Origin of the sequence: Enterobacter sp. 18A13 (assembly GCF_007035975.1) — a bacterium.
Lineage (GTDB): Bacteria > Pseudomonadota > Gammaproteobacteria > Enterobacterales > Enterobacteriaceae > Enterobacter > Enterobacter vonholyi.
In genome coordinates this window covers 3,544,941-3,602,611 of the sequence record NZ_AP019634.1, presented here as the reverse complement: position 1 = coordinate 3,602,611, position 57,671 = coordinate 3,544,941, and the positions used below count along the sequence as shown (strand labels likewise).

Here is a 57,671-nt window from a genome sequence, read left to right as displayed (position 1 = left end):
ATGCCGAAGACCAGGCGGCGGAACAGCGGGGCGGTGGCGTTATACAGATGCACGGTGGCCTGCTTTGCGCCGCGCAGGGATTCAAAAGTGCGATGGATGAGATCTTCCCGCGCCTGGGTTAATACCTGAATCGTCACGTCATCCGGGATGCGGTTCTCTTCAATCAGCTGGCGAACGAAGTTGAAATCCGTCTGCGAGGCTGAAGGAAAAGCCACCTCAATTTCTTTGAATCCGCAGCCCAGCAGCAAATCCCAGAACTGCAGCTTGCGGGTGCTGTCCATCGGCTCGGCAAGGGCCTGGTTGCCGTCGCGCAGGTCGGTTGAGAGCCAGCGCGGCGCGCGGGTGATGCGTTGCTCCGGCCAGCGGCGGTCGGGCAGGGAAAGGGTCGGATAGGGTTGGTACTTGTCGGCGGGTGTGTTCAGCATGATGCGCTCCTGTTGTCTTTTCACTATCGTGAATTGATTACAGGAGCGCTGCTTTATCGAAACTGACAATCGCTGTCGCGTTCTGGACAACCGGGGCGGTTGCCCTGTGGCGGCTACCAGCGCAGAGGATTAATGCGCACCACCGCCGCCGCCGCCGGCACCAAACGGCGGTCTGGCAAACCACACCAGCCCCAGCAGGATGATAAAGATCCCTGCCGATATCCAGAAAATCTCGTTGGCCGAGATAATTAGCCCCTGGTTGGTGATCTGCTGGGCAATCCAGCCGGACGCCTGCTGCTCCGTCATTCCCATCCCCTGAAGCTGGCTATACATCTGCTGAGCATTCGGGTTGTACGGGTTCACCGCTTCGGTCAGCTGGGCGTGGTGCATCGATTCACGGTTCGTCCACAGGGTGGTGGTGATCGACGTACCGATGGAGCCCGCCAGCGTACGGGTGAAGTTCGACAGGCTAGACGCGGCCGCCAGACGCTCGGGCGGTAAGCCAGAGAGCGTGATGGTAGTCAGCGGCATAAAGAAGCACGCGACCGCGAAGCCCTGAATGAACTGCGGCCACGCAGAGGCGCCAAAGTCCATTCCTGGCTCAAAGGTATACGCACGCCAGTAGAAGCACACCGCATACATGATGAAGCTGAACGTCACAAGACGGCGCATGTCGAGCTTATGGGCGAAGCGGCCAATTATCGGCGACAGCAGGACCGGGATCACCCCGACCGGCGCTGAGGCCAGACCCGCCCAGGTTGCGGTATAGCCATACACCTCCTGCAATAGCTGCGGCAGCAGAACAATCGCGCCGAAGTAGAGCATATAGGCGAGGCTGATACACAGACATCCAATGGTAAAGTTTCGCGACTTAAACAGCGAGAGATCGACTATCGGGTTGTCGTCCGTCAGCTCCCAGACGATCAGGAAGCTTATCGACACCACCGCGACAATGGTCAGGATGATAATTTCCTGCGAGTTGAACCAGTCGAGCTCTTTACCGCGGTCGAGCATGATCTGCAGACTGCCGATACCCAGGATCAGCAGCGCCAGCCCGATGCTGTCGATTCGCCGCTGTTCGGTGCGGGTCTCACGTCCCCGCAGCGACTGCAGCGTCATTAATACCACGACGGCGCCAATCGGTACGTTGATGAAGAAGATCCAGCCCCAGTGGTAGTTATCGCTGATGTACCCGCCCAGAATCGGTCCGCAGATAGGCGCGACGATAACGGTCATCGACCAGAGCGCCAGCGCGACGGAACGTTTTGCGGGAGGGTAGTTGCTCAGCAGCAAACTCTGGGAAAGCGGGATCAGCGGCCCGGCGACAATCCCCTGAATGACGCGGAAGAAAATCAGCATCGTCAGGCTGCTGGACATGCCGCACGCCCACGAGGCCAGTACAAACGCCACCGTGGACCAGAGGAACAGCTTCACCTCACCGACGCGCTTTGCCAGCCAGCCGGTAATCGGAATGGAGATGGCGTTTGCCACCCCAAACGAGGTAATGACCCAGGTCCCCTGGCTCAGCGACGAGCCAAGGTTACCGGCAATGGTCGGGATCGCCACGTTTGCGATGGTGGAGTCCAGCACCTGCATGAATGTCGCCAGCGACAGCGCTATGGTCATAATGACCAGCTGCGCCCCTTCCAGCGGTTTTTGCGGCTTTTGCTGTTGCATAACGCTCACCTTCGGATTAACCGGCGTTTGCCTTCACGATGTCATCGATCAGCTTGTTGACCGGATCGAGGCTAATTTCACGGGCGTTACTTTCATAAGCCGGGCTGCTGCGCACCTGGCTTGCCAGGATCTGACCGTCGCGGTTGGCGGTGTCAACGGTCACCAGCGTAGAGAGGCCGATACGCAGCGGGTGATCCGCCAGCTGTTTGGCATCCAGTTCGATACGCACGGGCAGACGCTGAACCACTTTGATCCAGTTACCGGTGGCGTTCTGCGCAGGCAGCAGGGAGAAGGCGCTGCCGGTCCCCATATCCAGGCCGACCACTTTACCGGTGTACTTCACGTCATCGCCGTAAATGTCGCTGACAACCGTCGCGGTCTGGCCGATACGCATATGGGCAAGCTGCGTCTCTTTAAAGTTGGCGTCGACCCAAAGATTGTCTGCCGGCACGACCGCCATCAGCGGCGTGGTTGGGCTAATCTGCGCTCCTGGCTGGACGGAACGTCGGGAGACATAGCCGGTCATCGGGCTGACGATTTTGGTACGCTGCAGGGCAAGCCACGCGTTGCGCACTTCGGTCGCCGCCTGCTGTACGGCGGGCTGGTTTTCCAGACTGGTGCCCAGCACCATCGCCTGGTTGGCGTTGTACTGTTGAATGGCCACATCCAGCTGTGCCTGAGCGCTGGCAACGGCATCGCGGGCGTGCTGCAGCTCTTCACGGCCAATCAGGTTGGCGGTGCCGAGCGGCACGCGGCGGTTCAGGTCGCTCTGCGCCTGCGCCAGCGCTGTTTTCTGCACGTCGATGTTGGCCTGCAGCTGTTTGCTGTTGATCATCAGCTGGCGGGTCTGACGGACGCTGGAGGCCAGCGCGGTCTGTGCTTTTTCAAAAGCCTGCTGGGCGTCGGTTGGATCGAGGGTCACCAACACATCGCCTTTTTGCACAAAGTCGGTATTGTCAGCCCAGACTTTCGTCACGCTGCCCGACACCTGCGCCATAATTTGTACCTGGTTCCCTGCCACGTACGCGTCGTCAGTCTCTTCAGCATGACGCAGTACTAAAAACCAATAGATCCCATATGCCACGGCAATAATGATAAAGAGCAAGGTCAACAGAAGAAGGGCGCTCTTACGTTTGCCTTTCTTGTTGGCCGGTTGCTGCGGGGTAGTGCTCTCCGCATTTGCGCTCATTGTTGTTCTCCACGATCTTCTTATTTTCACATCGGCTGAGCCGACCTGTTGTCAGAAAGGCCAGCAGTGTGACGTGCTGGCCTGTCGGTTTTTTATGAATCTGGAATGGTGAGCGTGTCGTCGCGTTAGCGCAGCGCCTCAAGAACGGCGCCGTCTTCATCCATCTGGTCCAGACGGGTGAGCAGCTTGCGAGTGATGTGCTCAAGCTGGTCGCGCTCGGCGGTGCTGAGGACAGACCAGAGTTTGTGCAGGCAATTGTGCTGCGGTGGCAGCACCTCGCGCAGGAACTGGTGACCTTTATCGGTCAGTTGCAGATGCAGGCAGCGGCGATCGTTGTCGCTTTCGCGGCGCTCAATCCAGCCACGCTTTTCGAGTTCATCGGCAATACGGGTCGCATTGGTACGGGAGGAGCCCAGCGCGCAGCTCAGTTCGGAAGGCTGAATGCTGTGATTTTCCTGAGACTCCAGCGTGATCAACGCCATAAACAATGTCTCGTTAATCCCTTGAGCTTTCAGCATTTTATTACGGTTTTCCAGCAGCTTACCCTGCATGTGCATGCACAGGCGAGTCAGCAGGATTTCCTGGTACGGAAAGTCCTCATGGCGACTGGCGCGGAATTTAAGCATTTGTTCAATGGGCGTAAACGAACTATCCATTTGGGCATAACCTCATTAATTACAGCCGATATAGTAACGACGGTGACAAATAATGTAAATGAATTATTTGTGCGGTTATATCCGCCAAACTTATGTCACCATCAGAAAGCGCCGGGTAAGTCCGTGACCCGGTGAGCACAGAAAGCGTAGGGTATGAACCCGCTGAGGAGAGGATGTGAGGACGGGGGTCTGAACTATTCATGCCAATTGTAAATATGTCACCCACATTAAAATTTCTGGGATAAATGATTACGTTTACATTAACAGAGTGAAGGGCCTCTTAACACCCTAAGAGGCCAACTCAATGTAAATGTTAGTTAATTGCATCCTGGCGGTGGTAACCGCGCCACCATACTAGCAGGTTGAGGGTAGCGACGATGGCCCCAATCGCACACACCCCCGACCAGCCCGCATGCTGCCACGCCGACGCTGAAATTAGCGAACCCGCAGCGCCGCCGATGAAGTAGCTGGTCATGTAACCAGCCGTCAGGCGGTTACGCGCCTCAGGCTTCACGCGATAGATGACGGTCTGATTGGTAATGTGAACGCCCTGTACGGTGAGATCGAGTACCAGGATACCGACGATCAGCGCCAGCACCGAAATGTGTCCGTACCAGATCGCCGCCCAGGAGAGCAGAAGTAAAATCAGTCCTGCGGAGGTGGTCAGGTGGGATTTGCCCTTGTCGGCCAGCCCCCCTGCGGGACGCGCGCCCAGCGCGCCTGCGGCGCCGGCCAGGCCGAACAGGCCAATCACCCCTTCGGAATAATTGAACGGCGGTGCGGCCAGCAGAAACGCCATCGACGTCCACAGAATGCTGAAGTTAGCGAAGGTGAAGCAGCCCAGCAGGGCGCGAGTGCGCAGAAGCTTATCCTGGGTGAACAGGCTGAAAACGGAGGCCAGCAGCTGCGGGTAGTTCAGGTGGTTTTCCTGCTTCACTTTCGGCAGCCCGCGCCACAGCGCCAGCGCCATAACGACCATCAGCACGCTCGCCACCCAGTATACGGTGCGCCAGCCGCCGAGGCTTGCCAGCAGCCCAGCAACGGTACGCGCCAGCAAAATCCCCAGCAGCAGGCCGCTCATGATGGTACCCACCACCTTGCCGCGTTTTTCCGGAGAGGCGAGAGTCGCGGCGAGCGGGACCAGAATTTGCGCCACCACGGAGAACAGTCCCGTTAGCGCGGTTCCGACGATCATCATCGTCAGCGACTGGCTGCTGGCGGTGATCAGCATCCCACCGGCGGCCAGCAGGGTCATGGAGACGATCAGCATTCGGCGTTCAAACATATCGCCCAGCGGCACCAGAAACAGCAGCCCGGCGGCATAGCCTAGCTGTGCTGCGGTGACGATAAAGCCTGCGGAGCTGGCGGAGAGATTGAACGCGCGGGCGATGGTGTCGAGAAGAGGCTGCGCGTAATAGTTGCTGGCGACGGCCAGACCCGTTGCCACGGACATTAAAAGGATGAGTGCGGGGCTAAGCCCTTGAGCTGTTTTTGTCATTAGTTTCAGGAATCGTTAGTTGAGTGATTATTTTTCCGGAAACCATAATAGCTAATGATTGTGAAAGTTGGGGGATTGTTGGGTGATGGATTGTGCGGTTTAGGGGGATAGTGCGGTTTGATCCCCTCACCCCGGCCCTCTCCCCAAAGCGGAGAGGGTTAGGGTGAGGGGTAGGGCTTTGTTTTTACTTCTGTGCCTCAAGCGCCTCTTTCACCCAGCCGTCAAACTGCTGCTGGTGGGCTTTGATCCAGCCGTCGACGTGGCCTTTGACATCCGCTTCAGACGATTTGCCCGCGTGCATCATCGCGTTCTGGGCGTTGATGTCAGCCAGCGGCAGCTTCATTACCGAAAACAGCTTCGCCGCCGCCGGGTTTTTCTCCGCCCAGGCTTTGTTCGCCACGATATGCATGGTGTTCACCGGGAAGCCGTAGTTCATGCCGTTCGGCAGCCTGGTGTCGATATCTTTCTGCTCGCCCGGCAGGGAAGAGAACGGCACCTGCAGCCACACCACGTCTTTACCCGGCTTCAGCACGTCGCTCACCCAGTACGGCGTCCAGGTGTAGTAGATCACCGGTTTACCCTCTTTGAAGCGGGCAATGGTGTCGGCCATCATCGCTGAATAGTTGCCGTGGCTCACGTCGACCGTTTTCGCCAGATCGAAAGCTTTGTTCTGGTGGTTAATCACCGCTTCACAGCCCCAGCCAGGCGAGCAGCCCATCATGTCGGCCTTGCCGTCACCGTTGGTGTCAAACAGTTTGGCGATCTTCGGATCTTTCAGCTGTTCAATATTGGTGATGTGGTACTTATCGGCGGTTTTCTTGTCGATCAGATAACCCTGCGCCGCGCCCGTCACGAAGGTACCCTCGCGATAGAATTTCTTGTCGCCACCGGCGGCGGCATACATGTCGTCGTGCAGCGGCTGCCAGTTGACGGCGGTAAATGTGGCGTCACCGGAGGCAATCGAGGTGTAGCCCACGTTGTAATCCACTTCGCTCGGCGTGTTAACCGTATAGCCCAGTTTTTCCAGCGCGCGGCTGACGATCAGGGTCTGGAAGCTCTCTTCCGAAATGGTGCTCTGCACCGGCTGCACGGTAATGCCTTTGCCCGGCAGGTCTGCCGCAAACGTGCTGGTGGAGACAAGGGTGGCAAACGCTGTGGCAAAAAGTACGTTATGTCGCATCGTTGTTCCTTATTTTATAAATGGGCGGGTGAGTAACCCGACAGGGCCGGTGGAATACCAGCGACGGTTGCCGCGACTGCGTGAATCACGACCGACGGCCTGGGTCAGGCGGTCAAGGATAATGGCGAGGATCACAATGCCGACGCCGCCGACGGTGGCCAGCCCCATGTCGAGACGGCCAATGCCGCGCAGCACCATCTGGCCCAGTCCGCCAACGGCGATCATCGAGGCAATGACGACCATCGAAAGGGCCAGCATCAGCGTCTGGTTAACGCCCGCCATGATGGTTGGCATGGCCAGCGGGAGCTGAACCTTAAACAGCATCTGGCGCGGGCTGGCGCCGAACGAGCGTGACGCTTCGATCAGGTCCGCAGGCACCTGGTTGATCCCGAGAATGGTCAGACGAATAATCGGCGGCAGCGCGAAGATAATGGTGACCACCACGCCCGGCACGTTGCCGATGCCGAACAGCATCACAATCGGCACCAGATAGACGAATGCCGGGGTAGTCTGCATTGCATCCAGCAGCGGACGGATAATCTTCGCCGCCCGCGGGCTGCGCGCCAGCCAGATCCCCATCGGCAGGCCGATGACGATGCAGAAGAGCAGGGCAGTCAGCACCAGCGCCAGGGTGATCATCGCCTGCGACCAGGCCCCAATCGCGCCGATGGCAATCAGCGAAATCAGCGTGGCGATCCCCATCCCGGCGCTGCCAAACTGCCAGGCGATCAGGGAGAACAGAATAATCGCCACCGGCGCCGGCATGCCCAGCATCAGCTGCTGGAAGCCGTTCAGGATGTAATCCACCGGAATGCGGATCCCCTGGAAAACCGGGCGGAAGTGCGTCACCACCCAGTCGATCCCCTCCGTGACCCAGCTGTCCAGCGGGATCAGCGTTTTATGGAACGGATCCATGATGTTGAAATGCTCTGGCGCAGGCGCGGGTGCGCTATTGAGCCAGTCTGCCGCGCCGCCACCGTCGGCGGGTGCTGGCGTGGAACCCCACGCGTCGGCGGATTGTGCAGCGCTGTCCGCTGCTTCAGCGGTGCCCCACGGGTTAGTTTGATCAGCCATTATTTGCCCCCTCGCGATCTAAAGCCTGCAGCAGCATCCGTTTGGAGATGATACCGACGTACTGTTGTTCCTCACCCACGACCGGTACGGCGCAAGGCGCCTGCCCCACGTGAGAGAGCAGCTCGCTGAGCGGCGTTTCGGCGTCCACGGCAAGCGGAGCGTCAATTAACGCCGCATCGATGCCCTGGTTTTCGCTGAGCGCGGTTTTCAGAGAATCGATGGAAACAACGCCGACAAATTTATTGCCGCGTTCAACCAGATAACCGTATTCACGGTCTTCGTCCTGCAGCAGCTTAAGCGCCGAGCGTGGGCCGAAACCTGGGGTTTTACGAATAATGCCGTTTGGCGTTCGACGGGCAATATCTTTGGCGCTAAAGACCTGGCTAATATCCACGCCGCGGAAGAAGGTGCGTACATAATCATTCGCGGGATTATTGAGAATTTCATCCGGCGTGCCGACCTGCACCACTTCACCGTTTTGCATAATGGCAATACGGTCGCCAATACGCATGGCTTCATCCAGATCGTGGGAAATAAACACAATGGTTCGCTGATGTTTAGCCTGTAATTTTACCAGCTCGTCCTGCATCTCGGTACGAATTAACGGATCGAGGGCGGAGAAGGCTTCATCCATTAATAATATGTCTGGATTAATGGCTAATGCACGGGCTAATCCCACGCGCTGGCGCATACCGCCGGAAAGTTCATCCGGGTACGCATGCGCATAATTTTCCAGCCCAACCTGACGCAGTGCATCCAGAGCTTTTTCCTGACGTTCCTGAGCCGGCGTGCCGGCTAATTCCATGCCGAAGGCGGTATTATCCAGTACCGTCATGTGCGGCATTAGCGCGAATGACTGAAACACCATTGCGATCTTCTTTCTGCGCACCTCGCGAAGCTCGGCGTCTGATATTCTGGCGATATCCACGCCGTCAATCAGCACCTGTCCGCGGGTGGGTTCAATCAGGCGATTGAGAAGGCGAACCATAGTGGATTTACCCGAACCGGATAATCCCATGATGACAAAAATCTCGCCTTCTTCAATGGCCAGACTGGCGTCTTTAACGCCAAGCGATAGCCCGGTTTTTTCCAGAATTTGCTCTTTCGTAAGGCCTTTCTCAATATATTTGAATGCGCGCTGCGGGTGCTCGCCAAATACTTTATAAAGATTTTTCACTTCTAATTTAATTGCCATGCAATAGAGAGTGTCCTGTTATTTGTTTATGCCGATATGATTACCATGGTAAATTGTTAACGGGCATAACCCTAACATACTGAGAATCTGAGACAACCCTGGGTTTACTTTTGGCATGAATTTTCGGGGAAGCGAAACGGCTGAATTTCCCATGAGTAAAGGGCTGAGCGTGATCTGAATTTTTCTCAATTTTTTGCTGCTGTATCGGGAAATTTCGCCTGAATTGGAATGATTCAGGCGAATATGACGTGGAAATTACAGTGTAGTTGTTTTGTAAATATTAGAGAGGGAATTGTTGGGTTTATATTAAATTAACGAACGTTAGCGTTCATTAAAAATCCCAGTCTTCATCCTCGGTTTCCACCGCTTTGCCCATCACGTACGATGAGCCCGATCCCGAGAAGAAATCGTGGTTTTCGTCGGCATTGGGCGACAGCGCGGCCAGAATCGCCGGGTTCACCTCCGCCATCTCCGGTGGGAAAAGCGCCTCGTAGCCAAGGTTCATCAGCGCCTTGTTGGCGTTGTAGCAGAGGAAGGCCTTAACGTCTTCCTCCCAGCCGGTACCGGCGTAGAGTTCCTCGGTATAGCTCAGCTCGTTGTCGTACAGATCCATCAGCAAATCGAGCGCAAAGCCTTTAAGCTCCTCGCGCTTTGCCTCGCTGACTTTCTCCAGCCCTTTCTGGTACTTATAGCCGATGTAATAGCCGTGTACCGCTTCATCCCGAATGATAAGCCGAATCAAATCGGCGGTGTTGGTGAGCTTGCCCCGGCTCGACCAGTACATGGGCAGCCAGAAGCCGGAATAGAAGAGGAACGATTCCAGGAATACGCTGGCGATTTTCTTTTTCAGCGGCTCGTCGGCCCGATAATACGTCAGTACCAGCTCCGCCTTTCTCTGTAATGACTCACTCTCTTCACTCCAGGTATAGGCTGCGTCCACGTCTTTGGTCTGGCACAGCGTGGAGAAAATCGAGCTGTAAGAGCGGGCGTGCACCGCCTCCATAAAGCTGATATTCGACATCACCGCCTCTTCGTGCGGCGTCAGCGCGTCGCTCATCAGCGCCGGTGCGCCGACGGTATTCTGAATGGTGTCGAGCAGCGTCAGGCCGGTAAAGACGCGGATCGTCAGCTGCTGCTCGGCGTAGCTCAGGGTTTGCCAGGCCGGAATATCGTTGGAGAGCGGGACCTTTTCCGGCAGCCAGAAGTTGCTGGTCAGACGGTTCCAGACCTCCAGATCTTTATCGTCCTGGATTTTGTTCCAGTTAACGGCACTCACGCGTGACAGTTTCATCCTTTCTCCTTACAGCGCGCAGGACACGCAGCCTTCAATTTCGGTGCCTTCCAGCGCAAGCTGGCGCAGGCGAATGTAGTAGAGCGTTTTGATGCCTTTCTTCCAGGCGTAGATCTGCGCTCTGTTGATATCCCGCGTGGTGGCGGTGTCCGGGAAGAACAGCGTAAGCGACAGCCCCTGATCCACATGTTTTGTTGCCTCCGCGTAGGTATCGATGATTTTCTCCGGGCCGATCTCATACGCGTCCTGATACAGCGCCAGGTTCTCATTGGTCATAAACGGGGCAGGGTAGTAAACGCGCCCGGTTTTGCCTTCCTTACGAATTTCAATTTTCGACACGATCGGGTGAATGCTCGACGTGGCGTGGTTGATGTAGGAGATCGATCCGGTCGGCGGCACCGCCTGCAGGTTCTGGTTGTAGATGCCGTAGCGCATCACGTCGTCACGCAGCTGCTGCCACATCTCGCGCGTCGGCAGGGTAATCCCCGCGCGGGCAAACAGTTCGCGCACTTTTTCGGTTTTCGGCTGCCAGTCGCCTTCAAGATACTGGCTGAAATAGGCTCCGCTGGCGTAACGGGAGTGCTCAAAGCCCGCGAACCGCTGGCTGCGCTCGCGCGCCAGCATCATCGAGGTGTGCAGCGCGTGCCAGGTAATGGTGTAGAAATAGAGGTTGGTGAAATCCAGCCCTTCCGGACTGCCGTAGGCGATACCTTCGCGCGCCAGATAGCCGTGCAGGTTCATCTGCCCCAGACCGATAGCGTGCGACGCGGCGTTGCCCGCTTCAATAGACGGTACGCTGCGGATGTGGCTCATGTCCGACACCGCCGTCAGCCCGCGAACGGCGGTCTCCACCGTGCGGCCAAAGTCGGGGGAATCCATGGTGTGGGCGATATTCAGCGACCCGAGGTTGCAGGAGATATCCTTGCCGATGTCCGCGTAGTCCAGGTTTTCGTCGTAGGTAGACGCGCTGTTGACCTGCAAAATCTCCGAGCACAGATTGCTCATGTTGATGCGCCCGGCAATCGGGTTCGCGCGGTTCACCGTATCTTCATACATGATGTACGGATAGCCGGACTCAAACTGGATCTCCGCAAGCGTCTGGAAGAAATCGCGGGCGTTGATATATTTTTTGCGAATGCGCTCGTCGGCTACCAGCTCGTCATACAGCTCGCTTATCGCCACGTCACCAAACGCTTTGCCGTAAATACGCTCAACGTCATACGGCGAGAAGAGCGCCATCCCGGCATTCTCTTTGGCCAGTTTAAAGGTGATATCCGGGATCACCACGCCCAGCGACAGGGTTTTGATGCGGATTTTTTCGTCGGCGTTTTCGCGTTTGGTATCGAGAAAACGCAGAATGTCCGGATGATGCGCGTGCAGGTAAACCGCTCCCGCACCCTGGCGCGCGCCAAGCTGGTTAGCATAAGAGAACGCATCCTCCAGCATCTTCATCACCGGGATCACGCCGGAAGACTGGTTTTCGATGCGCTTGATCGGCGCGCCCGCTTCACGCAGGTTAGAAAGCAGAAACGCCACGCCACCGCCGCGTTTGGAAAGCTGCAGCGCCGAGTTCACCGCGCGGCCAATCGACTCCATGTTATCTTCGATACGTAGCAGGAAGCAGGAAACCAGCTCGCCGCGCTGGGCTTTACCGCAGTTGAGGAAGGTCGGCGTGGCTGGCTGGAAGCGGCCGGAGAGGATCTCGTCGGTGAGCTGTTGCGCCAGCGCTTCATCGCCCTGCGCCAGGGTCAGTGCGACCATCACCACGCGATCTTCAAAGCTCTCTAAGTAGCGTTTGCCGTCGAAAGTCTTCAGCGTATAGCTGGTGTAGTACTTCCACGCGCCGAGGAAAGTCTGGAAACGAAAACCGCTGGCGTGGGCGCGTTCAAACAGCTTCACCACAAAGGCACGGTCGTAGCGGGTGAGTACGCGCGCGTCGTAGTAACCCTCGTTAACCAGGTGGTCGAGACGTTCATTCTGGCTTGCAAAAGTCACGCTGTTGGGCCGCACGTGGGCGGCAAAAAAGGCGTCCACCGCCTCACGGTCTTTATCAAACTGAATGCGTCCCTCCCGGTCATAGAGGTTAAGCATCGCGTTTAATGCGTGGTAATCCGGCGTCGCCTGAATCACCCGTTCTGCGGTTGTCGTTGCCAAAATTCGTTCACTCCTTTACGCACGTTTTCGACGTCCTGCTGCGTCCCCATCAGCTCAAAGCGGTAGAGATACGGCACGCCGCATTTTTGAGAGATGACATCCCCGGCACGGCAAAAGGCATCGCCGAAATTACGATTCCCCGCCGCGATCACGCCGCGGATTAGCCCGCGATTATGAGGATCGTTCAGAAAGCGGATCACCTGGCGAGGTACCGCGCCCGCCGTACCGCCTCCGCCATAGCTGGGCACCACCAGAATGTACGGTTCCTCTACTCGGATCCGCTCCCGCTCGTTGAGCGGAATGCGCACCGCAGGCAGCCCGACGCGCTCAATAAAACGGAGCGTGTTTTCCGAGCTGCTGGAGAAGAACACCATTCTGCTCATGCCCGTGCGGCCTGCGAGGCGAGGCGGTTGATCATGTCCGGGCGAAAGCCTGACCAGCTGGTCTCCCCGGCTACTACCACCGGAAGCTGACGGAAACCCTGCGCGCGAAGGGTGTCTGCGGCCTCGGGCTGCTGGTCAATATTCACCATCTCAAACGCCACGCCGCGGCTTTCCATCGCCCGTTTGGTCGCGTGGCACTGAACACAATCGTTACGAGTGTAAATAATAATGCTCATGATTTGTATTTCCATTTAAAATGAGAGAACGGCGCGAATCATCGCGTCAGGTTGTGTGTGTCTTGCTAAAAGGAATACTAGATGTAGTTGCCTTAAGTTTCAACCATACAAGATATGGGAAATTTAGATTGGTGATGTCCCGATGATGAGCCCAGCGGGGCAGGGCAGGCTATACGGGTTTTACAGGCGAGAAGATAAAGAAAAGCCCCGGCAGCTACTGACCACCGGGGCAGATAACGGTGCGCGATCGGGTTATTTACGCAGGCTAAGCAGAGCGCCCACGAAGATACCGACTGCCGCTACCGTGCCGAGCGTACAGAGCGGTTTCTCGCGCACGAAGGTCGTTGCGCAGCTGACCGCATCGCAGGCAGCCTGTGTCGTACGCGTGCGGCCGTTTAAACGTGCGCGGGTTTCACGGAGCAGAGACTGAGCCTTACGCTTTGCGGCATCCGCTTCGTCCTTCGCGTCACTTCCCCAGGACTTCAGCACCTCTTCCAGCGTATCCGCTAATTGGCTGACATCATTACGAATATCCTGAGCGTCGTCGTTAATATCGTTTCGGTTCGGTCTGTTAAACATGCGATCCTCCGTAATTTTGTGTTCCCGTTCAGTTTAGTTCAGAAATTTAATATCTGAAGCCCATCACGCGTTATCCGGCAGTTTATGGACTATTCTGAAAGCCCTGCTATTGCTGAATACTGTAAGGTTGCCGGGCAGGAAAAGATAACGAGGAAAAGATATGTATTTACGACCTGACGAGGTGGCACGCGTTCTTGAAAAAGAGGGATTCACCATGGATGAGGTGACGCCAAAAGCGTATGGATATCGCCGCGGCGAGAATTATGTTTATGTTAATCGCGAAGCAAGAATGGGACGTACCGCTCTCATTATTCACCCGACGCTGAAAGACAGAAGCCTGTCATTTGCTGAGCCTGCCTCGGATATTAAAACCTGCGATCATTATCAGCAATTTCCGCTCTATTTAGGCGGTGAACGGCATGAGCATTATGGTATTCCGCACGGTTTCAGTTCACGTATGGCGCTGGAGCGATTTTTGAAGGGACTGTTTGGCGACGTACAGTAAATCCGCGACTGGCGTGCGCCAGTCGCTTCACATCACGCTTTTGCCTGGCTGTACTGGCTGACCTTAAACAGGCGGCGGCAGTAGTCGAGGAAATAGCCGTAAACGGCTCCCATCAGCATCGAAATGACAATATTCGAACTTACTGCCGCAGCGATCTGGTGCCAGTCTGCACCGACTGTCAGAAGAATTGCCACGTAAACCGGCGACTGGAACGTTACATACGCCAGGACGTCTGCCAGGTTTTTCACCCAGCCTGCAGGACTAATTTGACGTGCGAAACGCATTACCGCATCGCGGTATAATCCGTAAGGCCATGCAATAATAATATTGACCGGGATCGCCACCAGACGAGAAGAAAATGACTGCTCGAAGGACATTCCGGAGAGGAATATTTCAATCAGCATGTTCACGACGGAACAGTAAACAACCATCGCGAAGGTATCCGCCACCGCGTGGCGCAGGCGAGATTGCGGCGAGAACATGTCTGAACTCCTTGAGAAGAACACAAAAGAAACGATTTCCCTTCGGCGCATAGTGCTTTAGGTTGGTTTGTTTGACGTGTATAGCGTATATCTCTGAGTTTGAACTAACAACTAGTGATTAATTTTTATTTAATCGACTTTTGTCCACAAAATTCTCTAAAATTGTTCGTTTTTTGCTCCGATCGTTATAATCTCTCTCGCTTGGCTTTTTTTATATCAAAATCAATATGTTGGTTTTTTTGATGGCGCAGGCGACGAATCCGCCTTCTGACAGCGGCGAAGTATGCTGCGATTTGGAGTAAAGTTGACCATTTATATTAATGCGGTGATTAGATTCCCCTGTTTCCTGGCAGCCCCGTGCGCTATTATTCGCAATGAGATTTTAATATATTTACACTGATGCCCATACGGACCCCTGGGTAGATATTTCAACTCAAATGAATTATTCTGTCGGCGCTTTATCTATTTACCCCAAAGAAAAGGTTTTCAAATAATATGTCTTTGACGTTACAGAATCTTAATAATATCCGAACCCTGCGCGCTATGGCGCGTGAATTATCCCTGGACGTTCTTGAGGAAATGCTGGAAAAGGTCAGGGTCGTTACTGAAGAGAAACGGAGTGAACTGACGGAATTAGAGCAGCAGCGCGCCGAGCAGCAGGAAAAAATTAATGCCCTGCTGGAACTGATGAAAGCCGATGGTATTTCACCGACCGATCTGCTGGGCTCTGAACTGGCGCTGGCGGGTAAGCAAGCGAAAAAGCGTAAGCCGCGTGAAGCAAAATATCGCTTTATTGACCAGAACGGTGAAGAGAAAACGTGGACCGGTCAGGGCCGCACGCCGAAGCCTATCGCCAGCGCGCTGGAAAACGGTAAATCACTGGATGATTTTCTAATCTAATGCGTTGACCGGGCGGAACATGCCGCCCGGTTATCTGTTCAGCAGACGCCGAAATCACCTTCTTCGCTATACGGCGCAACATCGGCGGCTTTCAGCGTATATTTCTCACCTTGCTCATTGCTGGCCTGGACCGCCACAATGCTGTCACCGTTCACTTCGAGCACTTTCAGTTTCGGGCCGCCTTTACGCGGTTGCACATAATCACCGACAGAAAACATATTACCTCCTCATCGTTTTAGCGATCTTCACCTTAGCCCACGCATGACGCCGGGTACAGCGTATTTCACCGATTACTGCTTATGAGGTACGTCGGTTCCATGGCATCACCTTAAGCAGCCGCGCCATGCCGCAAAAGCCCGTCACACCCGCAAACAGCAGCCCGGCACCGACAAAGCCGCTGAGCAGGAAAAAGCCGCTGGAGACGCTATAGCCCAGAACCACGCCACAGAGTATCAACAGCCCGGCGGCAATTTGCACCTGACGCATCAGCGGCAGCGGCTGAGATTTGTCTTCGACAGTCGGCAGCCCGGCCTGCTTCCAGCCCTGAATGCCCCCTTCGACAACAAATGCCTGAGCGGGAACGGCAGACTGCGCCAGGCGATCGGCATTGCCTGAGGTACGGGCGCCGGACTGGCAGTGAAAAATCACCGTTTCGCCCGCCTGCGTTTTAAGTCCACCGGGTAAGGTACCCAGCGGCACGGACCGCGCGGCGGGAATATGCTCGCGGGCGTACTCATCGGCATCACGAATATCAATCAGTTTTGCGCCTTCAGCGATGCGGGCACTGGCCTCGCGCGGCGAAATACGGGGAAGTGACATAGCGGCTCCTTACGGGCAATAAAGCTTTTTCAGGGTGCTGATGAGCTGATGCACCGCATCTTTTTTAATGAAATAGAGAATGCGCTGCGCGTCGCGGGTGCTGTCGATCAGACCTTCCTCACGCATGCGCGCCAGATGCTGCGACGTGGCGGAAGGACTAAGCCCCGTGGCTCGCGCCAGTTCTCCCGCGCTGGTGCCGGGCGCTCCGCACAGGGTGCAGAGGATCAGCAGCCGACGCGGGTTGCTCATCGCTTTTAAAAGTGTGGCGGCCTGCTCGGCGCTGGCCTGAAGCTGTTCGAGTTCAGTCATATTAGTTTAGGCTTTTCTTAATTAAGTTAATGCTAAACTAATCCGATATATTAAACCAGCGTCACAAGCGTAAAAGAGGGTAAACGCGGGGCAGAAAACTGGCGCAGACAGGTAAGCTGGCTATGCTTACAAAGAGTTCTCTTTATTATTTTCAATGGATTAGCTTGCACGGAGTTTTGATATGGGTTTTTGGCGTATTGTTTTTACTATCCTGTTGCCGCCGCTGGGCGTGCTGTTAGGCAAAGGATTTGGCTGGGCGTTTATTATCAACATTATTCTGACGCTGCTGGGCTACATCCCGGGTCTTATCCACGCCTTCTGGATTCAGAGTAAGAACTAAGTACGCCAGAGTAAGTCGCTGTAGATCCCGGTCAGCACGCCCTGGGGGCCAAACTGCTGTTTGATCCAGCGCGTGACCTGACCGGTTGCGGCATGCTGCGTGGCGAGGAGCATGCGCGAATCCTGACGCGGGTTATTGATACGCCGCGTCACCAGCTGCCCGTCTTCCACCGCTTCCCGCGCCATATACTCCGGTAAAAAACCTATCCCTTCTCCCAGGATCTGACACTGACACTTGGTGTTAAAGTCCGGCACCAGAATCGCCTCCTGCCCGTGCAGCAGCCAGCCGACCTTTTTGTTAATGGTGTGCGCGGTATCTTCCACCATGATGTTGGGATAAAGGCGCAGCTGGCTTTCCGCTATCGGTTCCGGAACGAACGCCAGCGGGTGCTCCGGCGCGATGGCAAACACCCAGCGAATGGCGCCGATTTCGGTGTAGTCAATTCCGCCGCCGTCGAGCAGCGTGTCCGGCGCGCCAATCGCGATGTTGGCCTGGTTGTTGATAATGGAGTCCCAGACGCCGTTGTAGACCTCGGTGGTGACGGTGATCTGACAGGTGGGGAACTGCTTTTTCAGCACCTGTAGCAGCCGCGCGGTATGGCGCGGCGTATACAACAGCTGGTTGATACAGATGCGTACACGCGCCTCGATGCCCTGTGAAATGGTATCAATCCCGCGCTTTATGGCGTGAAAGTCGTTAAGCAGGTCGGTGGCTTTGCGGTAAAAGTAAAAGCCGGATTCGGTCAGCTCAATGCTGCGCGTGCTGCGGACGAACAGCACCACGTCCAGCCCGGTCTCCATGCGCTTAATGGTGTAACTGATGGCGGAGGTCGTTACACCCAGTTCGGCGGCGGCTTTGCTGAAGCTGCCGAAGCGTGCGGCGGTGGTAAAGGCCAGCAGGTTCTCCTCGGTAAAGATGGAATTCATATCTCACTCCCTTCAGCCATCAGTTTTGAACATATTTTAACAGCGTCGTTACAACGCATTTGAAGCCGATCACAGTTCTGGCTATTTCATCAATGCCTCGCCATACAAGGCTTTTCCAGACATAAGCATAATGCGTTTTGACACGCTAAAAAGCGGTTAAACATAAGAAAAAGGTTGCACAGACGCACGTTTTGACCGGTTTATTGAATTTAACTCAACAATGAATTGTCTGTCGATGAATCATTTTTAAGCGGATTCTTTTATGACCAGGCTGTTGCTATTCTCAGGTCAACAGAAATAAAAACATCGGGAGTCTGAATATGTCTGCAACTGAACTGGTTACGGAATTTTTGCTGGCGGCAGAAGAGGGCAATAGCGATGCGCTAAAAGCCTGTCTGGAGAAGGGCGTGGATATTAACGCCACGAACCGCCAGAAAAGAACCGCCGTTATTATTGCCAGCCTGAAAAAACATTATGCCTGCGTGGAGTTCTTAATTGCCGCCGGGGCGGATATTGATAAACAGGATCAGACCTGCTTTAACCCTTTCCTGATTAGCTGCCTGACGAACGATTTAACTCTCCTGCGGCTGGTATTACCCGCGAACCCGGATCTCGACCGTCTGACGCGTTTTGGCGGCGTGGGCATTACGCCTGCCAGTGAAAAAGGGCACGTGGAGATCGTCCGCGAGCTGCTGGAAAAAACCGATATCAACGTTAACCACACCAATTTTGTCGGCTGGACGCCGCTGCTGGAAGCCATCGTACTCAACGACGGCGGCGCAAAGCAGCAGGCGATCGTGAAGCTGCTGCTCGAGCACGGCGCGAACCCGCATATGACCGACAAATACGGCAAAACCCCGCTCGAACTGGCGCGGGAGAAAGGCTTCACCGAGATTGCAGACCTGCTGCTGGCGGCGGGCGCGTAAGACGGTCGGTCAGCCCGTTCCGGCTGGCCGCTAATTAAATAAAACATTTTTACCGACGTGCATTTTGCACGACGGCGGCCCCCTTTTATCCGCGAACAGGTGCAAATAATGCCAACGAAAATCGTGATTAAAAAGAACACCTATTTTGACTCCGTATCGTTAATGTCCGTTTCCACTAAAGCCAATAAATTGCCGGGCGTCGAACAGGCCTTTGTCGCCATGGCAACGGAAATGAATAAGGGCGTTTTAAAAAACCTCGGGCTTTTAACGCCGGAATTAAATGAGGCGAAAAACGGTGACCTGATAATCGTCATTAAAGGCGACGCGGCGAGTGAAGAAACGCTGGCCGCTATTGAAGCGCTGTTCACGCGTAAAGAGAGCGCGGGCTCCCATGAAGCGCGCTACGCGACGATTGCCAGCGCCAAAACCCATCGCCCGGACAGCAACCTCGCGGTCATTTCCGTCAACGGTACCTTCGCCGCCCGCGAAGCGCGTCAGGCGCTGGAAAACGATCTCAACGTGATGCTGTTTTCCGATAACGTGTCGCTTGACGACGAGCTGGCTCTGAAGCAGCTCGCGCACCGGAAAGGACTGCTGATGATGGGGCCGGACTGTGGCACTGCCATCATCAACGGCGCGGGACTGTGCTTCGCCAACGCGGTGCGTCGCGGACCGATTGGTATCGTCGGCGCATCCGGCACCGGCAGCCAGGAGCTAAGCGTGCGCATCCATGAATTCGGCGGCGGCGTGTCGCAGCTGATTGGCACCGGCGGGCGCGATCTCAGCGAGAAGATCGGCGGCCTGATGATGCTCGACGCCATCGACATGCTGGAAGCCGACGAGGGCACAGAGGTGATTGCGCTGATCTCCAAGCCGCCCGCGCCAGCGGTGGCGGAGAAAGTGCTGGCCCGCGCGCGCGCCTGTCGTAAGCCCGTGATCGCGTGCTTCCTCGGTCGCAATGAACCGCCCGCCGATGAGGACGGACTGCAGTTCGCGCGCGGCACCAAAGAGGCGGCGCTGAAGGCCGTCCTGCTCACCGGCATCAAAAAAGAGTCCCTCGATCTGCACCCGCTCAACTGGCCATTAATTGAAGAGGTGCGCGCTCGCCTGACCCCGCAGCAGAAGTACATTCGCGGCCTGTTCTGCGGCGGCACCCTGTGCGACGAGGCGATGTTTGCCGCGCTTGCGAAATTCGACGACGTTTACAGCAACATCCAGCCGGATCCGGCTAAGCGCCTGAGCGACATCAGCGTCAGTAAAGCCCACACTTTCCTCGATTTTGGCGATGACGATTTCACCAACGGCAAGCCGCACCCGATGATTGACCCGACCAACCGCATCAGCCGCCTGCTGCAGGAGGCTCGCGACCCGGAAGTCGGGGTGATTGTGATGGACTTTGTGCTCGGCTTCGGCGCCCACGAGGATCCGGTCGGCGTGATGATCGACGCCATTAAAGAAGCACAGGCCATCGCGAAGGCCGATAACCGTCCGCTGGAGATCCTCGGCTACGTGCTCGGCACCGACCAGGATCCGCAGTCGCTGGCGCAGCAGTGTCAGCTGCTGACCGACGCCGGCGTCATCTGGGCCAGCAGCAGCACCAATACCGGATTACTGGCACGCGAATTTGTCTGCAAAGGGGAGAACGCATAATGACCACCTTATTTAACCAGCCGCTGAGCGTCATTAACGTGGGTCTCGCGATGTTCAGCGACGATCTTAAAAAGCAGCACGTTCCCGTGACCCAGCTCGACTGGACGCCGCCGGGGCAGGGCAATATGCAGGTCGTTGAAGCGCTCGACCAGCTGGCGGAAAAACCGCTGGCGGAGAAAATCGCCGCCGCCAACCAAATCGCCCTTGAGCGCATTATTCAGTCTCATCCGGTACTGGTGGGCTATGACCAGGCGATTAACGTTGTGCCGGGGATGACCCGCACCACCATTCTGCACGCCGGTCCGCCTGTCTCCTGGGAAAACATGTGCGGCGCGATGAAGGGCGCGGTCACCGGGGCGCTGGTGTTTGAAGGGCTGGCGAAAGATCTGGACGACGCGGCGCGACTTGCCGCCTCCGGGAAGATCGCCTTCTCGCCGTGCCACGAGCACGACTGCGTGGGCTCCATGGCGGGCGTCACCTCCGCGTCGATGTTTATGCACATCGTTGAAAACAAAACCTACGGCAACCGCGCGTTCACCAACCTTAGCGAGCAGATGGCGAAGATCCTGCGCATGGGGGCCAACGACCAGAGCGTCATTGACCGACTGAACTGGATGCGCGACGTGCTCGGCCCGATGCTGCGCGACGCGATGAAGATTATCGGCGAAATCGACCTGCGCCTGATGCTGGCCCAGGCGCTGCACATGGGCGACGAGTGCCACAACCGCAATAACGCGGGCACCACGCTGCTGATCCAGGCGCTGACGCCGGGGCTAATTCAGGCGGGCTATCCGGTGGAGCAGCAGCGCGAGGTGTTCGAGTTTGTTGCCAGCAGCGACTACTTCTCCGGCCCGACGTGGATGGCGATGTGTAAAGCCGCGCTGGACGCCGCCCACGGCATTGAATACAGCACCGTGGTTACCACCATGGCGCGCAACGGCTACGAATTCGGCCTGCGCGTTTCGGGGCTTCCGGGGCAGTGGTTCACCGGCCCGGCGCAGCAGGTGATCGGCCCGATGTTCGCGGGCTATAAGCCGGAAGACTCCGGGCTGGACATCGGCGACAGCGCCATTACCGAAACCTACGGCATCGGCGGCTTTGCGATGGCGACGGCCCCGGCGATTGTCGCCCTGGTGGGCGGGACGGTGGAGGAAGCCATCGACTTCTCCCGCCAGATGCGCGAAATCACCCTCGGCGAAAATCCGAACGTCACCATTCCACTGCTCTCGTTTATGGGCATTCCGACCGCCATCGACATCACGAAGGTCGCTGGCAGCGGCATTCTGCCGGTCATCAATACCGCCATTGCGCACAAAGACGCGGGCATCGGCATGATTGGGGCGGGCATCGTTCACCCGCCGTTTAGCTGTTTTGAAAAGGCGCTGTTGACCTTCCGCGATCGCTACTTTTTATAAGGCATGCATCCATGAAAAATATGAAGCTGGAGTGGAAAAGAGGTGACTGGGCGGCTTATTTCGGGTTGATGACCAACAACCTGACCAATTTGCTGACCATGATGGGGTTGCTCATTTTTGTCGTCGGCATCCCGAAGGAGATTGTTTATGGACGCATCGCGCCGGCCTTCGGGCTGGCGGTGCTGGCCGCGAGTATCTGCTACGCGTGGTTCGGCATGCAGATGGCGCGCCAGACCGGGCGCACGGACGTCACCGCGCTGCCGTCCGGCCCCAGCGCGCCGTCAATTTTTACCGTGACCTTCCTGGTGCTGATGCCGGTGTATCAGCAAACGGGCGATGCGGAGTTCGCTATTCAGATTGGCCTGGTCTGGTGCTTCGTTGAGGCGATGATTCTTGCGGGCGGTTCATTCCTGGGCGAAACCATCCGCAAGATGATCCCGCGCACCGTGCTGCTGTCATGCCTGTCCGGTTTAGGCCTGCTGCTGCTGGCGATGAACCCGATGCTGCAGGCGTTTGAAGCGCCGACCGTATCGTTCATCGTCCTGCTGCTGATCTTCATCAACTGGTTCGGCAAAAAGCCGATTTTCGCCAGAATTCCTACCGGCCTGCTGTTGCTGATAGCCGGTACCGCACTGGCGTGGATCTCCGGCCTGCAGAGCCCGGAAGCGATTAAAGCGTCCATGTCATCCTTCGGCTTTAACCCGCCGCAGGTGCATGTGGAGGGCTTCCTGCAGGGCCTGCCGCACGCGCTGCCGTATCTTGCCTCTGCCGTACCGCTGGGGCTGGCGAACTACATCTTTGACCTGGAGAACATCGAAAGCGCCCACGCGGCGGGGGATGAATACCCGACGCGTAAAGTCATGCTGGCGAACGGTCTGGCCTCCATGCTCGGCTGCCTGATGGGGAACCCATTCCCGGTGACGGTTTACGTCGGCCATCCCGGCTGGAAAGCGATGGGGGCCAGCATCGGCTACACGCTGGCCTCCGGCGTGACCATGTTCATCGTGCCGCTGTTCGGGCTGGGGGCATTTATGCTCGCCATCATTCCGATGACCGCCATCGTGCCGATTCTGGTGTTTATCGGCGTGGTCACCGCCAACCAGGTGGTGAGGGAAACGCCGAAGGTGGAAGTGCCGGTGATCTTCATCTGCCTGTTCCCGTGGATCGCCAACTGGGCGCTGACCATGATGAACAGCGTGATGGGAGCGGCGGGCACGAATGCCGCCAAAATCGGTACCGACGTGCTGCACAGCAAAGGGATCTACTACGAAGGATTAGTCCATCTGGGGAACGGGGCACCGCTCGCCAGCATGCTGTGGGGCTGTATCGCCATTTTTGCCATCATCAACAAACCGCTGCGCGGTGCCGTGGCTGCGGCGGGCGGGGCACTGCTGGCGCTGTTCGGGGTGATCCACGCCCCGGTGGTGGGCTTTGCCGAAGGCAGTTCGCTGATGTTCGTCACCGCGTATCTGATGATGGGCGGCATGTTTGTGGTGAAGCATGTGCTGGATAGCCGTGAAGCGGCGAGCGCTGCGTCGGGTACTGTTGCGAAGGAACACGTATGAAAGAGCTTATGGTCGTTGCCATCGGCGGCAACAGCATTATCAAAGACAACGCCAGCCAGTCGGTTGAACATCAGGCGCAGGCGGTGAAAGCGGTGGCAGAGTCGGTGCTGGAAATGCTGGCCTCCGACTATGACATCGTGCTCACCCACGGCAACGGCCCTCAGGTGGGGCTGGATCTGCGCCGTGCCGAAATCGCCCACGAGCGGGAAGGGCTCCCGCTGACCCCGCTGGCAAACTGCGTGGCGGACACCCAGGGCGGCATTGGCTACCTGATCCAGCAGGCGCTGAACAACCGCCTTGCCGCGCGCGGCGAGCAAAAGGCGGTCACGGTCGTCACGCAGGTGGAAGTGGATAAAAACGATCCCGGCTTTGCGCACCCCACGAAGCCGATCGGCGCGTTCTTCAGCGAGGCGCAGCGCGACGAACTGCAGCTCGCGCACCCGGACTGGCACTTTGTTGAAGATTCGGGCCGGGGATATCGTCGCGTGGTGGCCTCCCCGCAGCCGCTGCGCATTGTCGAGGCCGACGCGATCAAGACACTGACGCAAAAAGGCTTCGTGGTGATCGGCGCGGGCGGCGGCGGTATTCCCGTGGTGCGCTCGGCGCAGGGCGATTACCAGAGCGTCGACGCGGTGATTGATAAAGATCTCTCCACTGCGCTGCTGGCGCGCGAGATCGGCGCCGACGTGCTGGTGATTACCACCGGCGTGGAAAAGGTGTGTGTCAACTTCGGTAAGCCAAATCAACAGGCGCTGGAGACCGTCGACGTAGCGGAGATGACGCACTACATGGAAGAAGGTCATTTCCCGGCGGGCAGCATGCTGCCCAAAATCGTCGCCTCGCTGGAATTTTTACACCACGGTGGCAAGCGGGTGATCATCACCTCGCCAGACTGCCTGCCCGCCGCGCTGCGCGGGGAAACCGGTACCCATATTGTGAATGAAGGAAGATAAGATGAGTGAAAACAAAAGCCGCCGTGAATTTATCAGCCAGAGCGGTAAAATGGTGACCGCCTGCGCGCTGTTTGGTGCGACCGGATCCGTCGCGTATGCTGCTGACTCCGCAAAGCCACTCTGCGAGACCGGTAAATCTATGAATATCACCGCGAAACATTACTATCTGGACAACGTGCTGCTCGAAGCCGGGTTTAACTTCCACGGCGGCGTGGCGACGAGCACCCGTACCGAGCTGAAAACGCTGGAGATCAAGGACGGGAAGATCGTCGCCCTGCACGACAACAAGCGCCACGCCGACGTCACGCTGCCGCACTACGATGCGGGCAACAAGCTGATGCTCCCGGCAATGCGCGACATGCACATCCACCTGGATAAAACCTTCTACGGCGGCCCGTGGCGATCGCTCAACCGCCCGGCGGGCACCACGATTCAGGATATGATCCGCCTGGAACAAAAGCTGTTGCCTGAGCTGCAGCCCTACACCCAGGAGCGTGCGGAAAAGCTGATCGACCTGATCCAGTCGAAAGGCTCCACCATCGCCCGCAGCCACTGCAATATTGAGCCGGTTTCCGGTCTGAAAAACCTGGAAAATTTGCAGGCGGTCCTGGCGCGCCGCAAACCTGGTTTTGACTGCGAAATCGTCGCCTTCCCGCAGCACGGGCTGCTGCTGTCGAATTCTGAAAAGCTGATGCGCGAGGCGATGCAGGCCGGGGCGCACTACGTGGGCGGGCTGGATCCAACCAACGTCGACAGCGCGATGGAGAAATCTCTCGATCTGATGTTTCAGATTGCGCTGGACTACGACAAAGGGGTGGACATTCACCTGCACGAAACCAGCCCTGCGGGCGTGGCGGCGGTGAACTACATGGTCGAAACCGTGGAGAAAACGCCGGCGCTGAAGGGGAAACTCACCATCAGCCACGCCTTCGCGCTGGCGACGCTCAACGAACAGCAGGTGGATGAGATCGCCACCCGCATGGCGGCGCAGCAGGTGACCATCGCTTCGACCGTGCCGATTGGCACCCTGCATATGCCGCTGAAGCAGCTGCGGGACAAGGGCGTGTTTGTGATGACCGGCACCGACAGCGTGATCGACCACTGGTCGCCGTACGGTCTGGGGGACATGCTGGAGAAAGCCAATCTTTACGCCCAGCTCTACATCCGCCCGAACGAGCAGACGCTCTCCCGCGCGCTGGGGATTGCGACCGGCGACGTGCTGCCGCTGAACGACAAAGGGGAGCGCGTGTGGCCGAAAGTGCAGGATGACGCCAGCTTTGTGCTGGTGGACGCCTCCTGTTCCGCCGAAGCCGTGGCGCGCATTTCCCCGCGTACCGCAACGTTCCACAAGGGCAACCTCGTCTGGGGCGTTGTGGGTTGATGTGCATTTCTCCCTCTCCCTGTGGGAGAGGGGGGATGGCATCAGGCCGCACTTCTGTAGGCCGGGTAAGCGCAGCTTCCACGCCCGATGCTGGTGCCGATCGCCGCGCGCACGGCTTAGTAGCCGACCTTGTATACCCGCCCGCTCTGCACGCCTTCCACGCTGCGGCGATAGGCTTGCGCCACCGTCGCGGCAGGCACGCTTTCGAAGCCCGGGAAGAAGCCATCGTACGTTTCGACGGATTCGGTGAGAACCGTCGGGCTAATCAGGTTGATGCGGATCCCGCGCGGCAATTCGCAGGCTGCGGCGCGAACAAACCCTTCCAGCGCCGCATTCACCGTGGTGGCATTTACGCCCTGCGCAATCGGCTCGTGCGCCACAATTCCGCTTATCAGCGTAATCGAGCCGCCTTCGTTCAGGTAGTGCTGGCCGGTCAGCGCCAGGCGCACCTGTCCCAGCAGCTTATCCTGTAGCCCCTGGTTAAAGTCGCTATCTTTCATGGTCGCGAGCGGGCCAAAGTAGAGGCCACCGCTGGCGGACACAATGGCATCCACCGGACCGATTTTCTCGAACAGCGCCTGAACGCTCGCCTGAGAGGTGATATCTACCTGCTCGTCGCCCTGCGTGCGGCCGACGCGGATGACCTCGTGGCGACGACTCAGCTCTTCCGTTACCGCACGACCAACCGTACCGCTGGCACCAATAATGACGATTTTCATAGCCGACTCCTTCTGTTGTGAGCCTTCATTCTTTAATAAATTAAAATACGGATAAACTGGGCTAAAGTTAGAAGATTGCTAACCAGAGGTTTGGAATATGGATAAGCTTCGCAGCATGGAGACCTTTATTGCGGTGGTTGAAAGCGGCAGCTTCACCGGCGCGGCAGCACGGCTCGAGATGTCGGCGGTGATGGTGGGGAAGTACGTTGCGCTGCTGGAATCCCAGCTTGGCACCCGCCTGCTGGAGCGTAACACACGGCGCCAGAGCCTGACCGACGCCGGACGGGTCTATTTCGACGAGGCGAAGCGGGTGCTGGAGCAGGTCGCGATCGCCGAAAGCGCCGTGGAACGCCTGCGCGCCGCACCGTCAGGCACCCTGCGCGTGACGGCGCCCACCTCGTTTGGCGGCAGCGCGATCGCGCCGCTTACGGCCTCTTTTTTACAATGCTACCCGGAAGTGCGCATCGAGCTGGATCTCACCAACCGGATGGTGGATCTGGTGGAGGAGGGTATCGATCTGGCCATTCGTATTGGCGACATTCACAACGACGATCTGGTGGCGAAATACCTCTGCCCTTACCGGATGGTTATCTGCGCCGCGCCGGACTACCTGGCACGCTACGGTACGCCGCAAACCCCTGCCGATCTGGTGGATCATCTCTGCCTGTCCCACAGCGTGTGGACCGCGCGCAACGAGTGGCGGCTGCCGGGCGTCGAGGGCGAGGTGCGCTGGAAGCGGGATGCGGTCTTAAAATGTAATGACGGCTACGGGCTCCGGATGGCCGCGAGAGCCGGAGCGGGACTGCTGCTGCAGCCGGAGGTGCTGGTGGCGGAAGATCTGGAAAGCGGCAGGCTGGTGCGGGTGCTGGAAGAGTATATTCCGGCGCCGAGACCCGTGCATTTATTGTGGCGTCAGGATTTACGTCAACTGCCTAAGCTTACGGAATTTATCGCCCATATTCTGCTAAGATTGGGCACACTATAAAAAAAGAAGGTAAGCAAAGAATGTCTGTGAGTAAACTCGCCAGCAGCGCGCAGGGCCTGCAATCATCTGCCATCCGTGAATTATTAAAACATAGCAAAATGGCCGGCGTCATTTCGCTCGGTGGGGGGATTCCGAATCCGGCCTTGTTCGATCACGAAGGCCTGAAAATTGCCGCTGATGCCGTGTTATCTCAGCATTTTGGCGAGGCATTCCAGTACGGCCTGACCGAAGGCGTGCCGGGACTGCGGGAAGAGATTCAGCGTATTTGCGAGGGGCGAGGCATTCGCTGTAAGGCGGATGATGTGGTCGTGACCTCTGGTTCACAGCAGTCCCTCGACGTGCTGGCGCGTGCTTTGATTAATCCGGGCGATATTGTCGTCGTCGAGCGTCCAACCTATCTTGCTGCGCTGCAGGTATTCGGCCTGGCGCAGGCGAATTTTGAATCCGTTGGCACCGACGGCGACGGCATGAAGGTTGATGAACTTGAGGCGTTGGTGGCAAAGAAAACCATCAAAGCGGTCTATATCGTTCCAACCTTTGGTAATCCTGGCGGCGTGACGCTTTCTGAGGCGCGTCGTAAACAGCTGGTGGAACTCTCGAAGCGCTATGACTTCGTGATTATTGAAGACGATCCGTACAGCGAAATTAATTACACCGACGAAGTGTTCCGCCCGTTGATTGCTCACGCCAAAGATATCGGTAATGAAGAGAACGTGGTGTATACCTCCACCTTCTCCAAAATTCTCGCTCCCGGAACCCGCGTGGGCTGGGTGCTGGTACCGGAGTGGCTGAAGCGTGCGGTGGTCAACCTTAAGCAAACCACCGATCTGCACACCAGCACGCTGTCGCAGCTGATGACGTATGAGTACCTGAAAACCGGTCGTCTGCCCGCTCAGATTAAAACGATCCGCGAAGCCTATCGCCAGAAATACCAGACGTTCGCAACCGAGCTGGAGGCCGAGCTTGGCGACGTGATGTCTTTCCACAAGCCGAAGGGCGGCATGTTCCTGTGGGCGAATATGAAAAATGGTAGTAATACCACCCGCTGGCTGGAAAAAACGTTAAGTAACGGCGTAGTATTTGTGCCGGGCGAATTTTTCTACTGCAATGATCCAGACCATTCAACGCTGCGCATGTCATTCGTCACCCCAACGGATGAAGAGCTGAAGGAAGCGGTTCAACGCCTGAAAAAATCGCTGTAAAAGACCTGCGCATAACGGTGGTTTTGCCGTTATGCGCAATACGCGTTCAGGGCGGCACGGGCCGCAATCGTCCATGGAGAACTCCATGTTTGAATTTCTGATCGGTGTTGTGACGCACACGCCCGTCTGGGTGTGGGTGCTGTTTATCTTCCTCATCTCTCGCGGCATTAAAGCCCGCAGGCCTGCCACCGTTTCGCTGGAGAGGCTTGCCATCATTCCGGCAATATTTCTAATCTGGGATATCTACGATCTGGTGGTTTACCGCACGTTAACCCCCGGGACAGTCGCATTGTGGACGGCGGGGATCCTCGCCGGGGCCGCGCTGGGGTATGTTCTGATTAAGCAGGCGGTTATCACCCGCGCAGAGGCGCCGAGAAGCATTTACCGCCAGGCGGACTACACCGCGCTGCCGTTTATGATGCTGGCGTTCGGGGTAAAGTATGTGCTGGGCGTGATGAGCGCAGTCTCTCCCCAGACGATGCAGCAGCCTGCCATGAGCGCGCTGGCGATCGTCTCCGGCGGCGTGTTTGCCGGTGTGTTTATTGGGAAATTTGCGCGTTATATTGGCGTGTATAACAGCGCCGCACCTCGCCCGGCGGAGTAAGATCTCCGCGCCTGTTCGGGTCAGGCTACATCCGGTTGGCCAGATTTTCGCTTAGCCATGACGTCCGCAACGGTCTTTATACGGCTTAGTTCCTCCTGCGTTCTGGCGTTAGATTGCGCTTCCCAGATATCGACGTTCAGCTGTAAGTTCAGCCAGAATTCAATCGTGGTATCAAAGGCTTTTGCCAGCTTGATCGCCATATCGGCAGTAAGCTTGCGATTGTTATTGACCAGCGCGCTGATGGTGTTGCGGTGAACATTGAGCATCTCCGCCAGATCGCTGATTTTCAGATTGAGCGGTTCAAGATACTCATACTGCAACACGTCGCCCGGCGTGGTGGGTTTGCGGAGTGCCTGTTGAAGTGTCATAGATGATGCCTCACTTGTGTTGCGTGTACTTGTGTGGAGAGAGGTACAGATCTTCTGCTTTGCCCTCTGTCCAGCGAAATACGAGCCTGTATTGCCTGTTTACCCGGATGGAGGAATAGCCCTTCAGCGGAGGATTCAATGCTTCATACATATTACCCGGTGGCGATCGCAAATCCCTGTGCGAGGTTGCTGCCCTGATGATATCGAGCTTTCTCGCAAGCGCTGTTTCCAGATTTGAAGGGATAACATTGCTCGATCTGCCGTAAAGAAAAAAATCCTCAAGCCAATGATCCCGAAAATAACTAATCATAATGCTGGCGAGCTCCAGTCCGTGAAGCTGACTGAATAGTAATGCACTCCTGCACTGTGCGCAAGTGCGTTTCGTCTGCGGTTAATATTACCTGGGCGATGGCTGAAGGGAAGTGGGATGCATGACTAAAGATTAATCCTCCGAGGCAGGTTCCAGTTCTGGCGTGCGGTTTAATGCCCGGCGGCGCTGCGCTTGCAAGGGCCTGGGGGGATGTAGGCCGGGTAATGCGCAGCCGCCACCCGGCGATTGGCTATCGCTCCCTTAGCGCCTCTTTCGCCCGGTTGAACGGTTTAATCAGATAATCCAGCACCGTTTTCTCTCCGGTCTTAATGTCCACCGTCGCAATCATCCCCGGTACAATCGAGAAGTGCCTGCCCGCCTTATTGACCAGGTAATCCTGACTGGTGCGGATAAACACCCTGTAATAGAACACCTCCGGCTTGGCCTCATCCTGAATGGTATCCGGGGAAATCGTCTCAACGACCCCGTGCAGGCCGCCGTAAATGGCGTAATCGTAGGCGGTGATTTTGACCAGCGCCTCCTGGTTCGGGTGGATAAAGGCGATATCGCGCGGCGACAGGCGAGTTTCGATCAGCAGGTGATCGTCCACCGGCACAATCTCCATCAGCTCGCCGTTGGGCGGGATCACCCCGCCGATGGTGGTCACCTTGATATTTTTCACGATCCCGCGCACCGGGGATTTTACCGTCAGACGGGTGACGGAATCCTGGCGGCCCTTGAGGATGGCTGAAACCATATCCACCTCAGCGTTGGCTTTGGATAACGCCTCGCGCGCCTGGACGTAATACTGCGAGCGCACGTCGGTGAGCTTCAGCTCCAGATCGCTTTTCTGCCGCTGCAGGCGCAGCACCTCCACGTGGCTGGCGGCCCCGGTTTTCACCAGCCGCTGGGTAATGGCCAGCTCTTTATTGGCGAGATCTAACGCGGCGCGAAGCTCCCGCTGGGTATCCTCCAGCTGCGCGCGGCGCGAGTTGTAAAGCCGGGTTTCGTCGGCAATCAGATCCGGCCATTTCGCCAGCGAAGGCGGGAATTTCAGCGGCAGATCGTTTACCTCGGCGTACAGGCGGGCGCTGGAGGCCAGTGAGGCCCGGTAGCGCGCCGCGCTTTCGCCGACGTTCGACTCAGAACGCGTCGGGTCAAGCCGCGCCAGCACCTGTCCGGCCTGCACCTGATCGCCTTCGTGGACGTTCAGCTCGGTGAGGATCCCGCCGTCGAGAGACTGTAAGACCTGCTCGCGCGAGCTGGGGATCACTTTACCCGAACCGGTTGACACCTCATCCAGCACGCCAAACCATGCCCAGACGCCCAGCACTACAAACATCAGCAGCGAGAAGATCACGATCCGGCGCGCGCCGGTGTAGCCGCTTTCGGAGTCGAGGGCGTTATCCAGATCGTCCATTGCCGCCACGTCACGCTGACTGATTTTCATTTTTCCACTCCCGTCCGGTTGCTGCCTGCTGCTGTTGCTGCTGCATACGGCTGTTGCTCAACGCCTGGGCTTTTGGCGCGTCCATCACCAGCATGCCTTCTTTTAACACCACGACGCGCTCCACCAGTTCCAGAACCGGTACGCGGTGCGTGGCGACGATCAGGGTGCGATGCCCGAGCCAGTCGCCCAGGCGCTGGATGAATTCCCGCTCGGTGTGCTCATCCAGCGACGCGGTGGGTTCATCCATCAGCACAATATTCGGATCGCGCAGGAGCATTCGCGCCAGCAGAATCGACTGGCGCTGCCCGCCGGAGAGCCCTACGCCGTTTTCCATGATCGGATAGTCCAGCCCCTTGGGCAGCTTCTGGACGAAGCCCGCCGCGCCGGTCAGCTCCAGCGCCTCGAAAATTTCTTCGTCGGTGGCGCGCGGCATGCCGAGGGTGATGTTTTCGCGCAGGGTGCCGTAAAACAGCCGCGCGTTCTGAGTCATAAAGCCGACGTTGCGCCGCACGTCCGCCACGTCGAGATGCGGCAGGCTGAAGCCGTCGAGCCGCAGTTCGCCCGCCGCCAGGTCCATCCCGCCCGCCATCGCCTGCAGCAGGGTTGATTTGCCCGCGCCGTTGCGCCCGAGGATCGCCACTTTTTCTCCCGGCCTTATCTCCAGGCGATTAATGCGCAGCGCCATGCGCGGATCGTCCGGCTGATAGCGGAACTGCGCCTGCTCGAAAAGATAGTGTCCGCGCAGGACGTCCTGGCGGATCGGCGTCTCCTCGCGCTGGTTTTCGGTGGGAAGCTGCATGATGCTGTCCAGTCCCTCTTTTGCGGCTTTGACCTGCTGCCAGCGCGCCAGCACGCCGCACAGCGTCGCCATTGGGGCGATCATGCGGGAAGCCAGCATCGACGCGGCGACCACCGAGCCGGTGGTCAGGGTACCGTCGATCACCATCGGCGCGCCGACAACAATCACCCCGGCGTAGACCAGGCTCTGAATGGTCATCCCCCAGCTGATCAGGTTCTGCGTCAGCTCGCGGGTGCGCAGGCCGGATTCTGCGGTGATCTGGATATAGCTGTTCCACTGCTGCAAAAAGCGGTTTTCCGCCTGCATCAGCTTGATGTCCTCCAGGCCCTGCACGCTCTCCACCAGCACCGCGTTGCGCAGGGTTGATTCATGCGCCGACTGCTTTGCCAGCTCCGCCAGCTTCTTCTGCAGCAGCAGGCCGGGCAGGACCATGATCACCGCCGCGACCGGGGCGATCCACGCCAGCTGCGGGGCGATGATCGCCAGCACCACCACGAACAGTAAAAAGAAGGGCAGATCGACAATTGTCGAGATGGTGGACGAGGTCACCATCTCACGGATCTGCTCCAGCTCGCGCAGCTGTGAGATAAAGCTGCCGGTGGAGCGGGGGATCGCGCTGTTGCGCAGCCGCAGAGCGTGGCCGAATACGCGATCCGAAACGCGCATATCCGAGCGCTTGCCCAGCAGATCCATAATGTGCCCGCGCGCCACGCGCAGCACAAAACCAAACAGGGTGGCAATCAGCACCCCGATGGTCAGGACGTACAGCGTCGGGTAGGACTGGGCGGGGATCACCCGGTCATAGACCTGCATGGAAAAGACGATCCCGGAGAGCGACAGAACGTTGATAAACAGCGCGGCGAGCATCACCCAGCTGTAGGGGCGGAGATCGCGCATCACCAGCCGGTAGAGCCAGTCCGGACGATATTTGGAGATATAGGCATCCACGCGGCTGTCCTTCAGCGCGGCGAGTGGACGCAGGGCAATAACGTGGCGTATAGCGGGCAGCATCGCCGTCATCGACAGCCGATTGGTGTAGGTCTCGTCGTCGAAAAAGCTGACTTCCAGCGTATCGTCCCCGTCGAAATGCTCGATCACGCCGATCCTGTCGTCATTCATCGCTACGACAACCGGCAGACGCCAGCTGTTGATCGCCTGTCGATCGTCGGTAAGGAGCTGAAACGACAGCCCTGCTTCGCGGGCCAGCTGGGTGAGGGCGGGCACCATCGGTTTGCCTTTCAGCCAGGGTGCGCCTGCAATCAGCGCGCCGGGCGAGCAGGCGACGCGATAGCGCGTGGCAACAAAACCAAAGGCCTGTGCCCACTGCGCCAGCGCCTCATCCGTCATGTTTTCACCTTGCGGGATATCACGCTGCTTCATGGCTGGATCTCCACGGTCTGGATGGTGCGGTTATCAAGATCGAACGCGTGACGCAGCTGTCCGGTGTTATACAGGCAGTTGAGCTGCAGCTGATGCAGCTGACCGAGGGTCTGCTGCTGGGTGAAGCGCGCCTGATAAACCTCCTGTTCGGCGTTGAGCACGTCGAGCAGCGGGCGCGAGCCGAGGTCAAGATACTGCTGCTGGTACAGTTCGCGGGTGCGGGCGCTGAGCGCCTCCTGACGGCCCTGAATTTGCAGCGTGCTTTGCAGGCTCATCACCTGGCTGCGGGCTTCCAGCAGTTTCTGGCGGACATCAAGACGCGTGCGCTGAATGGTGGACTGCGCCGCCTCCACCGCATGTCCGGCAGCGTTACGCCGTGCGGTGAGGCCGCCGCCCTGATAAAGCGGCATCTGAACTTTCACCCATGCGGAATACTGGGTGCGATCCCGCGTGTCGCTGCCCGCGTAGCGATCGTTCATGTAGTGGCGCACCTCCGGCTCCAGCGAGACGGTTGGCGTCATCTGCGCGTCGGCATAGTCCAGGTTAGCCTGGGCGACGTTAGCCTGCGCCCAGGCGGCGAGAACGGCGGGAACCAGACGGTCGTCCGGCTCGGCGATGTCGCAGCTCCGGCCCAGCTTTTGCGGAAAGTCATTGCTTATCGCGTTCAGGCTGTTCCAGCCGAGAAAGCTCATCAGCGTGGCGCGGGCGCTGTCCAGGCTGGCCTGGTACTGCATCAGCTGGGCTCGCGCGCCTTCGATTCGGGCATCGGTCTGCACCACGTCAGAGAGCGATGTGGCCCCTTCGTCGTTACGCTGGCGGGTCAGCGTGCCGATAGAGGAGAGGGCGTCGAGCTGCTCTTTAGCGGTCTCAACCATTTGCTGCCAGGTTTGAACCTGCACCATGGCGACGGCGGTATCGTGGGCGATAGTGTCGATACTCACCAGCACGTTGGCCTGCTGCTGGGCAACGCCGGCGCTCTCGGCGCGTACCTGGCTTGCCACTTTGCCAAAGTCGTAGAGCATCTGTGAGAGAGAAAGCACCAGCGACGGCGTAAAGCCGTTCTGGTCGCCGTCGTGAGAATAACCGTTGTCCACGCCGGCATTAATCTGCGGATAGTATTTTGACTTAGCGACGTCTACCTCTTCGCTCTGCTGGTAGAGTTTTCCCACGGCTTCGCTGATGGCCGGGTGCCAGGTGACGGCGCGGTTAACGGCATCGCCAAGCTGCAATGAACCGGGGGCGGCTTTGCCAGCCGCAGGTGCGACGCGGCCGTTGAGCGAGGGGAGTTCCTGCGTTTCGCGAAGCTGTCCGGTATTGATGGTGGCCGCCGGATTTGCGCAGAAAGCGGGCACAGATATCAGGCAGCACGAGAGCCACCAGTAAGGCATCTTCATTCCCATGTCATGTCCCTATAAAAAAATACGGCTTTATTATTTATGCCCGGGCGCTGCGCGCCCGGGTCATCTCTTGCAGGTTGTATCAGGTAATGATGTGTTGCTGGTTAACAAGCTCGTCGTAGGTGGTCTGAACGCCATCAAGCGTAACGAGCGTGGTATTAGTGTAGGTGCCCCCTGCACCATCACGGTCGATGGAGATCACGGTATTGCCATTACTATTAGTGACATGGAGATAATTCCCGAGCGTCGCGGCGCTACCGTTCCAGCCCACCAGCAGATCGCCGATGTCGATCTTGTCGCCCTGTGCCAGCGAGAAGCCGGTCCAGTGATCGCCCGCGGCACTGCTGGTGTTACCTCCCGTACCGTTGCCCACCGTGCTGTTCAGCACCTGGTAAATCAGCGTATCGCCGTAGGCCGTACCGGTGATGGCGTCGTTATGCTCAGAGCTGATGAACTGCGGCGCCATATTGATGGTCAGCGTGGCGCTGTCCGTTCTTCCTGCAGAGTCGGTCAGGGTGTAGTTGAAGGTCTCCTTCGAGGTCATGGTTGAGAGCGATACCCCGCTGTTGAGGGTATAGGTGTAATGGCCGTCAGCGCCGATCGCCAGCGTGCCATAGTGGCCGACAATATTCACCGTTGCGCTGCCGGTATACGGATCCAGCGTGGTGGTCACGCCGTTGTAGCCGGTCACGCTCAGACGGGTATCCACCGAGTGGAGCTGATCCAGCACGCCGCCGGAGTCGGTGCCGTCAAAGATATTGCCGTTGACGGTGTGGCTGCCGGTGACGTCGAAATTACTCAGCGAGTAGGTGGTGCCGTTCACGCTTGGGGTAATGGTGATGTTTCCGACGCTCAGCCCCGGGACGCTACCGGTAAAGTTCAGCGTATAGGTCCCGGCGTTGAGATCCAGCCCGGTCAGCGCGACGTCGATACTGCCGCCCAGCAGCGAGGCCCCGCTGAAGGAGCCGCTGCGGATCACGCCCGAGCCGTCGCTGATGGACCAGTTCACCGTCAACCCGGTCAGCGACAGCAGCGATGCCACGCTAAAGTGCAGCGACGCGTTGTGCAGCGCGGTGTTCGCGTCGACCACGAAGGTTCCGCTGCCGCTGCCCTGGGTTGACGAGAGCAGGGCCGTCGTCCAGCTGGCGGTGCCCACGGTCGTATCCGAGTAGACCGACGTGTGATGTACCGAGGTAAGGTCCATCGTGGCGCTGACATCGTTCACCGCATTCATCGCCTGCGCGGTTGGGGTGATGTTGAGCGATGCCGTATCCTTCGAGCCGTCAGGCGCGGTAACGGTGTAGACGAAGGTATCCGGCGTGCTGATATGGTCCGCCCCCACGCCGCTTCTCAGGGTATAGGTGTACTGACCGGACGAATTGATGGTCAGCGTGCCGTATTCTCCCTGAATGGTGGTGGTTCCACTGCTGTTGACCGCCACGCCGTTCACTTCGGTAACCAGCGTGCCCGCTGGAACCGGATCATTCGCCAGCACGTCGCCCGTGGTGGTTTCGCTGATGCTCGCCACGCTGTAGACATGGTCCTGCAGGACGTTAAGCGTGTAGGCCGTCAGTACGGCGATCCCGGATGCGGTATTCAGCAGGAACAGATACTCCCCGGCAGGCAGGTTCAGCGTCAGCTGCGGTGACGTACCCCCCAGCAGCGGGGCGCGCAGCCAGCCCGACTCGACGCGAACCTGCTCGAAGGTCTGGGTCGCATTGTTGAACTTATAGACGTACAGGTCGAACACCGACGCCAGCGCCACGCCGCCCACGGAGGCCTGGATGGTCATGGTGCGGGTCGTCCCTTCCTCCACGTTGTAGATGATCGGGTTGGTCATGTCGTCCAGCAGGTTAAGCCCCAGCGTGCTGCCGAGATTAATGCCCACCAGGGTAATACCGTTCTGAGACGAGGCGCCGTTATTCACCTCACTCACGGTGGTGTCAAAGGTCAGCGAGGCCGTGTCGTCCACTGCCACAATGCCGTTGATTACCGTACCGGCACCCAGAGACAGCACCAGGTTCGCCGACGCGCTGACGCCGTTATGGGTGATGGTGTAGGTGAAGCTCTCCGTCCGGCCAACGACCGCAGCGCTGGTGTCGGTCAGGTTATAGGTATAGCTGCCGTCTCGGTTGATGGTCAGCGTACCGTATTTGCCCTGGATCACCGTGCCGTCGGCGTTCACGCTGGTGGTAACGCCCTGCGCGTTAGTCACCGTGGAGATAGTGGTTCCGGCCGGCGCGTTGTCGCTGCCGGCGGTCGGATCCGTATCGAGGATCACGTTGCCGTTGAGACTGGTATCGCCGGTAACCGTACCCGGACCGGTCTCTTTCACCGCCACGTCGAGGCTGGTGTAGGAGCCGGTTGCCAGCAGGTTGGTGTTATAGCTAAGCACGCGGTAGTTACCGTCGGCCAGCCCGGTCAGGTTCAGCGAGACGCCGGTAGCGCCGAGGGTCAGGAGATCGGCAAACTGCGGCTGGCCGGTATCCACCACGGTAGTCCAGACGCCGTTGACGTAGTGCTGAACTACCAGCTCAAGAGTGTTGAGCAGAGAGAGCACCGCCCCCGTAGCGTTAGCATTCACCACGATATCCGCGCTGCCGCCGTTGCTCACCGTGAAGTTCACCTGCGCGGTGTCATTGCCCAGCAGCGTCAGGACGTTGCCCACGGCGCCGACCAGCAGGAAGCCGTAGTCGCTGTACTGGCTATTGGTCACGGTCGCCGTGGTGCTGAGGTTCAGCTCTTCAACGTTATTGCTGGCGGAGAGCGGCAACACCGGCGCAAGGACGGAGCCCGGCAGGGAGGTGTTGCCCGCGGCGTCGGTAGCGGTGATCTGCAGCGTCTGGCCTTCGATCTGTTTGTTAATGAAGGTGTAGCTGTAGGTGCCGTTGCTGCCCGCAATGGCGGTCACCGTCGAGCCGTCCGCAAGGCGGATTGTGACGGTACTGCCCGCCTCCGCGCTCCCGGTCAGGACGCTACCGTCGGCGTTGAGGGTCCCGGTCGGCGCCGTTGGGGCGGTCGTATCGACGATAATCGTCGTCACGCCTGACGCCGCGCTGGTGTTGCCAGCCGCATCGGTGGCCGTGGCGGTGAAGTTATGCGTGCCCTGCGTCAGCGTGGTGGTTTGCGGCAGGGTCCAGTTGCCGTTGCCATCGGCGGTCACCGTGCCGACCAGCGTAATACCATCGTAGATCCTGACCGTGGCATTCGCTTCGGCTGTCCCGTTTAGCGTTGGGCGCGTATCGTTGGTCGGATTCGTACCGGTCACCGGACCGATAACGCTGCCGACATCATCAATCACCGAACTGATGACCGGCGCTCCCGGCGCGAGGGTATCGACGTTAATCACATACCCGGCGGTAGGTGCGCTGGCGTTGCCCACCGCATCGGTGGCGGTAAAGGTCAAATTGTGCGGACCGTTGCCCAGCGCCGGAGATGGCGTAAAGCTCCACGCCCCACCGGTCGCCGTCACGCTGCCGATTTGTACGCCGTTATCAAATATTTTCACCGTCGACCCGGCTTCCGCCGTGCCGCTGAGGGTTGGTTGCGCGTCGTTGGTGAACCCGCCGTTTGCAACCGGCGTCGCCGCATTGCCCACGTCATCCAGAATGCTGGTCAGCACCGGCAGCGCAGGCGGCGTGGTGTCAACGGTGAGGCTGAAGCTGGTGGACGACAGGCTGGTATTGCCCGCCGCATCCGTCGCCTGCGCGGTGAAGCTGTGCGCGCCCGCGGTCAGCGTGGTGTTGAGCAAGATACTCCAGCTCCCGTTGCTATCCGCAGTGCCTGTTCCGACAAGCGTAGTTCCCTCATAGATTTTCACGGTGGCAAACGGTTCGCTGGTCCCGACAAGGCGCGGAACGGTATCGTCGGTTGTTTGCCCGGACGTTAGCGGGCCGGTGATGCTGCCCACGTCGTCTATCGCCTGGCTGATAACCGGCGCGTTTGGTGCCGCGGTATCAACAATCAGGGTAAAGCCCGGCGAGGTCGGGCTGACGTTGCCCGCTGCATCGGTGACCGTGGCGGTCCAGGTATGGCTGCCGTTGCCAAGCGGTGCTGATGGCGTAAAGCTCCATGCTCCTGTACCGTCCGCCTGAACGGTGCCGACCGGCTGCCCGTTCTCATAAACGGTGACCGTGGCGTTGGCGGTCGCGGTGCCGTTCAGCGTCGGCGTGGTGTCGTCGGTGCTCTGCCCCGAAGAGAGCGGGGTTTGAATGCTGCCCACGTTGTCACCCGCGGTCGAAATGATCGGCGCCGACGGCACGCCCGTATCCACCGTCAGGGTAAACGGCGTCGTCGTGCCGCCGGTATTGCCTGCCGCATCGGTGGCGTTGAAGGTGATGGCGTGTGGCCCTTCGCCCAGATCGGTACCCGGGGTAAAGGTCCAGCTGCCCTGGGCATTGACCACCGCAGTGCCAATTTCGTTGCCATCAACGATCACGTGCACGGTAGAACCCACTTCGCCCGTGCCGTTGAAGGTTGGACGCGCGTCGTTGGTGCTGTTACCCGACGTGAGCGTCCCGGTGACCGGACCGACATCGTCAATCACGCTGGTCACCACCGGTACGCCGGGGGCTGCGGTATCAATGGTAAAAGCGAAGACCGATGAGTTCGCCGAGGCGTTGCCTGCGGTATCCGTTGCATACGCGCGCAGGGAGTAGCTGCCGTCGCTCAGCGGCGCGGTCGGCGTAAAGGACCAGTTCCCGCTTCCGTCAACGGTCGTTGTACCAATCTGCGTGCCGTTATTCATGATGTGGATAGTGCTGCCCGCCAGCCCGGTGCCGCTGATGGTTGGGGTGCTGTCGTTGGTTACCTGGCCGCTGGTGAGGTTACCCTGGACGCCGCCAGGGACGTCGTCGTTTACATTATCCAGCGTCGGAACCGTCGGAGCGGTCAGGTCAACCACCACGCTCCAGGGAGCAGAGACCGCGCTGACGTTGCCCAGCGGGTCGGTCGCCCGGACGGTGAAGCTGTGCGAGCCTTCGCCGAGCGCGGTGTCAGGGGTAAACGTCCATGCGCCGGTGCCGTCAGCCGTTACCACGGCAATCTGGGTGCCGCCGTCGAAAATGGTCACCACGCTGTTTGCGTCCGCTGTCCCCGAAAGGGTTGGCATGGCGTCGTTCGTTTCGCTGCCGCTGACCACCGTGGTGGCGGCGTTGCCGACATTATCCGTGACGTTGGTGATGACCGGCGTGGCGGAAACGGAGTCCACCACGACGGTGAAGCCCGCCGAAGGGCCGCTCTGATTCCCCGCAGGATCGGTCGCGCGGATGGTCAGGACATGGTTGCCCTCTGCCAGGGTGGGCGTGGTGTAGCTCCAGGTGCCGGTGCTGCCTACCAGCACGCTGCCCAGCAGCGTCCCGTTGTTGTAGATGGAGATGGTATCGCCCACCGCGCCGGTGCCGGTGAGGGTCGGCTGGTTGTCGTTGGTGGTCTGGCCGCTGGTCAGCGGGCCGGTGCCCGGACCGACGTCGTCAATCACCGCGCCGATAGTTGGCGTGCCCGGGGCGGTGAGGTCGACGGTGACGCTGGCCGCCGGAGAGCGGCCGCTGGTCTGGCCGTTGAGGGTCGCAGTCACTTCAAAGGTGTGCAGCCCCTCGCCAAGCGCCGCCGGCGTATAGCTCCAGTTGCCGCTGCCGTCGGCGGTCACCGTCGTCAATGGCGTCGCGCTACCGTCCAGATAGATGGTAATCAGGCTGCCCGCTTCGGCCGTGCCGGTAAGCGTTGGCGTGGTGTCGTTGGTCGTTTTGCCTTTCACATCGCCAGTTACCGGATCCGCGTCATCGACGATCGCCGTGATGACGGGCACCTGCGGCAGCTCAAGCGACGAGTCGTTGACGACAAAAGGCACGCCCGCGCTGGCATTCCCTGCGGCGTCCGTAGCGTTCACGGTCAGCGTGGTCGGATCCAGCTGCGCCGGACTCAGCGCAATCGAGAAGCTACCGTCGCTACCGACAACGCCGGTACCAATGACCGTGCCACCGCTATCTTTCACGGTAATAGTACTTCCTATTTCACCTGTACCGGTCAGCGGCGTTCCTTCCTGAGCCAGAGCCATGTTGACCGGGTCGGCAGGTGCGGCAGTATCCACCGTCACGCTCAGCGGTACTGAATCACCGGAGGAATTACCTGCTGGATCGCTGGAAGAGACGGTGAACGTATGAGGACCATCCGGCAACGTCGTGTCGGCGGTCCAGCTCCAGGTGCCGCCCGGCTGGACCGTCACAAGCACTGTAGACGGTGTGCCGTCTACGGAAACGATAACGGTGGTGCCGGGTTCACCGGTCCCGGTAAGAGTTGGCGTGCCGTCCTTCGTGTAGAGCACGTTACTGGACAGCTGGCTGTCGGCTACCGCACTAATGACGGGGATCTCAGGCGCAACGGTATCGAGCGTGACGGTAAAGACTGAACTCGGCGCGCTGAGGTTACCCGCTGCGTCCACTCCCGCTACGGTAATGTTGAGCGGGCCGTCCGTTTGCGTGGGGAGCGTCAGGCTCCATTCTCCATTAGCCACCACGACACGACCCAGCTCGACGCCGTTGTTGTAGACGATCACCGTCTCACCGTTAACGCCGGTTCCTCCCACTGTCGGTGTGGTATCTGTGATAAAGCCACCATCAGGCGCGCCGCCCACTGCACTAATCACCGGTGTATCCGGCGCCAGGGTATCCACGATGATCGTAATCGCTGACGACGGGTCAGAGATATTGCCCGCTTCATCGGTGGCGGTGGCGGTAAAGGCGTGGCTGCCCTCGGCAATGTCGCTGCCAGGACGCCAGCTCCAGTTGCCGCTGCTGTCTACCGTGACGGTGCCCACGACGGTCGATATGCCGTTGACGGTGTCAGTGATGTTGATGACATCGTTCGGCGTCCCGGTGCCGCTCAGGACCGGGCGCGGATCGTTGGTGGTTCCGCCTTCGGGTACGGGGCCGGTGATCTGGGTGACGCTGTCGGTGACGGTCGGTGCCGCAGGCGTAGCCGGCGCCTCGGTATCAATGGTGATGGTAACCGGCTGAGACGGGGCGCTTTCGTTGCCCGTGCCGTCCACGTTGGTGACGGTCAGGGTGATGTCATAGGTACCGCCGGGCAGCGGGGTTGATGGTGTCCACGACCAGCTGCCGGTATTGTCCACGACAGCATCGCCGATTTTGACGCCGTTGTTGTAGATCGTCACGGTATCGCCGGCCGTGCCGGTACCGCTCAGGGTTGGCGTGGTGTCGCGGGTGGTTTCGCCAGGGTTCAGCGTTGTTTCTGTTCCGTCAGGATTGACGGTGATGGCCGGCACGTCCGGCGTGACAGGCGCGACGGTATCTACCGTCAACACAAACGGGCTGGAGATGGTGGTATTGCCCGCGGCATCGGTGGCGTGAACCGTCAGCGAATGCGGGCCGTCGGTGAGCGGGGTAACGGGCGTAAAGCTCCAGCCGCCGTTGCCGTCGAGGGTGGCGGTGCCGAGCAGGGTGGTGCCGTCATAAATGGTGATCGTCGCATCGGCCGGAGCGGTGCCCTGCAGCTGCGGTTTGGTGTCATCCGTGGTATCGCCGCTGCTGAGCGGACCCTGAACGCCGCCGACGTCATCGGTCACGGTGCCGATGGTTGCCGCCACTAGTGGCGTGGTATCGACGGTCAGGGTGAAGCCGCCTGACGGCTGGCTGGTGTTACCCGCCGTATCGGTGGCGACAACGGTAAAGGTATGAGGCCCGCTGACAAGAGGCGTCGTGAGGGTATAGGTCCACGCGCCATTGTTGTCGACCGGAACCGTGACAAGATCGGTGCCATCGAGGCGGATGGTGACGGTTGAGCCGGGTTCAGCCGTGCCGTTGAGCGTCGGCGTGGTGTCGTTAGTGCTGTCGTTAGGGTTGAGCGCGCCGAGGCGTTCCGGCACATCATCCACCACCTGGGTGATGATTGGGGCAGCAGGCGCCACGCTGTCAACCGTCAGAGTCCAGGTGTTGGAGACGCCGCTAGTGTTGCCTGCCGCATCGGTCGAGACGGCGGTAAGATCATGGGGGCCTTCACCGATCGGGGTGGAAGGGGTAAAGATCCATACGCCAAGGCCATTGGCGACGGTCGTACCAACAGCAACACCGTCCACGCGCACGGTGACAGTCGCGTTTGCTTCGGCGGTACCGCTGAGCGTCGGGGTGGTGTCGTTGGTGGTCCCATTCAGGTCGATCGCGCCGGTGCGCCCGGGGACATCGTCCACGACTTGTGAAATCACCGGGGCGCCAGGTGCCGTCCCGTCGACGTCAATTGTCCAGGAGTCTGATAACCCGCTCGGGTTACCGGCGGGGTCCGTCGCCTTCGCCGTCAGCACGTACGTGCCATCGGTTAGCGGTGCGGGCGGCGTAAAGCTCCACAGGCCGGAAGAGGGAACAACCACCGTACCGAGGACATCGCTGCCGTTATAAATCGTGATGGTCGAGCCCGCTTCGCCCGTCCCGTTCACGGTCGGCGCCCGGTCGTTGGTGATCCCGTTCGGGCCCACGGGGCCGGTGGAGGTCTGTACGTCATCAATCACCGACACGATAACTGGCGTCTGCGGTGGAGTAATATCCGGTGCCACCGCGGAGGTGGTAGGACTCGTGTTGCCTGCTGTGTCGGTGGCGTCAGCGGTCAGGATTTCGCCGTTGAGCTTCGGCGGGGTCAGCGTCAGGCTGAAGTTACCCTGACTATCGGCAACAACTGGAGTGCCAACGAGTGCGCCGCCTTCACGGATGGTCACCGTGCTGCCCGGCTCTGCGGTACCGCTGATGGTGCCGCCATCATTTGAAACCACGAGGTTTCCAGGGGCTAACGGCGGCGTGGTGTCCACGGTGAAGATGACAGGCTCTGAGGTCGCGCTCAGGTTTCCGGCGGCATCGGTTTCAGTGACGGTTATGGAGTGCGTCCCGTCCGGAAGCGGACCGTTCGGCGTTACGCTCCAGGTGCCGTTGGGCAGTACCGTCGTTGTGCCAACCACCACGCCGTTATCGTAAATAGTGATGGTTCCGCCGGGCTCGCCCGTTCCCGCCAGGATCGGCAGTGAAGCATCGGTAGGCGCGCCCGACGTGATGGTTCCCTTGATAACGCCCGTATCGTCGGTCAGCACAATCGCGGTCGGGGCGTCCGGCGGAGTAAGATCCACCGTCAGGGTAAACACCGGCGAGGCAGGCCCGGTGTTGCCCGCGGCGTCGGTTGCCCGCACGGTAATCTGGTGAGTGCTTTCGCTTAGATCAACTGAAGGGGTAAAGGTCCAGGTGCCGTTGCTGGCGACGACCGCCGTACCAATGGCGATCCCGCCGTCATAAATCGTCACGGTCGAGCCCGCTTCACCGGTGCCGGTAAGCTGCGGACGCTGATCGTTGGTGCTGCCACCGTTGCTGACTGTCCCCGTCTGTGGAGCCGTATCGTCAGTTACGCTGGTGATGGCTGGCGCATCGGGCGCAATGGTGTCCGGGGCGGTAAGATTCGTGCCCGGGCTGGTATTCCCGGCGTTATCCGTCGCGGTGGCGGTCACCTGCTCGCCGTTGGTCAACGGCGTGTCGAGAGAGACGGTAAAATTGCCATCGCTGCCCGTTTTTCCTGTGCCAATGACGTTACCGTTCGCGTCTTTCAGCGTGATGGTGCTGCCGGGTTCTGCGGTACCGGTGACCGTTTTGCCATCTGAAGAAAACTTAAGGCCGGAAGGCGCGTTCGGCGCTGTCGTATCCGGATCGGCCGAATTGTTACTGCTGCCATTATCACCACCACCGCCGCCGGTGCTTGCCGCCGCCGCAATGCCGCCCGCAGCGGCAATCCCGCCCAGGGCCCATGGCCAGATGGCGGCGCCACCGGCGTCGCTCCCTGAGGCCGCAAGCAGCACGTCCGTGGACGCGATGGATTCGTACGTGGCGGCTCCGGTTGGATCTTCAATCCACCATAAAGCGCCCTGGCTGTCCTGCAGCACCAGCTGGCTCACGCCCTGCGCGTCCGCGACGTAGAAATTTTTAAGGGTGATCACCTCGCCGGAGTGGAGCGTAACCAGCAGATCGTTACCATTTCGCGCGAAGTGGGAGACGCTCGCTCGCTCGACATGGAGCTCAACGACAGAGGAATGGCTCAGCGTAACCTGGGTACCTTCCGTGGTCGTTTCCACGCCAGTAAGTTTTGAAATAACAGAGATTTGGCTCATTTAGGTATTACTCCAGCAGATGTGTCATGAACGGCGAGCAAGACGAGCCATCTCTGCAGAAGGTAAAGGGCGCCCCCGGCGCAGTCGCTGTTATAACGCAGCACTCACCGTCGTTTTTTGCGCGCACGATGCCCGCCAGAATTCAGAGTGGCAACATCAGAGCGAATCTAATGACTTATAAAAGAGAACAGTTTTTATGGGTGTTTTGTGTCTTATAAAACCCTGTATTTAATAGAGGAATTATTTTTCGGAATATAAAAATGATATAGACAGAAAACGATAGTTGTGCAACTTAAGCTTTCGTAAATAAGTGCCAAAACAATGAATAGGGCATTAATACATGGGGGGTGTTAATAATTTAAATTGCATAAGATATTGTTTTATATGCTTTTGTTTTTTCATTGTGATGCTGCTTCTAAATATGATTAACGCAGTATGATAATTGGTAGGGGACATTTTCAATATAATGATCAACGTTGTTTTTTAAGCGTGCTTAATATGCATTTAAGTTAGGGTAACATTTTTGATATAAAATATATTATATCACTCGCACAATGAAATATATTCTTATGCGGGGTTAAAGTTCTGCTATCACGCGAAATGAATAGCGTTAAGGAAAGGGTAAAATAACCTGATATATTTCCATTGCGGCTACGATGTCGGCATGAATTTGCGACAACAAAAAAAATACGGGGAGAATGAATAAAAATCGTCAGTCGGGCGTTAACTGACGTCACTTCCTTCTTACCCTGGAGCTTTGTATGAACACGACCTCGTTTCGTTTGATCCCGGTGCTGATTTTTTCCCTGCTGTCCCCACTGGCGCTGGCCATGGGCAATAATAGTACCGAGAGCAAAACGCCCGATTGTCCTTCCGGACAGGTGTATGACAGCGCCACACAGAAATGCGTGCCGGACAAGAGCAGCAGCCTCAGCGATCAGGACAAAACCAACTATGCGTACCATCTTGCGAAGAAAGGAGAATACCAGGCGGCGCTGAACCTGCTTGATTCGCTGAAAAATGGCAATACGGCTGAAGCGTGGAACTACCGCGGGTTCGCCACGCGCAAACTGGGCCGCACGGACGAAGGGATTGGTTACTACCAGCGCGCGCTGGCTATCGCCCCGGATTATGCCAAAGCCCGGGAATATCTCGGTGAAGCGTGGATGGTAAAAGGACGCCCGGACCTCGCGAAAGAACAGCTGAAGGTGATTGCCGGTATTTGTGGCCAGTCCTGTGAGGAGTATCGCGACCTGCAGGCCGCTATCAACGGACATCCGGAATCCTGATTTTCTCGTGGAGGGAAAACACATCGCTACCCGTGAGGTTCGTCAACAGTTAGCCGCACACCTGCCGCGTCTCTGGCGGTATGGGCTGGTGCTGTCGCGAAACAGGGATATCGCCGAAGAGCTGGTTCAGTCCACCTGCGTGCGTGCGCTTGAAAGAAGCAGCCAGTATACGCCGGGCACACGCATAGACAGGTGGCTGTTCGCGATCCTTCACTCCATCTGGATCTCTGAACTTCGGGCACGACACGTGCGTCAGGGGCAGGGATTTGTGGCCAGCGACGAGCTTATGGCACCGGACACCCGTGAACAGGATGAGACACGCCTGCATTACCTTAAGGTGATGCAGCGCGTCAACGCGCTGCCTGAAGCCCAGCGCAACGCGGTATTTTTGGTTTATGTCGAAGGCTTTACCTACCAGGAGGCGGCAGACACTCTGGCGGTGCCGATCGGAACCGTGATGAGCCGGCTGGCGACGGCACGGGCTCGTCTTGCCAGATCCGCTGACGCACTGCCTCCGGTAAAGGAGAAACGCTCTTGAACGCGCACCGTTTTGTACCGCCCTATAACGACGACGCTATCGTGGCCTGGATAGATGGCGAGATGTGCCGCGCCGACGCGCAGCAGTTTGAAGAACAGTTAAAGCGTGATGAACGCCTCGCCGGACGAACCGACGAACTGATGAAAAGCAGCCAGGATTACGCCGGGGCGTTTGCTTCCCTGCTGGATGACGCGCCTCTTGAGACAATGCAAGCGCGTCTGGCAGCTCTTCCCGATCCACAATCCTCCTCGCCGGTCGGCGTCAGCAGGCGGGCGCTGATTGCCGCGTCGGTCAGCTTTTTGATGGTTGGCTCCGGTCTGGGCTACCTGCTGCGTCCCGCAGCTGCGCCTGCGGATGAGAATGCCCATATCCGCGACCTCGAAGCGCAATATATGTCCCTGTACAGCGTCGAGACGCTGCTGGATATGGACAGCGCGACGCCGGTCCTGCAGCGCGGGCTGGAACGGGCCGCGCAGGACATCGGCCTGAAGCTGAACATGTCGCAGCTTGTCCTTCAGGGGGCAGAGCTGAAAATGGTGCGAATGCTGCGCTATGAAACCACCTCGATCGCGCAGATTGCCTGGATCAATGCCGACTACGGCCCGATGGCGCTTTGTATCTCTCCTGTTGATGAAAAGGCGACGGCCTCGCTCCGCCAGGAGAAGCGGCACAGCATGAACCTGGCGTGGTGGCAGGATGCGGGCTACCAGTTTGTTCTGATTGGCCGCAACCCGCCGTCACATCTGCGGGGAAACGCGGAGCAGCTACAGCGCCTGATCTCAGGATGACGGCACTTTATTCGTCTGAATCGCAATGGCAATGGCAATTCGATCGTCCACTACCAGGGCAAACTTATCCATTCCGTAGGACGCGCGCGAGATCGCGGTGGTGGCATCCAGCGTGAGGGCCTGCGCATGCGGGTTTTTCACGATGGCCTCAAGGATCACCGGACGGGCAATGTTTCGCACGGTCAGCGTGCCGAACACCCTGAACCGCCCGTCGCCCTGGGCGACCACGCGAGAGCTGATGAACTCGATTGTCGGGTAACGCTCGGATTCAAAAAACATGTCGCTTTTGAGCTGCCAGGTGAGCAGCTTGTTTGAGGCTACGAGAGTCGCTACGGGAATGGTGACGTGAATATGATCGTCGACGTCGTTTTCCGGGTTGAGCGTTACGGCTCCCGTCACGCCGCTGAATGTCGCCCAGGAGAGGATACCGCCGAAGGCATGCCACGACAGCCGAATGGCGGTGTTATCGGTGTCGATAAGGTAGCTCTTCGGGGCGGCATGCAGGGAAGGGCATAACAGCAGAACGGCCAGAAAGGCCAAAAGGCGATACATAGTGGTTTCTCCGATAAATGCGCACTGCGTAAACGCCCGAGGTGCTAATTATATTCGAAGAAATAAAAAAGGCCGCAAGCGCGACCTTTTTGCGAGCATAATATTTACTCAGTGACTTTCTTTTCCAGCTCGCTGGCACCTTCTTTGGTTTTGTTCCAGCCTTTCTCAGCGCCTTCTTTGGTGGCATCCCACCCTTTCTCGGTGCCTTCTTTGGTTTTATGCCAGGCTTTCTGGGAATCTTCGCTGACCTTGCTGCCAAAGCTTTCGCTTTTACCTTCCGCAGCATGCTTCTGTTTCAGTTTCAGCTCTTCACCTTTGTTCTGCTCTTCGTGCAGTTTTTGCTTCGCCTCGTTGGCGTTTGCGTTCGCCGCCGCGACGGTATCGTCAGTTGCATGTGTGGTCGCAGCAAATACTGGGGAAGCCAGCAGAACGGCAGATAATGCGATAATTGTTTTTTTCATAATATCCTCATTTAACGTTATCGGTTATGAGCGTGATTCAGCATGGCACAGGCGAAACGGGATGGCTTTAGGAAAAAACTGTAATGAGATCAACATGCCCCGATGAGGGGTATTTCGCCTGAGGATTATCCAAGGGATAAAACGCCTATTTCCGCGAGGGCGGCGAGGGTCAGGAGAATGAATATTATGACGGTTATGGGTCTGTACATGGTGGGGCTCCTTCCGGGGTGAGCGGCTATTCCGTAGCGCTGGGTGGGGGTGTTTTTTTATTCTCCATAGGGGGAGGGGCGGTGTCGTTGATGTTGGTCAAAGGGAGAGGGTAGCTTCTCAAGCGAGAAGATGAATGAGCTCTGTCAGGGCTGGACGTAGTGATTGTGGTGGAATGATCGCAGATTCACTCCCTTCTCGCTGGCGGCTCGCTTGTTCATGGCGGGTTTGATAAATACTCCGATCTCGATTTTGTCGTTGTGGTAGCCCCTCTCTACTATGACGAAATCATGGCTCAGCGTATTGTGCTCGCCGGAACACTGGGTCACCTGCTCCATGCTTTCACCGGGGAACATGTGGGAGAGCCTCGTCTGCTTAGCCATGCTGAAAGCCGGAGCCCGGGCCTGAAAGGTTTTGGTCTGTTCCGCCCCCCATGTTCAGACGACGTTTGCTAAAAAATGGTCGTCTGAATTTCGGTTGTGAGGTTCTTCCTGAGTGCTTAGATTCATTTTCAATCTATCGAGAGGATATGAATATGAACTTTGCAGAACGCCACTATCAGCATGAGCCTCTTCTTATCGCCAACGTCTGGGATGCCGCCAGTGCTGTCGCAGCGCAAAAAGCAGGCTACCAGGTTCTGGGAACGTCCAGTGCAGCTATAGCGTCCACACTGGGATATGACGACGGGCAGCGAGTGCCGTTTGATGAGTTATTTTATATGGTCACCCGGATCCGGGCTGCCAGCAGCCTGCCATTGAGCGTTGACATGGAAGCAGGGTATGGTGATTCAGCCGAAGAGATAGCAGACAATCTGCGGCGCCTTGCTCAGACAGGCGTCTCAGGCGTTAACCTCGAAGACAGCCGAGTCATAAACGGGGTTCGTCAGCTTGACGATGCCTCTGATTTTTCCCGTAACCTGAGAACAGTATGCGATACGCTGAGAAGCGAAAATTACAGCCTGTTTCTGAACATCCGGACTGACACTTACCTGCTCGGGCATGAAGACGCGTTGCAGGAGACGATATTACGGGGTCAACGCTACAAAGCTGCAGGTGCTGACGGCCTTTTTGTTCCCTGCCTGACTTCAGAGAAAGACATCAGCCTCATTGCAGAGGCAACGGGATTGCCTTTGAATGTCATGTGTATGCCCGATCTTCCGTCATTCGACAGGCTGAAACGGGCAGGGGTAAGCCGCATTTCAATGGGCAATTTTGTTCATTCAGCGATGCAGTCAACGCTGATTGATGTCATGCATGCGATCCGATCTCGTCAGACGTTTGAAGGACTTTTTGGTGATGAAAATAACCGATAAAAATCTGTGTGATATCTGGTATCAGGCATTACTTGAACGTGCTTCAGACTACACTGGCGTGTTTTTTGTTGGCGTCAAAACCACTGGCGTATTCTGCATTTCGGTATGCCGGGCGCGAAAGCCCAAGCGCGAAAATGTCGAATTTTATAAAGATGCCAAATCTGCCCTGGCGGACGGCTTTCGTCCCTGTAAGGTCTGCAGACCTGCGGAAAATGCGCACAGCGCGCCATTATTCGTTGAGCAGGCGCTTGCGCTTGTCAGGCGCGATATCAAATCCCGTGTAGCAGACGCGGAGCTTCGTCAGCATGGCATCAGCCCGGAGCGGGTAAGGCGCTGGTTCCTGCAACATCACGGCATCACTTTTCAGGCTTTCCAGCGAATGCAGCGGGTGAACGTTGCCCTGCAGGAGCTAAAAAGTGGACGAGCGGCGACTGATGTTGCGCTGGACAATGGCTATGAATCGCTTAGCGGCTTTGGTTATACCTACAAGCGGCTGACTGGCGCAGCGCCGACTCAGGCAACCCAGGTGATAGTCATTCACCGGTTTACCACGACGCTTGGACCGATGTTTGTCTGCGCGACAGAGCTGGGAGTCTGTCTGCTGGAGTTTACCGATCGCCGGATGTTGGAAACAGAATTCCGCGATATTCAGCGTTTATTTAACGCCAGAATCGTCACCGGCGAAAACAGCCATACCCGGCAGACAGTAAAAGAGATCGGCGAGTATTTTGCCGGAACGCGCCGACAGTTTGATCTGGCTTTAGATGCTCCGGGCAGTGATTTTCAACAATCCGTCTGGCATGCGTTGCGTGCTGTTCCCTATGGACAGACCTCACACTATCAGGCCATTTCACTACGGCTTAATAAGCCCAATGCTGTGCGCGCCGTCGCTGCAGCTAATGGTGCCAACCGGATTGCGATTGTGATCCCCTGTCACAGAATAATAGGAAAAGATGGCGCGATGACAGGCTATGGAGGGGGGATTTCACGCAAAGAATGGCTCATTGAGCATGAGAGATATAATGTTTAATGGCGTGATGTTTCTGTGTCGCCGGGAAATTTTACGGACTTCGCGGGACATGTTGAGGGTACAAAAAAGCCCGCAGGGCTTGCGCCGTGCGGGCTTTCAGGACTTCATCAGTCGACTCTGGTGATCGCCGATGGAGAATTTTGGGCTGGCGGAGTCTGAATTGGTTATGTAACTTGTTGTTTGATAAGTTTTAACCTTCAATTCAATTTTCAATTTGGTCCCATTGTTGGTCCTAAAAGAAAATGTCAGGTATTTTGCAGGCAGGGGAGGTTACAGCAGGAGTCTCTTCGTCTGTGAGATTAGCATTTTGCTTTCCTTTAGTCTGCTTTGTATTTAACCGTTTATTTCACGTTAGCTTTTAGCAAGCCGGTAGATCGCCTTGCTCGCAGAATATCCACTACGGAAATATACGGGGTTTGTTCTTGCCACGAAAATCCCTTCTGGTCGATACGAACCAGTTCGTACTTTTCCACCAGAAAATTCACCGCATCGGCAAGCGTTATTCCCGCGTCAATATGTTCCTCAATAGTCGCGTCGTCGTGGAATGGCGTGTCATTAAGTGTCAGGCCGTAATGGTGCTCCAGCAGATACGTTAAAAGCTGCTGCCACACCATTACGGGCGACAGGCGTGACGAAACCGGCACCGTGACCGGTACAGATGAAATTTGCATGAGTTGGATCCTGATAAAAGAAGAGAAGGTGTTACCTGGTTGCAAATGCCTGAGGATAAATAACGATGTAAACATAGCCATGAGAGCCGAGAGTGTCAGCTTCACAAGTTAGTCCGTTATGATACAACGTGACGCAATGCTGATGGCGCGGATTCAGTTCACCGGTTGTCAGCATCAATTCAAGCTGTTTCATCACTAGCGGAAATGCCTGATCCAGACGCAGTGCCTCCTCCTCGTTAAACGTACCACTAATACCTGCACGGTCCGCCAGAAAATGCAGGCGACAGCCTTCCTGCACAAGCCTTGCACCGAAGCACGGCGAGATGTCGCGCTTCAGTCCCCATGAATTTTGCATTTTTCTACTCCTTATTAAATGTCAGTTGGTGGTAATGCACATCAGGCGTGTATACGGGCCGTGGTTGTCACGACGGCGTTCTGCGTAAACCGCCAGCACACCGGAAATCTCCGCGACATCCTGACCGGTATAATGACTGGCGCTGCCGTGCCACTGGTATTTGCCCGTGCAGTAGCGAAAGATCCGGGAATCCGGATGCTGTCGCTGAATCGCCATCGCGACCTTTTTATCGATGATTTTCATGGTTAGCCTCATAGCCAGCCACGTTCAGCAAAAGAAAGCACATCGATGCCAACAATAAGATGGTCCAGCACCCGCACCTCTACCATAGCCAGCGCGTTCACCAGATGTTGAGTGATGTTTCGATCCTGTTTACTCGGTTCTGTCTCTCCGGATGGATGGTTATGGGCCAGAATCACAGCGGCAGCGTTATGGCGTAGTGCCAGTTTCACCACTTCGCGTGGATGGACTTCGGTATGGTTAAGCGTGCCCGTAAAGAGCGTCTCGCATTCCAGAAGACGGTTCTGATTATCGAGATATAAAACAAGAAAAACTTCGCGCTCCTGCAGGGCAAGACGCAGTTGCAGCCAGGTTTTGGTGAAGGTAGTGGAATTAAATTGTTCGCTAGGCTGGCGCTGATATTTTTCCAGTAAGCGGAGAGCGCGACGAATGGTGCGCGCTTCAGTTATCGGAAGATCCGGAGGTAGATTTATCTCTGACATGACAGGGCCTTACAGGTAATAGTAAAAGTCGTTTATGAAGCGAGTTGAAGCATATTTTCAGCCATCACCCACAGAGCTCGATTGAGCTTTACATCTCCGTCGATCCCTTTGACAGCGCGGGTTTGAGCACGCTGATCTTTCGTCGTTCGTCCCGACAGTCCGCCTTTTATCAAGTTCTCCTGAATGCGCTGGTAAGTGGTCCACAGGTCGTTGCTCTCATCCTGCCAGCGACGCGGGGAAAGGATCTGCGATTCCGTCACCGGCTGATGCTCTTCACCAAAGCGATAGGTTAATGCCGCTTTCGCCATCGCATGTTGTGCTGGTGGCGGTAACAAAAGCGACTGCATGGCATCGCGCTTATCTTCCACCCGGTCAAAAATCCCGAGCACTTCGTAAGCCCCTTCAATGACTTTCTCCACCACGTTGCCTTTATGCGGCACACGTACCTCACCAAAGCTCTCACCGCAAATCAGCCCGTTCTGGCAGACTGCACGAAATAGCCCTGGCAACATCTGGTATGAGCTGGAGCCGTCATGGCTGTTAAGCAGAATGATTTCCGGCACCTGCTTACCGGTGATTTGCCCCTCACGGCGCAGGCGCAGCATGTGTTTAGTGTGCTCGCGCTTGCTCTGGTCGCGCACTCGGGTCTGGCAGGCAAAGAACGGCTCGAAACCTTCTTGCTTCAGGCTATCAAGCAGTGTGATGGTTGGAATGTAGGTGTAGCGGTCCGAGCGGGATTCGTGCTTGTCGGTACCAAATACACTGGGGACATGGGCCATCAGTTCGTCGTTAGTCAGTGGACGGTCACGGCGTATCTGGTTAATCCGTCCGAAGCGGCTGGCTAATTTCATGATGAATACTCCTATGTGGTTAATGGTATAAACGCAGACAGGCTGCACTTCCGGTTAAGAAGTGCGGCCTGTCTGCATTTATGGAATGTTGCTGGAGGGATAGGGGGAAACTCTCTGTCGTTGATGGAGTCGACAGCTAGCTGGCCTCTATTAGTTAGTTTCGTGACTAATGTTGGCTGATTTACAACAGGTGTTTGCTGTATTATTAATCATTAACGTGTTTTTCTCGGCCTAACTGCCAACTGAGCCTGGCATCTGTGAGCGTTTTACGTTGAAGGGGCACAGTGCTATAAATCATTTTCGAAGGGGCATTTGATCATGAAGCACTATTGATCTGCACGCATATCAATAATCAGGAACTAATTGTTATCTTCGTGAAGGGCTTTACTCACACGGTAATGGTTCAATATCAAAACTATAATGGGATCCAATGACTTTTAATAAGTTGCCTTTTAAATCGTCTAATGGGTGGGATATACAGCTCATGCGGGGTAATCCCGACTGTGGAACCTTCTACAAATGGATTTATGACGAACTAGCAAAAGTGACCATAAATTGGCCGCCAAAAATCACGTCACTGACAACTGGTCGACAGGGGAATTTAGGTGAATTCCTATCGTACAAAGTAGCAATTGTTAATGGACTTTATGGAAAAAGGAAAGGTTATACAGTGGCGCTTATGGGAGCCCTTACTCCGCTTCAAGATGGGGCTCCTACAGGGTTGGATACCACCATTCTTCATTTGGATCCCAGTGGTGATACCAGTAAAGACTGCCTGTACATCATGGAAGTAAAGACTACAGGCGCTGTTAATCTAACCTATGCGACGGCACTAATTGGTGATTATAAAAAGCTCTTGGGTAAAACGACGGTAGCAGGTTCGTTAGGTCAAAGATTTAACTGGCTTCTAGGCTATTTGAAAGAGATACATGAATTCTCTGATGAAGAGATTGAGCGGGTAGGCAATCTCTTCATGCCTGAAGCAAAAGACTGTAAAGGTATCAGGTTGATACCAACTCTCGTACATGATCGCAATGTCGGTGATAAAGCTGCTGTTAACGCATTAGACCATGTTGCTGGAGAAATTGAAAAGCAAGGCTGGGGCAAGCAGACCATCGAACCTTGGAGCATTGCAATAAGCAATTTGACTAAGTGCCTTGTGCATCTTTCAAACAATGTAAGTACAATGCCATGACCAATCTACCAGTTTCAGTCAAATTTCTTGATAGCGCTGCTTCATCCGCAGCAAAGGCCAGAGGTGTTGAACCTATATGGTCGACAGCTGATCCACTCGATGTAGCAACAGCACTCAAATGCATTAACGCTTTTCAAATCCGCGTTAATGTCGAAACCCTTGAAGAACTCGATGATGAGAGCAACGCTAAGCCTCTTATCGCAGCAGCTCGTATTTTACAGTCGACTGCACAGCATTTGCGGAGTGCAAACAAACTATCAAACAGCACTGATATTAATGACTTATTGTTATATTCGGCACTTGCTTTTGCGATGCATGGTAATTTCCCTAGTGCTCATGCAGCCCTTTTAGATATATCGTCAGACTTTCTTGAGGAAAGCTTGATGTTGCGTATGGTCGTAGCAATATGCGATCCCTGTGACAAATCAGTTAGATATGGTTCGGACGATATTGAATTTGAGCCTTTTCGGCGAAGCTGGTATCGCGCTTTGCGCAATAAAGATAGCCAAGTAAGAAATAAAGAATTCCGTCATGCACTCGAGCTTTTTACTGAAACAGCGTTGGCAGGCACCATGGCGGAAGGTGCCCTGATGCTGGGTGGCCGAATGGCAGCTCACCAAGCTAAAAGATTAGCTACAGCTAACCTTCTAGATGACGCTCCTGAGATTCCAAATTGGTTTATCCGGAACTCCATAAAATCGGGCATGGTGACTTTGCTACCTCCGCAGCACATGCTTTTAAGTAAGAGACGAATTGCCAGACATGGCCGTAATACTCTCTTGACGCTTCCGACAAGCACTGGCAAAACTTTTGTTGCTGAAGCTTGTATAGCCTCTGGTTTAGTCAATGATGGCCTATGCGTCTATGTAGCACCGTATGTCGCCGTTGGAGAGCAGGTGAAAGATTCACTACGGAAGCGATTTGGTGATGAGGTACCTGTTGTTCCGATGTTTGGTGGTTTCCAGTCTGAGGCCTCGAACGTCTTCTCTCAAAAAGAGATTTTCGTTGCCACGCCGGAGCGATTTGATGGATGGCTTCGCTCCGGTGAAAACATCGAACGGCTGCGTACTGTTGTTTTCGACGAGATCCATATCCTCGAAAATGGTGTTCGCGGGGCCCGTGTGGAAGGTCTGCTGTCACGACTTCGTCTCCTTCAAAGAACCAATATGGACCTTCGCATAATAGGGTTGTCGGCTGTGTTGACCGAACCTCAGCTTGTCTGTAAGTGGCTTGGCGTTCAAGTTAATGACCTTCATCAGATTGGTTGGAGACCGACTGCACGTCGATTGGCGATGTGTCTTGCAAACGGTGATATGTACTGGGTCCACGGTAATGATGCTCTCCGCCCTAAAGGCGAACGAGCTACTTCGATCATGTCTGAATCTGTAAAGATCGACCTTCCTGGACAGATTCGACCAGCACATTTTGCGAATGCAAACGAGAAAAGTGCTGCCATCAATGTTGGATCCATAGCGCGAGACCTTTTAACACGTCTCGGCTCGCCTGGTTTGGTAGTATGTTCTCGAAGGCTAGACACTAGATTGCTTGCTCGAGAATTGATGAATAGCCGTCAGTATATCGAGAACATGGAAGTCCATAGGACCGCCAAAGATATCCTTGCACGTTACCCCTATTTGAATTTTCTTGCTGAATGTCTACTAACTGGAGTTGCCTACCACAATGCGTCTCTTCCCTTTGATGTACGCCGCGACATAGAACGGCTTACTCGCGAACGAGCCCTATCAGTGGTCTGTGCAACCACCACGCTCGCGGAGGGAGCAGACCTGCCGTTCCGCTGGACTATTGTGGCTCATTGGCTCAGTAGTATGCATGGCGATGGCACGAGAATGAAATCAATGACTTTCCGCAACATAGCAGGCCGCTGCGGCAGGGCCGGTGCTTTTTCTGAGGGGGATACGATTCTTTTTCAAAACTTGATGGGGCCTCCTTCCAGAATAAGGAGGCAGCGGAACAAGCATCTTCTTGAAGAGGTGATGTTTTCATCCTCGCCACTTATGTCAACACTCGGGGGCGGATGGATTGAGGCATCCACTCAGGGACAGCAATTGATTGAGGCCACTTTCAGTGCACAGCTATTAGCTTGTATCGCAGAGCACCCCCAAGCTGAAAATATTGTTTCTGAGTTAGTTGATGCCTCTTATGCTGGGCAAACCGACGGAGAGGATAATATTCAACGTATTTTGTCAGAGACTATCACCAGCATTTTGGATGACAAACAGGTTGGTGGCGCAATGGCGGTGATGAATAGTCCAATCCGGCTAACTGATTTCGGTCATGCTGCAAATTTAAGTGGCTTCTCGCCTTTTACCTGTCGGTTGATGTTTCAATTCCTGTCAGGAAAGAACTTTAAATCTGGCGGCGTACTTTACAGTGAATTGTTGGGGCTGTTCAATAACGTTCCCGAGCAGCCAAACGAAACGTTGAGGAAAATTTTCTCAGGATCATCACATAGGAATGTCCTCAGGGCTGACAACCTTGAATATATGTTGACGAACTTGCTTCTGCGTATGGACTTACGCACGATTTTTGAACTTCTGCGCAGCAAGAATTCCAAAGCTCAGCCTGATACTGTTGAGACGATGTTTGAGGAATTCGTATCATTCTTAA

51 protein-coding genes and 1 pseudogene (2 of these 52 cut by a window edge) are annotated in these 57,671 nt (G+C 56.9%); 20 read left to right on the top strand and 32 right to left on the bottom strand.

The annotated features are described in order from the left end of the window. The 13 genes from leuA to FOY93_RS17250 all read right to left on the bottom strand — a co-directional run. A protein-coding gene (leuA, locus tag FOY93_RS17310; protein WP_143345434.1) for a 2-isopropylmalate synthase crosses the window boundary here: on the bottom strand, positions 1-425 show its start. It extends 1,231 nt beyond the left edge of the window; 425 of the gene's 1,656 nt are visible here — the first part of the coding sequence; it begins with the start codon at positions 423-425; its stop codon lies off the left edge, out of view. A gap of 129 nt (positions 426-554) precedes the next feature. Then, a complete protein-coding gene (emrB, locus tag FOY93_RS17305) occupies positions 555-2,102 on the bottom strand; it encodes a multidrug efflux MFS transporter permease subunit EmrB (protein ID WP_115876129.1) in 1,548 nt (515 codons plus the stop codon). A 16-nt stretch (positions 2,103-2,118) separates the two neighbouring features. Continuing rightward, on the bottom strand, positions 2,119-3,291 hold the full coding sequence (gene emrA, locus FOY93_RS17300) for a multidrug efflux MFS transporter periplasmic adaptor subunit EmrA (RefSeq protein WP_045909303.1): 1,173 nt from the start codon (positions 3,289-3,291) through the stop codon (positions 2,119-2,121). Between the two features lie 125 nt (positions 3,292-3,416). Continuing rightward, positions 3,417-3,947: a transcriptional repressor MprA gene (gene mprA / locus FOY93_RS17295; protein ID WP_023333174.1), complete on the bottom strand. Its 531-nt coding sequence runs from the start codon at positions 3,945-3,947 to the stop codon at positions 3,417-3,419. Between the two features lie 313 nt (positions 3,948-4,260). Beyond that, a complete protein-coding gene (locus FOY93_RS17290; RefSeq protein ID WP_115876128.1) occupies positions 4,261-5,445 on the bottom strand; it encodes an MFS transporter in 1,185 nt (394 codons plus the stop codon). 184 nt (positions 5,446-5,629) lie between these two features. Beyond that, positions 5,630-6,625 (bottom strand): glycine betaine/L-proline ABC transporter substrate-binding protein ProX, encoded by a 996-nt coding sequence (gene proX, locus FOY93_RS17285; protein WP_133295019.1) that lies wholly within the window; start codon positions 6,623-6,625, stop codon positions 5,630-5,632. Positions 6,626-6,634: 9 nt separating this feature from the next. Then, positions 6,635-7,699: a glycine betaine/L-proline ABC transporter permease ProW gene (gene proW, locus FOY93_RS17280; protein WP_115876126.1), complete on the bottom strand. Its 1,065-nt coding sequence runs from the start codon at positions 7,697-7,699 to the stop codon at positions 6,635-6,637. Beyond that, positions 7,692-8,894 (bottom strand): glycine betaine/L-proline ABC transporter ATP-binding protein ProV, encoded by a 1,203-nt coding sequence (gene proV, locus FOY93_RS17275; protein WP_127732090.1) that lies wholly within the window; start codon positions 8,892-8,894, stop codon positions 7,692-7,694. The genes proW and proV overlap by 8 nt, the downstream gene beginning before the upstream one ends. Positions 8,895-9,225: 331 nt before the next feature. Beyond that, positions 9,226-10,185 (bottom strand): class 1b ribonucleoside-diphosphate reductase subunit beta, encoded by a 960-nt coding sequence (nrdF, locus tag FOY93_RS17270; protein WP_133295018.1) that lies wholly within the window; start codon positions 10,183-10,185, stop codon positions 9,226-9,228. 9 nt (positions 10,186-10,194) lie between these two features. Further along, positions 10,195-12,339: a class 1b ribonucleoside-diphosphate reductase subunit alpha gene (nrdE, locus tag FOY93_RS17265; RefSeq protein WP_143345433.1), complete on the bottom strand. Its 2,145-nt coding sequence runs from the start codon at positions 12,337-12,339 to the stop codon at positions 10,195-10,197. Continuing rightward, positions 12,312-12,722: a class Ib ribonucleoside-diphosphate reductase assembly flavoprotein NrdI gene (gene nrdI / locus FOY93_RS17260; RefSeq protein WP_143345432.1), complete on the bottom strand. Its 411-nt coding sequence runs from the start codon at positions 12,720-12,722 to the stop codon at positions 12,312-12,314. The genes nrdE and nrdI overlap by 28 nt, the downstream gene beginning before the upstream one ends. Beyond that, positions 12,719-12,958 (bottom strand): glutaredoxin-like protein NrdH, encoded by a 240-nt coding sequence (nrdH, locus tag FOY93_RS17255; RefSeq protein ID WP_111965893.1) that lies wholly within the window; start codon positions 12,956-12,958, stop codon positions 12,719-12,721. The genes nrdI and nrdH overlap by 4 nt, the downstream gene beginning before the upstream one ends. Before the next feature lie 252 nt (positions 12,959-13,210). Then, positions 13,211-13,537, bottom strand: coding sequence for an ElaB/YgaM/YqjD family protein (locus tag FOY93_RS17250; protein WP_008502569.1), 327 nt, complete (start codon positions 13,535-13,537; stop codon positions 13,211-13,213). Positions 13,538-13,697: 160 nt separating this feature from the next. On the opposite strand from FOY93_RS17250, the gene FOY93_RS17245 reads away from it, so the two are divergent. Next, positions 13,698-14,042 carry a DUF2002 family protein gene (locus FOY93_RS17245; RefSeq protein ID WP_023308923.1) on the top strand — a complete coding sequence of 115 codons (345 nt, stop codon included), beginning with the start codon at positions 13,698-13,700 and terminating at the stop codon, positions 14,040-14,042. 32 nt (positions 14,043-14,074) lie between these two features. Here FOY93_RS17245 and alaE read toward each other — a convergent pair whose 3' ends face one another. After that, positions 14,075-14,524: an L-alanine exporter AlaE gene (gene alaE / locus FOY93_RS17240; RefSeq protein WP_133295014.1), complete on the bottom strand. Its 450-nt coding sequence runs from the start codon at positions 14,522-14,524 to the stop codon at positions 14,075-14,077. A gap of 495 nt (positions 14,525-15,019) precedes the next feature. Between alaE and stpA the strand changes: the two genes are divergently transcribed. After that, on the top strand, positions 15,020-15,424 hold the full coding sequence (gene stpA / locus FOY93_RS17235) for a DNA-binding protein StpA (RefSeq protein ID WP_127732086.1): 405 nt from the start codon (positions 15,020-15,022) through the stop codon (positions 15,422-15,424). Positions 15,425-15,462: 38 nt separating this feature from the next. Here stpA and FOY93_RS17230 read toward each other — a convergent pair whose 3' ends face one another. The 3 genes from FOY93_RS17230 to FOY93_RS17220 all read right to left on the bottom strand — a co-directional run bounded on the left by FOY93_RS17230 (position 15,463) and on the right by FOY93_RS17220 (position 16,552). Beyond that, complete coding sequence (locus FOY93_RS17230; protein ID WP_133295013.1) at positions 15,463-15,642, bottom strand: YodC family protein; 180 nt, start codon at positions 15,640-15,642, stop codon at positions 15,463-15,465. 79 nt (positions 15,643-15,721) lie between these two features. Continuing rightward, positions 15,722-16,243: a rhodanese family protein gene (locus tag FOY93_RS17225; protein WP_143345431.1), complete on the bottom strand. Its 522-nt coding sequence runs from the start codon at positions 16,241-16,243 to the stop codon at positions 15,722-15,724. 9 nt (positions 16,244-16,252) lie between these two features. Further along, positions 16,253-16,552, bottom strand: coding sequence for an ArsR/SmtB family transcription factor (locus tag FOY93_RS17220; protein ID WP_111965890.1), 300 nt, complete (start codon positions 16,550-16,552; stop codon positions 16,253-16,255). Between the two features lie 181 nt (positions 16,553-16,733). Here FOY93_RS17220 and FOY93_RS17215 point away from each other — a divergent pair, with 181 nt between their 5' ends. Then, positions 16,734-16,892: a YqaE/Pmp3 family membrane protein gene (locus FOY93_RS17215; protein ID WP_115876117.1), complete on the top strand. Its 159-nt coding sequence runs from the start codon at positions 16,734-16,736 to the stop codon at positions 16,890-16,892. Here the strand turns inward: FOY93_RS17215 and FOY93_RS17210 are convergent. After that, a complete protein-coding gene (locus FOY93_RS17210; RefSeq protein WP_143345430.1) occupies positions 16,889-17,818 on the bottom strand; it encodes a LysR substrate-binding domain-containing protein in 930 nt (309 codons plus the stop codon). The two genes, FOY93_RS17215 and FOY93_RS17210, sit on opposite strands and share 4 nt — an antisense overlap. A 320-nt stretch (positions 17,819-18,138) precedes the next feature. Between FOY93_RS17210 and FOY93_RS17205 the strand changes: the two genes are divergently transcribed. The 6 genes from FOY93_RS17205 to FOY93_RS17180 all read left to right on the top strand — a co-directional run bounded on the left by FOY93_RS17205 (position 18,139) and on the right by FOY93_RS17180 (position 25,708). Beyond that, complete coding sequence (locus FOY93_RS17205) at positions 18,139-18,744, top strand: ankyrin repeat domain-containing protein (RefSeq protein ID WP_133295010.1); 606 nt, start codon at positions 18,139-18,141, stop codon at positions 18,742-18,744. A 108-nt stretch (positions 18,745-18,852) separates the two neighbouring features. Continuing rightward, entirely contained in the window at positions 18,853-20,394 is a 1,542-nt protein-coding gene (fdrA, locus tag FOY93_RS17200) for an acyl-CoA synthetase FdrA (RefSeq protein WP_133295009.1), read from the top strand. After that, positions 20,394-21,809 (top strand): YlbE family protein, encoded by a 1,416-nt coding sequence (locus FOY93_RS17195; protein WP_172621921.1) that lies wholly within the window; start codon positions 20,394-20,396, stop codon positions 21,807-21,809. The genes fdrA and FOY93_RS17195 overlap by 1 nt, the downstream gene beginning before the upstream one ends. Positions 21,810-21,820: 11 nt before the next feature. Continuing rightward, complete coding sequence (locus FOY93_RS17190) at positions 21,821-23,374, top strand: xanthine permease (RefSeq protein ID WP_136195156.1); 1,554 nt, start codon at positions 21,821-21,823, stop codon at positions 23,372-23,374. After that, entirely contained in the window at positions 23,371-24,327 is a 957-nt protein-coding gene (locus FOY93_RS17185) for a carbamate kinase family protein (RefSeq protein WP_133295008.1), read from the top strand. Before FOY93_RS17190 ends, FOY93_RS17185 begins: the two co-directional genes overlap by 4 nt. Position 24,328: 1 nt before the next feature. Beyond that, positions 24,329-25,708 carry an amidohydrolase family protein gene (locus FOY93_RS17180; RefSeq protein WP_136195157.1) on the top strand — a complete coding sequence of 460 codons (1,380 nt, stop codon included), beginning with the start codon at positions 24,329-24,331 and terminating at the stop codon, positions 25,706-25,708. A 116-nt stretch (positions 25,709-25,824) separates the two neighbouring features. Here FOY93_RS17180 and FOY93_RS17175 read toward each other — a convergent pair whose 3' ends face one another. Further along, the gene (locus FOY93_RS17175; RefSeq protein WP_023308908.1) at positions 25,825-26,427 is read right to left on the bottom strand and encodes a short chain dehydrogenase; all 603 of its coding nucleotides are present in this window, start codon (positions 26,425-26,427) and stop codon (positions 25,825-25,827) included. 97 nt (positions 26,428-26,524) lie between these two features. Between FOY93_RS17175 and FOY93_RS17170 the strand changes: the two genes are divergently transcribed. The 3 genes from FOY93_RS17170 (at position 26,525) to FOY93_RS17160 (ending at position 29,218) form a co-directional block, all read left to right on the top strand. After that, positions 26,525-27,412, top strand: coding sequence for a LysR family transcriptional regulator (locus tag FOY93_RS17170; RefSeq protein ID WP_136195158.1), 888 nt, complete (start codon positions 26,525-26,527; stop codon positions 27,410-27,412). 20 nt (positions 27,413-27,432) lie between these two features. Next, complete coding sequence (locus FOY93_RS17165) at positions 27,433-28,614, top strand: aminotransferase-like domain-containing protein (protein ID WP_143345429.1); 1,182 nt, start codon at positions 27,433-27,435, stop codon at positions 28,612-28,614. 85 nt (positions 28,615-28,699) lie between these two features. Continuing rightward, positions 28,700-29,218, top strand: coding sequence for a DUF6622 family protein (locus FOY93_RS17160; RefSeq protein ID WP_115876108.1), 519 nt, complete (start codon positions 28,700-28,702; stop codon positions 29,216-29,218). Between the two features lie 20 nt (positions 29,219-29,238). Here the strand turns inward: FOY93_RS17160 and FOY93_RS17155 are convergent, their stop codons facing one another. The 6 genes from FOY93_RS17155 to FOY93_RS17130 all read right to left on the bottom strand — a co-directional run bounded on the left by FOY93_RS17155 (position 29,239) and on the right by FOY93_RS17130 (position 45,072). After that, positions 29,239-29,586 (bottom strand): HigA family addiction module antitoxin, encoded by a 348-nt coding sequence (locus FOY93_RS17155; protein WP_063408808.1) that lies wholly within the window; start codon positions 29,584-29,586, stop codon positions 29,239-29,241. A gap of 10 nt (positions 29,587-29,596) precedes the next feature. Continuing rightward, entirely contained in the window at positions 29,597-29,896 is a 300-nt protein-coding gene (locus FOY93_RS17150) for a type II toxin-antitoxin system RelE/ParE family toxin (protein ID WP_136195161.1), read from the bottom strand. 250 nt (positions 29,897-30,146) lie between these two features. Then, positions 30,147-31,316, bottom strand: a complete 1,170-nt coding sequence (locus FOY93_RS17145) for a beta-barrel domain-containing protein (RefSeq protein WP_086374946.1) — start codon at positions 31,314-31,316, stop codon at positions 30,147-30,149. A 10-nt stretch (positions 31,317-31,326) separates the two neighbouring features. Then, positions 31,327-33,525: a type I secretion system permease/ATPase gene (locus tag FOY93_RS17140; protein ID WP_133295003.1), complete on the bottom strand. Its 2,199-nt coding sequence runs from the start codon at positions 33,523-33,525 to the stop codon at positions 31,327-31,329. Beyond that, on the bottom strand, positions 33,522-34,925 hold the full coding sequence (locus tag FOY93_RS17135; RefSeq protein ID WP_111965879.1) for a TolC family outer membrane protein: 1,404 nt from the start codon (positions 34,923-34,925) through the stop codon (positions 33,522-33,524). The genes FOY93_RS17140 and FOY93_RS17135 overlap by 4 nt, the downstream gene beginning before the upstream one ends. A 79-nt stretch (positions 34,926-35,004) precedes the next feature. Continuing rightward, positions 35,005-45,072, bottom strand: coding sequence for a BapA/Bap/LapF family large adhesin (locus FOY93_RS17130; protein WP_143345428.1), 10,068 nt, complete (start codon positions 45,070-45,072; stop codon positions 35,005-35,007). Positions 45,073-45,833: 761 nt separating this feature from the next. Between FOY93_RS17130 and FOY93_RS17125 the strand changes: the two genes are divergently transcribed. From FOY93_RS17125 to FOY93_RS17115, 3 genes are read left to right on the top strand one after another with little or no spacing between them, the layout of a single operon-like run. Next, a complete protein-coding gene (locus FOY93_RS17125; protein ID WP_023294382.1) occupies positions 45,834-46,361 on the top strand; it encodes a tetratricopeptide repeat protein in 528 nt (175 codons plus the stop codon). Between the two features lie 7 nt (positions 46,362-46,368). Then, positions 46,369-46,899, top strand: coding sequence for a sigma-70 family RNA polymerase sigma factor (locus FOY93_RS17120; RefSeq protein WP_133295001.1), 531 nt, complete (start codon positions 46,369-46,371; stop codon positions 46,897-46,899). Next, on the top strand, positions 46,896-47,687 hold the full coding sequence (locus FOY93_RS17115) for an anti-sigma factor family protein (protein WP_133295000.1): 792 nt from the start codon (positions 46,896-46,898) through the stop codon (positions 47,685-47,687). Before FOY93_RS17120 ends, FOY93_RS17115 begins: the two co-directional genes overlap by 4 nt. Here the strand turns inward: FOY93_RS17115 and FOY93_RS17110 are convergent. Together FOY93_RS17110 and FOY93_RS17105 are read right to left on the bottom strand one after the other, a co-directional pair. Then, positions 47,679-48,239, bottom strand: coding sequence for a YceI family protein (locus tag FOY93_RS17110; RefSeq protein WP_133294999.1), 561 nt, complete (start codon positions 48,237-48,239; stop codon positions 47,679-47,681). The two genes, FOY93_RS17115 and FOY93_RS17110, sit on opposite strands and share 9 nt — an antisense overlap. 104 nt (positions 48,240-48,343) lie before the next feature. Then, positions 48,344-48,700, bottom strand: coding sequence for a hypothetical protein (locus FOY93_RS17105; RefSeq protein ID WP_008502540.1), 357 nt, complete (start codon positions 48,698-48,700; stop codon positions 48,344-48,346). A 386-nt stretch (positions 48,701-49,086) separates the two neighbouring features. On the opposite strand from FOY93_RS17105, the pseudogene FOY93_RS17100 reads away from it, so the two are divergent. The 3 genes and pseudogenes from FOY93_RS17100 to FOY93_RS17090 all read left to right on the top strand — a co-directional run. Further along, positions 49,087-49,284, top strand: a pseudogene (locus FOY93_RS17100) (nucleotidyltransferase domain-containing protein); the annotation flags it as partial. A 158-nt stretch (positions 49,285-49,442) separates the two neighbouring features. Next, positions 49,443-50,219 (top strand): isocitrate lyase/PEP mutase family protein, encoded by a 777-nt coding sequence (locus tag FOY93_RS17095; RefSeq protein WP_133294998.1) that lies wholly within the window; start codon positions 49,443-49,445, stop codon positions 50,217-50,219. Then, a complete protein-coding gene (locus tag FOY93_RS17090; protein WP_143345737.1) occupies positions 50,203-51,249 on the top strand; it encodes a bifunctional transcriptional activator/DNA repair enzyme AdaA in 1,047 nt (348 codons plus the stop codon). Before FOY93_RS17095 ends, FOY93_RS17090 begins: the two co-directional genes overlap by 17 nt. Positions 51,250-51,590: 341 nt before the next feature. Here FOY93_RS17090 and FOY93_RS17085 read toward each other — a convergent pair whose 3' ends face one another. The 5 genes from FOY93_RS17085 to FOY93_RS17065 are packed head-to-tail and all read right to left on the bottom strand — an operon-like array spanning position 51,591 to position 53,848. After that, positions 51,591-51,920: a TA system toxin CbtA family protein gene (locus FOY93_RS17085; protein ID WP_143345427.1), complete on the bottom strand. Its 330-nt coding sequence runs from the start codon at positions 51,918-51,920 to the stop codon at positions 51,591-51,593. A 31-nt stretch (positions 51,921-51,951) separates the two neighbouring features. Continuing rightward, positions 51,952-52,275, bottom strand: coding sequence for a type IV toxin-antitoxin system YeeU family antitoxin (locus FOY93_RS17080; protein ID WP_032642918.1), 324 nt, complete (start codon positions 52,273-52,275; stop codon positions 51,952-51,954). Positions 52,276-52,296: 21 nt separating this feature from the next. Then, complete coding sequence (locus FOY93_RS17075) at positions 52,297-52,518, bottom strand: DUF987 domain-containing protein (protein WP_143345426.1); 222 nt, start codon at positions 52,516-52,518, stop codon at positions 52,297-52,299. 8 nt (positions 52,519-52,526) lie between these two features. Beyond that, positions 52,527-52,997 carry a RadC family protein gene (gene radC / locus FOY93_RS17070; protein WP_143345425.1) on the bottom strand — a complete coding sequence of 157 codons (471 nt, stop codon included), beginning with the start codon at positions 52,995-52,997 and terminating at the stop codon, positions 52,527-52,529. 32 nt (positions 52,998-53,029) lie between these two features. After that, positions 53,030-53,848, bottom strand: a complete 819-nt coding sequence (locus tag FOY93_RS17065) for a DUF932 domain-containing protein (protein WP_172621920.1) — start codon at positions 53,846-53,848, stop codon at positions 53,030-53,032. 430 nt (positions 53,849-54,278) lie between these two features. Here FOY93_RS17065 and FOY93_RS17060 point away from each other — a divergent pair, with 430 nt between their 5' ends. Both FOY93_RS17060 and FOY93_RS17055 read left to right on the top strand, forming a co-directional pair. Beyond that, complete coding sequence (locus tag FOY93_RS17060; RefSeq protein WP_063410037.1) at positions 54,279-55,043, top strand: hypothetical protein; 765 nt, start codon at positions 54,279-54,281, stop codon at positions 55,041-55,043. Next, positions 55,040-57,671, top strand: the 5' portion of a protein-coding gene (locus FOY93_RS17055; protein ID WP_143345424.1) for a DEAD/DEAH box helicase. Its footprint extends 179 nt past the window's final position; the window shows 2,632 of its 2,811 coding nt (coding positions 1-2,632); the start codon lies at positions 55,040-55,042; the stop codon falls past the right edge of the window. Before FOY93_RS17060 ends, FOY93_RS17055 begins: the two co-directional genes overlap by 4 nt.

Bases quoted from the DNA above. Each gene is read 5' to 3' on its own strand.
- emrB (WP_115876129.1), bottom strand. From the start codon at position 2,102: ATGCAACAGCAAAAGCCGCAAAAACCGCTGGAAGGGGCGCAGCTGGTC.
- emrA (WP_045909303.1), bottom strand. From the start codon at position 3,291: ATGAGCGCAAATGCGGAGAGCACTACCCCGCAGCAACCGGCCAACAAG.
- mprA (WP_023333174.1), bottom strand. From the start codon at position 3,947: ATGGATAGTTCGTTTACGCCCATTGAACAAATGCTTAAATTCCGCGCC.
- FOY93_RS17290 (WP_115876128.1), bottom strand. From the start codon at position 5,445: ATGACAAAAACAGCTCAAGGGCTTAGCCCCGCACTCATCCTTTTAATG.
- proX (WP_133295019.1), bottom strand. From the start codon at position 6,625: ATGCGACATAACGTACTTTTTGCCACAGCGTTTGCCACCCTTGTCTCC.
- proW (WP_115876126.1), bottom strand. From the start codon at position 7,699: ATGGCTGATCAAACTAACCCGTGGGGCACCGCTGAAGCAGCGGACAGC.
- proV (WP_127732090.1), bottom strand. From the start codon at position 8,894: ATGGCAATTAAATTAGAAGTGAAAAATCTTTATAAAGTATTTGGCGAG.
- nrdF (WP_133295018.1), bottom strand. From the start codon at position 10,185: ATGAAACTGTCACGCGTGAGTGCCGTTAACTGGAACAAAATCCAGGAC.
- nrdI (WP_143345432.1), bottom strand. From the start codon at position 12,722: ATGAGCAGAATGGTGTTCTTCTCCAGCAGCTCGGAAAACACGCTCCGT.
- nrdH (WP_111965893.1), bottom strand. From the start codon at position 12,958: ATGAGCATTATTATTTACACTCGTAACGATTGTGTTCAGTGCCACGCG.
- FOY93_RS17250 (WP_008502569.1), bottom strand. From the start codon at position 13,537: ATGTTTAACAGACCGAACCGAAACGATATTAACGACGACGCTCAGGAT.
- FOY93_RS17245 (WP_023308923.1), top strand. From the start codon at position 13,698: ATGTATTTACGACCTGACGAGGTGGCACGCGTTCTTGAAAAAGAGGGA.
- alaE (WP_133295014.1), bottom strand. From the start codon at position 14,524: ATGTTCTCGCCGCAATCTCGCCTGCGCCACGCGGTGGCGGATACCTTC.
- stpA (WP_127732086.1), top strand. From the start codon at position 15,020: ATGTCTTTGACGTTACAGAATCTTAATAATATCCGAACCCTGCGCGCT.
- FOY93_RS17230 (WP_133295013.1), bottom strand. From the start codon at position 15,642: ATGTTTTCTGTCGGTGATTATGTGCAACCGCGTAAAGGCGGCCCGAAA.
- FOY93_RS17225 (WP_143345431.1), bottom strand. From the start codon at position 16,243: ATGTCACTTCCCCGTATTTCGCCGCGCGAGGCCAGTGCCCGCATCGCT.
- FOY93_RS17220 (WP_111965890.1), bottom strand. From the start codon at position 16,552: ATGACTGAACTCGAACAGCTTCAGGCCAGCGCCGAGCAGGCCGCCACA.
- FOY93_RS17215 (WP_115876117.1), top strand. From the start codon at position 16,734: ATGGGTTTTTGGCGTATTGTTTTTACTATCCTGTTGCCGCCGCTGGGC.
- FOY93_RS17210 (WP_143345430.1), bottom strand. From the start codon at position 17,818: ATGAATTCCATCTTTACCGAGGAGAACCTGCTGGCCTTTACCACCGCC.
- FOY93_RS17205 (WP_133295010.1), top strand. From the start codon at position 18,139: ATGTCTGCAACTGAACTGGTTACGGAATTTTTGCTGGCGGCAGAAGAG.
- fdrA (WP_133295009.1), top strand. From the start codon at position 18,853: ATGCCAACGAAAATCGTGATTAAAAAGAACACCTATTTTGACTCCGTA.
- FOY93_RS17195 (WP_172621921.1), top strand. From the start codon at position 20,394: ATGACCACCTTATTTAACCAGCCGCTGAGCGTCATTAACGTGGGTCTC.
- FOY93_RS17190 (WP_136195156.1), top strand. From the start codon at position 21,821: ATGAAAAATATGAAGCTGGAGTGGAAAAGAGGTGACTGGGCGGCTTAT.
- FOY93_RS17185 (WP_133295008.1), top strand. From the start codon at position 23,371: ATGAAAGAGCTTATGGTCGTTGCCATCGGCGGCAACAGCATTATCAAA.
- FOY93_RS17180 (WP_136195157.1), top strand. From the start codon at position 24,329: ATGAGTGAAAACAAAAGCCGCCGTGAATTTATCAGCCAGAGCGGTAAA.
- FOY93_RS17175 (WP_023308908.1), bottom strand. From the start codon at position 26,427: ATGAAAATCGTCATTATTGGTGCCAGCGGTACGGTTGGTCGTGCGGTA.
- FOY93_RS17170 (WP_136195158.1), top strand. From the start codon at position 26,525: ATGGATAAGCTTCGCAGCATGGAGACCTTTATTGCGGTGGTTGAAAGC.
- FOY93_RS17165 (WP_143345429.1), top strand. From the start codon at position 27,433: ATGTCTGTGAGTAAACTCGCCAGCAGCGCGCAGGGCCTGCAATCATCT.
- FOY93_RS17160 (WP_115876108.1), top strand. From the start codon at position 28,700: ATGTTTGAATTTCTGATCGGTGTTGTGACGCACACGCCCGTCTGGGTG.
- FOY93_RS17155 (WP_063408808.1), bottom strand. From the start codon at position 29,586: ATGACACTTCAACAGGCACTCCGCAAACCCACCACGCCGGGCGACGTG.
- FOY93_RS17150 (WP_136195161.1), bottom strand. From the start codon at position 29,896: ATGATTAGTTATTTTCGGGATCATTGGCTTGAGGATTTTTTTCTTTAC.
- FOY93_RS17145 (WP_086374946.1), bottom strand. From the start codon at position 31,316: ATGGACGATCTGGATAACGCCCTCGACTCCGAAAGCGGCTACACCGGC.
- FOY93_RS17140 (WP_133295003.1), bottom strand. From the start codon at position 33,525: ATGAAGCAGCGTGATATCCCGCAAGGTGAAAACATGACGGATGAGGCG.
- FOY93_RS17135 (WP_111965879.1), bottom strand. From the start codon at position 34,925: ATGGGAATGAAGATGCCTTACTGGTGGCTCTCGTGCTGCCTGATATCT.
- FOY93_RS17130 (WP_143345428.1), bottom strand. From the start codon at position 45,072: ATGAGCCAAATCTCTGTTATTTCAAAACTTACTGGCGTGGAAACGACC.
- FOY93_RS17125 (WP_023294382.1), top strand. From the start codon at position 45,834: ATGAACACGACCTCGTTTCGTTTGATCCCGGTGCTGATTTTTTCCCTG.
- FOY93_RS17110 (WP_133294999.1), bottom strand. From the start codon at position 48,239: ATGTATCGCCTTTTGGCCTTTCTGGCCGTTCTGCTGTTATGCCCTTCC.
- FOY93_RS17105 (WP_008502540.1), bottom strand. From the start codon at position 48,700: ATGAAAAAAACAATTATCGCATTATCTGCCGTTCTGCTGGCTTCCCCA.
- FOY93_RS17095 (WP_133294998.1), top strand. From the start codon at position 49,443: ATGAACTTTGCAGAACGCCACTATCAGCATGAGCCTCTTCTTATCGCC.
- FOY93_RS17090 (WP_143345737.1), top strand. From the start codon at position 50,203: ATGAAAATAACCGATAAAAATCTGTGTGATATCTGGTATCAGGCATTA.
- FOY93_RS17085 (WP_143345427.1), bottom strand. From the start codon at position 51,920: ATGCAAATTTCATCTGTACCGGTCACGGTGCCGGTTTCGTCACGCCTG.
- FOY93_RS17080 (WP_032642918.1), bottom strand. From the start codon at position 52,275: ATGCAAAATTCATGGGGACTGAAGCGCGACATCTCGCCGTGCTTCGGT.
- FOY93_RS17075 (WP_143345426.1), bottom strand. From the start codon at position 52,518: ATGAAAATCATCGATAAAAAGGTCGCGATGGCGATTCAGCGACAGCAT.
- radC (WP_143345425.1), bottom strand. From the start codon at position 52,997: ATGTCAGAGATAAATCTACCTCCGGATCTTCCGATAACTGAAGCGCGC.
- FOY93_RS17065 (WP_172621920.1), bottom strand. From the start codon at position 53,848: ATGAAATTAGCCAGCCGCTTCGGACGGATTAACCAGATACGCCGTGAC.
- FOY93_RS17060 (WP_063410037.1), top strand. From the start codon at position 54,279: ATGACTTTTAATAAGTTGCCTTTTAAATCGTCTAATGGGTGGGATATA.